Consider the following 52854-nt stretch of genomic DNA (forward strand, 5'->3'; position numbering starts at 1 on the left):
AATGCTTGTCTTTATATGCCAGTACTCGCTTTCGAAAATCCAGACTATAGCCCATCTCACTTTATCCTTTGTCATATGAATCCAGCTATTATGTCATATTAATATGATTCTGCCATACACCACATATTCAACAAAGGCAAGCATGCTACTGCAAGGTAATCAGTATTTTTGCAGATCATTAAATTTAGCGGGGAGGTATGCCACGTTAATCAATCAATTCCGTGACATATACAGTGTCGGCATCGGGTATCAACTTTTATTCGCACTAATACCTGATCTGAGGAATATAAGATTTATTCCTCTTTTATTTAAGAAAATGGATCGTCATATTTATTACAATAGTTGTAATAACCAACCCTGATAGCTCGTGTTCCTTCTCTATTTCTTCTTTTTTCTCGTTATATATAGCTTTCAAGATTTGTTCGGAAAACTCTATCGCGGCTGTTCCATTTGCAGTAATAAGGTTTCTATCAGTGACGGTTTGTTCTTTGATAAAATTTTCTCCATTTTTATACTCCTTATATCCATTCCATAGATATTGAGAATTACCTGTATGTTGAAAATTGTTTAATAAACCATTCCTGGCTAAAAAGTCTACGGCACCACAGATAGCACCTACAATTACTCCCGAAGTGAGATAAAACGTTATAAGACTTTTCAGTTCATTATTTTCTATATTCCATGAATTACCGCCAATTAAGACAAACAGATCAATATCACGAGGGATCTTTTCTAAAGAATAGGTAATAACTGTGTTGAAATTCCCCATGGATTTACACGTCCCTTTATCTAAAGAAGCGGTTTCCACCTGCCATTCTTTGCTTATATTAAGCCGGGAAGCAAGATACGCACTTTCCCAATCAGCATAATCATTCAATAAGAAAAAAATGGCTTTTTTCATACATTATCCTTTTATATAAGATATCTGGCTGGCAATAGACTGAATTAACTGGTTATAGCCCATGGATAAAATTCGCACTAATTGAGCATAGCCATTTTCTGTCTGCTTCAACTCTAAGTTAAATGCCCGCTTAATCGTCTCTTTTTGATTAGATAAAACCCAGTATCCCTGAATGATAACCCGACCATCATAGCGCCCATGAAAAGCTGTGATTGTGATATTCAATATGTCAGCATTTTTTTCCAGAAGCTGGTCAGAGACCAGCTTTTGCGGAAATGCTGCGCTCAGTTGAGTAGTCAGAATCTGTTGTAACTGCTGTTCCAGTGGGCTAGCCCATAAATGATTCGAGGCATTGACGTAACTAACATCTCCTGTCTGATAAACAATCCCCGGTGATGAGAGGTAATCAGCAAGACTGACCTTTTTTATCCATAACTGAGGTTCATGTTCGATATTTACCCGTTTTACCTCTGAGGCTTTTGTGACAACAGGTAGCTGATAATAAGTTTTCTGTGGCTGGCTGCTGCTACATCCTGAAAGCAACATTCCCCCTATCAGTAAGAAACCAGCAGGTATAAAAAATGCCAATCTTAACATCAGTTTTTTCATTAATTACGCGCCTTTTTCGGTTCAGGATCCTGTGCAGCTTCCGCTTCAAATACCAGTGCATTGCTCTTATTGTTCAGTGTCTTCAATATCGGCTGCAATTCACGCAAAACCTGATCCAACCGTTGCATATTATCAACCAGTTTATTGTATGCCTGTGAACCCGGCTGAATCCCCTGCATACTACGGTTTAATTCATTCAAGGTATTATGTAGATCTTTAGGCAGCCCCTGCGCTTCTTTACTCGCAAGAATACGATTTAACTCATCCATAGTCTTCTGCGCAGCCTTAACGGTTTTCTGACTTTCTTCTAATGTTTGTGTTGCCTGAATAAAGAGAGGTTCAATCGGCATTTGATTAATTTTATCCAGCGCCATGGTGACTTTTTGTTGGATCTGAGCCAATCCGCTGCTTGTGGTAGGTAAAATCTCATAACCTGCTATTTCTCTCGGGCCTTTCCATGTCTTTTCATCAGCGTAAAAGTCCAGATCGATAAACAGCGCTCCTGTCAGTAAATTGCCGGATTTCAGAGAAGCTCTTAAGCCCCGGGAAATAATTTTTTCCAGTTCTTTATCTGTGTAAAAGCCATCACCAATTTCTTTCTCAAACCGTTCAGGCTCCATATGAATTAAGACAGGAATGCGGAAATCGTTATCAAGGCGTTGTTTGATTCCGTCAGCATAAAAAGGAACTTTGGCGACTGTACCCACCCGTATACCACGAAACTCGACAGGTGCTCCCGGCTGTAGACCTCTGATTGAATCAGAGAAGAACAGCAAGAAGTCTCTGTGCTCAGTATACAGTGAGTTCTCTATATTTCTTTCGTTATCGTAAAGTCTAAATATTTCTTTTTCTTGTACCGGTTTGCCTAAATCCCAGCCTTTGGGCACATCAAAACTGACCCCACCAGCAAATAAAGTGGATAATGCCGCGACCTCGACCCTTACTCCCTGTGATGACACATCAAAAGCAACACCACTATCTTTCCAAAACCGGATATTAGTTGTTAATAGTCCGTCATAAGGCGCATTAATGAAAATCTGATATCTGGCGAGGCGGGATTTAGGATCGAAAGTACTTGTTTCCACTGAACCAACACGATACCCACGAAACAAAACGGGATCACCCGCGGATAACCGCCCTGCTTTTTCACTGGTTAAAATGAGTCGCATGCCTTTTGCATCAGGTGAGGCCAATGGTGGTGAATCCAATAATGAAAATTTTCTTTCTTCACTACCTTCACTACCGGGCTGTAATTCAATAAATACACCCGATAGCAATGTACTCAGACCAGAAACCCCTTCACGACCAATTTGAGGCTTAACGACCCAAAATGCGGTATCTTTATGTAATAGCCTCTCCATACCATCATTCAGACGGGCTTTAATGATCACTTCACCTAGGCTATCGCTTAATGACACTCTTTCAACCACACCTACATTAACACTGCGACTTTTTATTTTCGTTTTTCCGGCCTCAATACCTTCGGCATTAGAGGTTATCAGTATTACTTCAGGCCCCTGATGGCTAAAGTGATAAAATAGTATCCAGGCACCGATGAGCACAGTAATAATTGGTACGATCCATATAGGTGACCAACTCTTAAGTTTGCTGATCTTGGCTTGAGCCAAAGTTTCTTCTTTATCCGTCACCTTATGATTCCCCACTGTTCCGTAACTCAAATTTCTTATTTGCTTTGTCCCATGTCAGGCGCGGATCAAAGGTCATTGATGCAAACATTGTTAAAATCACTACTGAAGCAAACAGTATTGCTCCCGTTGCGGGATAGATACTCATAAACTGCCCCATGCGTACTAATGCCGATAATACAGCGATAACAAAAACATCAATCATTGACCAGCGGCCAACAAATTCCACTATTTCATAAATAAAATGCATAGTTTCAGAGTTGTATCTGCCATGTCTTTTTGCATCCCAGCATAACCAGCAAATAGCGAGCATTTTCAGTAAAGGCACCATAATACTGGCGATAAAAATAACCAGAGCAACAGGATAAGACCCCGTGCTCCAAAGCAAAATAATACCTTCCAGAATGGTTGAATTAATGTCACTTCCTAATGATTGTGTCACCATAATCGGCAACATGTTTGCTGGAATATAAAGTATGGCTGATGTAATCAATAGTGCCATTGTCCACTGAAGACTGTAATGGCGACGGGCATGGCCCTTTGAGTGGCAGCGGGGACATTGATGTTTCTGCGCTGGTAGAATAGCAGTACAGCACTGACATAGCCTGACCCCCTGAATTAGTCCGGGTTTGCCCGTTTGTAGAGGAGCCCGTATTTTCGGTGCAGATTCTATATCATTCCAGATCCAATACCGGTCCAGACATTGAAAGGCTCTGATCTGAAACAGACAAAACAGACAGTAAGGCAGAAAACTGAGGCCAACCGCAATATCTCCATAAGCCATGAGCTTAACAAAGCTGACTAACACGCCAGCTAAAAATATTTCGGCCATGCACCAGGTTTTCATCTGAAATAAAATGCGCGCCAACTCAATTTTCAGCCGACGCGCCATTTTAATGTTCTGGCATAAAAGGATGATAGAAAGCATGCAGAATGCAGGTACAAGCTGCACAAAGATCAGGAAGAATACAGCTATGCTCGAATAATCTTCACTGAACATGGTTTTGGGGATTTCTGTGAGTGTAATTTCACTGACAATCCCCGCAACACTCATACTGACAAAAGGGAACAGGCAGGCGAGGAATAACATAAATAATGCACTGACTGCATAACCTGTCGGTTGATTACGTGGTTCTTTCCACTTTGCAGTCAGTAAAGTATCACATCGTGGACAAACAGCCTTTTTCCCTTCCTCCAGATCAGGCAATGCCACCAGCATATCGCATTGGTGGCATAGAACCAGCCTGTCATGCTGATGATTATCAGAACACAAAGTGCCTCTCCCATAAACAAAATCAATGCTGCCCTTTATATCACCAGATTGTCAGATTACCGCAGGTATAGCGGTAATCTGTATACTGTCGGATATCACCGGAAAACATTATCCATTTTTCATCATTTCCAGTTCCTGCCAGCGATCAAAAGCTTTCTCTAACGCCTGCTCTTTATTTGCCAGATCCTGCAGTACATTTTGTGTAACTTCGTGTGGCTGATTGAAAAAATCAGGATCACCGACCTGAGTTTGTAACTGTTCTATTTCCTGCTCTAACGTTTCCAATAATGATGGTAGTTGTTCTAACTCTCTGAGTAAATGGTAACTTATCTTATTATTTGAACGTTTTGTGGTTTCTTTAGCCTTAACCGGCTTACTCTCTGCCTTCTCTTTTTTTGCGGAGGACTGACGTAAAGAAACGGTTTGTTCCCTCTGTTGCTGAGCATCGAAATACCCACCAACATAGTTGTTGATTTCACCGTTACCTTCAAAAATCCAGCACTCTGTCACTGAGTTATCGACAAACTGACGGTCATGGCTTACCAGAATAACGGTACCCGTGTAGCCATCCACTAATTCTTCCAGTAATTCCAGTGTTTCAACGTCAAGATCATTCGTCGGTTCATCGAGAATAAGCAGGTTGCTGGGCTTCAGGAATAAGCGGGCTAACAACAAACGGTTACGTTCCCCGCCTGAAAGAGCCCGTACCGGTGTCATTGCACGCTTAGGATGGAAAAGGAAGTCTTGCAGATAGCCTAAAACATGGCGCGGGCGACCGTTCACCATAACTTCCTGTTTACCTTCGGCAAGGTTATCCATCACTGTTTTGTCAGGATCAAGCGCAGCACGGTGCTGATCAAAGTAAGCAACTTCCAGTTTTGTACCACAATGAAGCCGCCCACTATCTGCCTTCAAATCCCCCAGCATCAGTTTCAGTAATGTTGTTTTACCGCAACCATTCGGTCCCACTAAGGCAATTTTGTCACCACGCTGAATCTGAGCCGAGAAATTTTTAACTAACGTTTTGTCGCCAATCTGGTAATTAACATTTTCCAGTTCAAATACAATCTTGCCGGAACGGGTTGCTTCTTCAACCTGCATTCTGGCACTACCCATAACGTTACGGCGTTCTGAGTGTTCCACTCGCAACGCTTTTAGTGCTCTCACCCGGCCTTCATTACGGGTACGGCGTGCTTTAATCCCCTGCCGGATCCAGACCTCTTCCTGAGCCAGTTTTTTATCAAATTCCGCATTCTGTAGATCTTCAACCCGTAATGCTTCTTCTTTGCCTTCAAGATACTTATCATAATTACCCGGCCAAGACGTCAGTTTTCCGCGATCCAAATCGATAATACGGGTCGCCATACTGCGAATGAATGAACGGTCATGGGAAATAAAAACCAGGCTGCCATTAAAGTCTTTCAGGAAATTCTCCAGCCACTCAATCGTCTCAATATCCAGATGGTTTGTTGGCTCATCAAGGAAAAGAACTTTCGGTGAACTGACTAAAGCTCTCCCCAAAGCCGCTTTGCGTAACCAGCCTCCGGATAAAGAAGATAATTTCGCCTCCGCAGGTAAAGCCAGTTGCTTTAATACATCACTGATACGGCTGTCCAATAACCAGAGGTTACGGGTATCCAACACTTCCTGTAACTCTGCCAGTCGGTTGAGATTTTTCTCACTAGGATCGGTTTCCACCAGTCGTGAAGTATGATGGAATGCCTTAATATACTCCGCCTGCTCTTTGACTCCTTCCGCTACAAAATCAAAGACCGTACCTTCTACATCACGAGGTGGGTCCTGTTGTAACCGGGCAACAATCAAATCCTGTTCATAAATAACCTGTCCGTCATCCAGTGGCTGCTCTTTCGCCAACACACGCAGCAGGGTGGATTTCCCTGCACCATTGCGGCCAACCAGACATACTCTTTCATTTTCTTCAATATGTAGCTCAGTATCATCCAATAATGGCGAATCACCGAATGACAGCCAGGCACCCGATAGATTAATCAATGACATAATATTATTTTCCCTCGCCAGCGTGACGCAGTAGCCAGCAGTTGTGGATCTGGCGGTTACGGGCAAAATCCTGCGACAGAGTTTTTTCTGTAATATCTTCTGCTACCAGACCTAATTTCTCCAGTTCAGCAAAATCCATTTTGAAACCACGTTTATTATTGGAGAACATTAATGTTCCTCCGCGACGGAGTAAGCGCTTTAATTGTTTCATTAATTCGATGTGATCGCGCTGGACATCAAATGTATCTTCCATACGTTTAGAGTTAGAGAATGTCGGAGGGTCAATAAAAATCAAGTCGAATTGTTCGCGTGTTTGTGCCAGCCAACCCAGACAATCTGCCTGAATCAGACGATGCTGACGACCAGCCAGTCCATTTACCTGTAGGTTTTTCTCCGCCCACTCAAGGTAAGTTCGGGACATATCCACTGTGGTCGTTGAACGTGCACCACCCAGTCCAGCATGAACTGTTGCTGATCCGGTATAGGAAAACAGATTGAGGAAGTCTTTACCCTGACTCATTTCCCCGAGTTTTTTGCGGGCAATGCGGTGATCAAGGAATAACCCTGTATCCAGATAATCTGTCAGGTTAACCCAGAATTTCGCGCCATATTCATTCACCAAAAAGAATTCTTTCTTTTCAGCAAGTTTTTCATATTGATTTTTGCCTTTCTGGCGCTGGCGGGTTTTCAGAATCAGCTGATTAGATTGCAACCCGAGCACATTCATTGTTGCACTAATAACGTCAAACAAGCGCTGGCGGGCTTTATTGGCATCTACCGATTTAGGCGGAGCATATTCTTGTACGATAACTTTGTCAGCATAACGATCAACGGCGACGTTATATTCCGGCAAATCTGCATCATATAAACGATAGCAATCAATTCCCTGCTGTTTCGCCCATTTACTGAGTTTCTTTTCATTTTTACGCAGACGGTTAGCGTAATCTTCAGCAATACCACCATCCAGTGGCTGAGGTTTGCCTGATGCTTGTTCATTTTGCTGAATCGCATCATTTTTTTGAATAGAATAATTTTTCTGAACACAATCTAAAGGGCCGTTTTTCGCTTTAAACTCGCGCTCAGCACGCAATTGCAGGCAGCTTAACAACTCTGGTGAAGCGCTGAACAGGGATAAGCGCCAACCCGGAAAACGATTTTTTATGATCCGACCGAATACATTGTGCAAAGCAATCAATGCCGGTTCACTTTCGAGACGCTCTCCATATGGCGGGTTACTTAATATCGTACCTGTTACCCCTTCCTGCAATGGATTTTCTAGCTTACTCGCATCACCCTGCTGAAATTCAATCAGCTGTGAAACGCCGGCTCTGCGTGCATTTGAACGCGCCATATCCATAACACGACGATCAATATCCAGCCCCCAAAAGCGTGATGAAGTTTCCTGTAACCCTCTACGGAAACGCACTTGTGCCTCGGTGGTGACTTCACGCCAAATAGCTTCATCGAATTTCAGCCATGATGTGAAGCCCCAACGCTGACGGTTTAAACCCGGCGCACAATCGGCAGCCATCATCGCTGCTTCGATTAACAGTGTTCCTGAACCGCACATCGGGTCAACCATCGGTGTTCCCATACTCCAGCCGGAACGCAACACGACTGCGGCTGCCAGAGTTTCTTTCAGTGGAGCCTGCCCGGCTAAATCACGATAACCACGAATATGTAGCCCTTCTCCACTCAGATCGAGTGATACGCTTGCTTTTTCTTTATTAAGAAAAACATTAATACGCACATCCGGCTGTTGTTTGGCAACATCAGGACGCTGCTTTGTTTTCCGCATAAAACAGTCAACAATCGCATCTTTGACTTTCAGTGCACCATATTGTGTATTTCTGATTTCTTCATTTGTCCCACTGAAATGGACTGCGAATGTGCTATCTACTGAAAAAATTTCAGTCCAGTCAATAGACTGGACACCAAGATACAGGTCAAGATCGCTATAAACTTTAAATTCATTAAGCGGTAGCAGGATACGGGATGCTAATCTGCTCCAGAGCAGACTTTTATACATCACCCGTTCGTCGCCTTTAAAATGAACCCCACCCTGGGCAATCTTACAAGATTGTGCCCCCAGCGTTTCCAGTTCGTTCTTTAACAGTTCTTCCAGTCCACGTGCCGTGCTGGCAAAGAGAAAGTTCATGTATTATTCACCAAGACTATTATTTACTAAAAAATGTACCACCAAAAAATTGCTGCCATTATAGCTAATACCAGCAACATGTCATAAGATTGCTCGCTTCAGGTAAAAATAAAGGTGAAAAATAGCCTGTGGCGCAGTGTTGAGGCGCTTATGTACGAAAAATGCCGGCGGTTTTCAATGGACAGGAGTGAGTTAAGATTTAATTAAGATTGAGAAAAAACTGTCAGCTTGTAACTGATTTCTGGATCTGTGTATTGGGATCAATCATAGAGCCGGATTAATAATTCTTTAAATCGCCTTATCATATATAGGGGCCTGAGTTGGTTCAGTATAAGGCATTAAACGGTCATTCATTATTTTTATCGGATCACAGAAATTCATTACACGATCACCGAGATCTAATTTTTGCTCTACTAATAAACAAACACTGGCATTTTCACCTGCTTCAGCAACCATAAATAACGCCTCTGTTCCATCTTCCTGCAAACGAACCTGAATAATTTCACCCTGTTCAGGTTTGCTTATTAAAGAACAGATAGAAAAATACCAACTTTTAGGCATCTGTGGTTTCATAAAGCGGAAGGCAACCAATCCATTTAAAGCTAATTCAGCTCTGAGTTGTGGGGCAATATTAATACGGCGGGAATATTCTTCGAAAGTATAATAAAGCGCTGCATCATCGACAGAAAAATTAACTTCTTCCATTGTGGTGACATAAGCAGTCAACATTCTGGCAGGAAAACGAGAACGAAAAACCATACCATTAGCAAGATCGAGCATGACACGGTTATGCTCAGTATCAAAATACCAGCGCCATTGATCATCAGGTCTAATTTTCATTGGTTACCCTTTTCTGCTCAAAATAGTTTATTTGTTTAAAAATAAGCACCGCCCTAATGGGAATTTTAAAAAGTTGATAAACTTTTAATCTGTCAAACAAAATATAGACGAGTTGGGGGCAGAAATAAACCCCCAACGCCTTTAATACTAAACCTTAAACACCAGATTTCAGAAAATATTCAGATATGATTAACAATATCTTTGATTAATTTCGGCCCTTTATAGATAAAGCCTGAGAATATCTGAATCAATGAAGCCCCTGCTTCCATTTTTTCTCTGGCTGAAACTAATGAATCAATTCCACCCACGCCAATGATAGGAATTTCACCTTTTAATTCCTGAGAAAGACGGCGAATAATTTCTGTACTGCGCAGCTGCACCGGGCGACCACTTAAACCACCAGCCTGCTGACAGTGATTTAATCCTTCAATAATCTTTCTATCTAAAGTGGTATTCGTTGCAATGACTCCATCAATTTGATGGCGCATTAAACTATCTGCGATTTCTACTAATTCAGATTCCGTAAGGTCTGGCGAAATTTTTACGGCAACAGGAACATACTTTTGATATTTTTGTTGTAGTTCACTTTGTTTATTTTTAATCGCAGACAGAAGATCATCCAGTGCTTCACCATACTGTAATGTTCTCAGACCCGGTGTATTAGGTGAGGAGATATTAATCGTAATATAACCAGCATGGGGATACACTTTATCCATGCAAATTAAATAATCATCTTTACCATTCTCTACCGGAGTATCTTTATTTTTGCCAATATTAATTCCGATAATTCCGTCGTATTTTGCTTTCTTAACATTCTCAACCAAATTATCAACACCGAGATTATTAAAACCCATCCGATTAATAATGCCTTCCGCTTCAACAACACGGAATAATCTCGGTTTATCATTCCCTGCCTGCGGACGTGGAGTTACCGTACCAATTTCAACAAAACCAAAACCCATTGCACCAAAGGCATCAATGCAATCACCATTTTTATCAAGACCGGCGGCTAAGCCAAGAGGATTCTTAAATGACAACCCCATACAGGTAACGGGTTTAGTGGCAACTGACTGGCGGATGAGGAATTCGAAAGGAGTACCGGTAACAAGTTTGAGCTGGCGAAAAGTAAGCTCATGGGCCTGCTCCGGATCAAGCTGGAACAATGCCTTCTTTAGAAGCGGATAATACATGCAATCTCCTGCGCTGCGAGCATAATGACAGGTTGTGGTGACTGTGAAATAAGCGCGGAGCATCTTAAAGAGATATTGTCAAAATGTAAATGTAACGCAGAAGATATTTATTAATTTCCTCCGGCTGAAGCCGGAGGAAATGTCATTACTCAGCTTTCCAGTGCTTTTGTGATTTTCTCAAATAAATCACCCGATAAGTTTTCCAGTGTTTTCAGTTCTTCTAGCGTTGTACGCATCAACGCCTGACGTTTTTCATCATAGCGATTCAGGCGGATTAATGGCTCAATTAGACGTGAAGCCACTTGCGGGTTACGCGTGTTCAGATCAGTCAGAACTTCTTTCAGGAACTGATAACCACGACCGTTCTCAGCATGGAATGCTACTGCGTTATTGGCAAAGAAGGTTCTCAGCAGTGAATAAGTGCGGTTTGGGTTACTCAGGCTGAAAGAGCGATGGTTCATCAAACTACGTACTTTATCAAGCACATCAAATGCCGGGCTGGTTGCCTGAAGCATAAACCATTTATCCATGACCAATCCATCCTGATGCCAGCGTTGATCAAACTCATCCATTAATTGATAACTGCAAGGCAATTCTGCCGCCATTGCCGCAGATAGTGCTGCAACAGTATCAGTCATATTATCTGCCTGATAATACTGAGCGGCGACTAGTTGATCAGCCTGCGCCTGGTCTTCAACAAAGGCTAAATAATGCAGGCAAATATTACGCAATGACCGTTTTGCAATATCCTTATGCTCCACACGATATGCCCCTGTGTGAATACTGTGGTACACAGCCGCAAATTCATCTGCCATTTCGTTTGTCAGACTACGCGTGATGACATCAAGCACTTCATGAATAGCCTGTGGATCAATCACTGTAAACAGCTCTGCCACTTCATTTTCAGACGGCAGTGTCAGGATCAGGGCCGCCAGTGCTGGGTCAATATCTTTATCCAGCAATACAGCACGGAATGCATCAATAACATGCATTGGCAATTCTACCGGCTGGGATTGCTGATAACGGGTAACATTCAGTTTTATATAATTAGCTAACAGTGCCTGTGCCGCATCCCAACGCGAAAATTCATTGCGGGCATATTTCATCAGGAAGGTCAGTTGGCTGTCACTATATAAATAATCCAGTTTCACTGGTGCAGAGAATTCACGTAATAAAGAAGGCACCGGCTGTGACGGTACATCATCAAATACAAATGTCTGTTCTGCACTAATAACATTCAGAACATGATGCACAGGCTGACCATCACGACGTAGCGGAATGACACGACCATGTTCATCATACAGTTCAATATCCAGCGGAATGTGCAGAGGCAATTTCTCTTTCTGATCTGCGGTTGGTGGTGTCATCTGACTGACATGCAACAGATACTGCTGTTTTTCCGCATCATATTCATCACGTACTGTCAGTACCGGCGTACCTGATTGACTGTACCAGCGGCGGAATAGTGTCAAATCAACGTTTGAAGCATCCTCCATTGCCTGTACAAAATCATCACAGGTTGCTGCACTGCCATCATGACGGTGTACATAAAGCTGGATTCCTGCTTGAAATTGCTCTTCACCCAGTAAAGTGTGGATCATTCGAATGACTTCTGAGCCTTTTTCATAAACAGTCAGCGTATAGAAGTTATTCATTTCCATCACCTGCTCAGGACGGATAGGATGCGCCATCGGGCTGGCATCTTCAGCAAACTGAGCTGCACGCATAATACGCACATTGTTAATACGATTAACAGAGCGTGACCCCAAATCAGAACTGAATTCCTGATCACGGAAGACGGTCAGCCCCTCTTTCAGGCTTAACTGGAACCAGTCACGACAGGTGATCCTGTTTCCTGTCCAGTTATGGAAATATTCATGCCCAATTACCGCTTCAATGCCAAGATAATCTTTGTCTGTTGCTGTTTCCGTTTTCGCTAAGACATATTTGGAGTTAAAGACATTCAGTCCTTTATTCTCCATCGCTCCCATATTGAAGAAATCAACGGCAACAATCATGTAAATATCAAGATCATATTCCAGACCAAAACGGCTTTCATCCCACTTCATGGAATTTTTCAGCGACGTCATAGCCCAGCCAGCACGATCCAGATTACCCCGGTCAACAAACAATTCCAGCGCAACTTTACGACCACTACGGGTAATAAAAGTATCATGCAGGACATCAAAATCCCCTGCGACTAGCGCGAACAAATAAGAGGGTTTCGGGAATGGGTCCTGCCATTTAACCCAATGACGACCATCACTCAGCTCTCCCTGCTCAATACGGTTACCATTGGACAATAAATATGGGTACTTGGATTTATCCGCAGTGAGACGAGTGGTAAAACGGGCCAATACATCCGGCCTGTCCAGATAATAAGTGATATTGCGGAAACCTTCAGCTTCACACTGGGTGCACAAAGCATCACCTGATACATACAACCCTTCAAGTGCACTGTTAGCCGCAGGATTATTTTCACTCACTATTTTCAGGGTAAACTGAGCAGGCAGTTGTTCAATGATTAATTTTCCATCCTGCTCGTGATAATGCTCCCATGCCTTATCATTAATATGGATACTCTTTAATGTCAGGTTTTCTCCATCTAAAATGAGTGGAGTGATATCATTAATCAGACGTTTTACTTGACTGGTTGCTGTTACAGTTGTTTTATCTGCATCCAGTTCAAAATCGAGATCAATATCTGTAATAGTGTAGTCTGGCGCTTTATAATCCAGACGATGCTTAATAAGCCGCTGTTGTGTCATAAGAAACCTTTTTTCATTACTTAATGTGAGGAGCTAACGCTGCCACAGAGACTCTATCCTTTCAATCCGGAAATCTCTTTTTTCAGATGTTAATCATTTATTAAATAAAGGTATAAAACCTGTTTTGAGAATATTAGTACTTTTGTGCTACTTGCCATCTCATATTGTATTTAACATGATATCATCTATAAATTGATCAACCTTAATCTGTATTGTCCGAAAAAATATATGCGATTATGTAGCTTTAATAACAGAATAATCACGGTATACTCTTCGGACTTTATCGATTTAGCAGACACAAATGCTCCGCGAGGATGCCTGACGCGCCATGACTTTAGACGCTACCCCGATTATCAAATCACTGCTTGATACTGATGCTTATAAATTTCATATGCAGCAAGCAGTGTACCACCATTACAACGATATTCATGTTGTTGCAGAGTTCCGCTGCCGTGGTGATGAACTACTCGGTAAATACGCCGGGGCATTACGCCAGCAGATTAACATGATGACTGATCTGACTCTGACAGAACAAGAAGCTAACTATCTGTCTAGATTGCCATTTTTTAAACAAGATTATCTGGACTGGTTCAAAACCTTCCGTTTTAACCCTGAACAAGTAGAAGTTTCTGTTACTGATAAAGGACAGCTTGCTATCAGAATTTCAGGTTTATGGCGTGAAGTGATCCTGTGGGAAGTACCATTACTTGCCCTGATTAGTGAACTGGTACACCGCGATCGCTCGCCTGAGATTAAAGCAGAAGCGGCAGTCAGCCAGCTTAGAAAACTAATTGAGCTGTTCTATCAGGATGCCGCAGCAGAACATATCGATTTATCCGGTTTCAAACTGATGGATTTCGGTACCCGCCGCCGTTTTTCACACGAAGTGCAATATGCCATTGTTAAGGAACTGAAAGAGAGTTTTCCTTATCTGATTGGAACCAGTAACTACCAGCTGGCACAACAACTTGATCTGGCACCGCTCGGTACGCAGGCTCACGAATGGTTTCAGGCTCATCAGCAAATCAGCCCCGAACTTGCTAACAGCCAGCGTGCGGCGTTACAGACTTGGCTGAATGAGTATCCGAACCAGCTAGGTATTGCCCTGACAGATTGTATCACTATGGATGCTTTTTTACGGGATTTCGATAAACCTTTTGCTGTTGCCTATAACGGCCTGCGCCATGATTCCGGTGATCCCGTTGACTGGGGCGAAAAAGCGATTGCTCATTATCTGTCACTGGGTATCGACCCACTGACTAAAACACTGGTATTTTCGGATAGTCTGGATCTGCAAAAATCACTGGCTCTTTATCGTCATTTCCATCAACGAATCAATGTTATGTTTGGCATTGGTACACGTCTGACCTGCAATATTCCGGGAATAAAGCCGCTGAATATCGTAATCAAGTTGGTTGAATGTAACGGTAAGCCTGTCGCCAAACTGTCTGACAGTCCGGGAAAAACCATCTGTGAAGATGTCGAATTTGTCAACAAATTACGCAGAGCATTTGACATCCCGGAAATGAAAAAAGCTGTGTAATTTTCAGGATAGTTTGTACCAATCTTTAATCGGCGTGATCAACGTCTTTCTGGTTACGCCGATAAAAAACAACTTTTCCCTTTATTTCCCCCTTAACCCCCTTAATTTCTACTTGTTTCCTGTGAAAGGACAAGTAAGATAAGGAGTCATCGTGCCGTTTGGCACGACTTACAGTAAGTCTAGTTATCTATATTAATTACCTATTATTAAAGAAGAGAGAAATTTATGAGCGTAGCGCCTGTAGTCGATGTACTGCAAGGCCGTGTTCCGGTTGGCAGCGAAGTCACCGTCCGCGGCTGGGTACGTACAAGGAGAGATTCTAAAGCTGGTATCTCGTTCCTCGCCGTTTATGACGGTTCCTGCTTTAATCCCTTACAGGCCGTCGTTAATAATAATTTGCCTAATTATCAGGATGAAGTTCTGAACCTCACAACCGGGTGCTCTGTAGAAGTAACCGGTACTGTTGTGGAATCACAGGGTAAAGGTCAGAGTTTTGAATTACAGGCAACCAACATTGTGGTCGTTGGTATAGTGGAAGATCCTGATACTTATCCGATGGCAGCAAAACGCCACAGTATCGAATATCTGCGTGAAGTCGCTCACCTTCGCCCACGTACTAACCTGATTGGTGCGGTTGCACGTGTTCGTCACACACTGGCGCAAGCACTGCATCGTTTTTACCACGAAAAAGGTTTCTTCTGGGTATCTTCACCTCTTATCACAGCCTCAGATACAGAAGGTGCAGGTGAAATGTTCCGCGTTTCCACTCTGGACATGCAAAACCTGCCATTGACTGATAAAGGTGAAGTTGATTTCAGCAAAGACTTCTTCGGGCGCGAAGCCTTCCTGACTGTATCCGGTCAGTTAAACGGTGAAACTTATGCCTGTGCATTAAGTAAGGTTTACACCTTCGGGCCGACTTTCCGTGCTGAAAACTCCAATACCAGCCGCCATCTGGCCGAATTCTGGATGCTTGAACCAGAAGTTGCTTTCGCTGATCTGAATGATATCGCTAAACTCGCTGAAGAAATGCTGAAGTATGTCTTTAAAGTGGCTTTGGAAGAGCGTGCTGATGATCTGGCGTTCTTTGCAGAGCGCGTTGACAGTGAAGTTATTACCCGACTGGAAAAATTTGTCGATTCTGATTTTGTCCAGCTGGATTACACAGATGCCATTGAAATTCTGGAAAACTGTGGTCATAAATTCGAAAACCCTGTTTACTGGGGCGTTGATTTATCATCTGAGCATGAGCGTTATCTGGCAGAGAAGCACTTTGGTGCACCAGTCATCATGAAGAACTATCCAAAAGACATCAAAGCGTTCTACATGCGTATGAATGAAGATGGCAAAACTGTCGCGGCAATGGATGTTCTGGCTCCGGGTATTGGTGAAATCATTGGTGGTTCCCAGCGTGAAGAGCGTCTGGATATGCTGGATGCGCGTCTGGAAGAGATGGGACTGAATAAAGAAGATTACTGGTGGTATCGTGATCTGCGCCGTTACGGCACCGTTCCTCACTCTGGTTTTGGTCTGGGCTTTGAACGTCTGGTGGCTTATGTCACTGGTGTCTCAAACGTACGCGACGTAATCCCATTCCCAAGAACGCCAAGAAACGCAAGTTTCTAATGAATCCGTTCGAAAAATAACCAAAAATCAATCCTGAGAAAAGCCAGCGAAAGTTGGCTTTTTTCATTTCATCGTCAAAACAGTGCAAAAAAAGTTCCTTGACATTTACATTTTGTAATATGTTTTTTCAGTTTGTTACTAATTTTGTACTTTTGTAGCACTTTGAGGGTGGATAAAAGCCATAACCAATGGAACACTGAGCGCAGATTAATAAGACACCTGATACCCACAAATAGTTCCAAAAATTTTAGTGTTCTGTTTTCAAAGTGTGCCAGATGTCTAAATAACACCAATGAGGGTAATAATAATGAAGCGCAATATTCTTGCAGTGGTAATTCCAACTTTGCTGGTTGCTGGTACAGCAAACGCAGCTGAGATCTTTAACAAAGACGGTAACAAACTGGATCTGTACGGTAAAGTTGACGTTCGTCATCAGTTCGCTGATAAAAGAAGCGGCCAAGATGGCGACGATTCTTACGCTCGTATCGGTATCAAAGGCGAAACTCAGATCTCTGACCAACTGACTGGTTTCGGTCGTTGGGAATACAACATGAAAGCTAAAGGTGCAGAAGCTGAAGGTGCTGATACTGCAACTCGTCTGGCTTTCGCTGGTCTGAAATTCGCTAACTACGGCTCACTGGATTATGGTCGTAACTACGGCGTAAACTACGATGTTAACGCATGGACTGACGTGCTGCCAATCTTTGGTGGTGACTCTATGTCCAAAACTGACAACTACATGACTGGCCGTGCGACTGGTCTGTTAACTTACCGTAACACTGATTTCTTCGGTCTGGTTGATGGCCTGAACGTTGCTCTGCAATATCAGGGTCAAAACAGTAAGCGTACCAAAAACAAACGTGAAGATTCTGCTGACGTGACCTCAAATGGTGACGGCTACGGTATGTCTGCTACTTATGACGTAGGTTACGGTGTCAACGTTGGTGCTTCTTACGCTAATTCTACTCGCGGAAACGAGCAGTGGAATAATGAACAAGCTCATGGTAAACGCGCTGAAGCATGGAACATCGGTGCTAAATACGATGCGAACAACGTATATCTGGCAGCAATGTACGGTGAAACCCGTAATATGACTCCGGGTACAGTCGTAACTAAACACGGTAAACTGACCAAAGAGATTGCTAATAAAACCCAAAACGTTGAGTTAGTTGCACAATATCTGTTCGCTGACTACGGTTTGAAACCATCTCTGGCTTATGTTCAGTCTAAAGGTAAAGATCTGGATCGTAACAACAATGCTAAAGGCTTCAACGCAGACTTGGTTAAATATGTTTCTGTAGGTACTTACTACTACTTTAACAAAAACCTGTCTACCTTTGTTGATTACAAAGTCAACCTGCTGGACAAAAACGAAGGTGGTGATGCAAACGGCCGCAACGTCTTTGGTGTTGGTCTGACTTATCAGTTCTAATTACCGCTGATAAACAGTTTAACGAAAAGTTAAACGATTTATCTCAAAAAAGCAGCGCTCCGGCGCTGCTTTTTGCATTTCATCTCTCTGTTTTTTCAGACTCTTTTCTCCACTCCGTAAACTACTTCACAAGATTTTATTCTTTTTGCTACAAGTGGTTGGCAAATCGATTTCTTAGGGTTACCCTGAGCAGCGTATAATTTATTTCGGGCTTAACTCTCCAAATTTTGGAATAAAAAAATGTTTGAAAAAATCACAGCAGCGCCTGCCGACCCTATTCTTGGTTTAGCTGATAGCTTTAAAGCTGATCCCCGCGAAAATAAAATCAACTTGGGTATCGGTGTCTATAAAGATGAAACCGGTAAAACTCCTGTCCTGACCACCGTTAAAAAAGCAGAAAAATTCTTGCTGGAAAACGAAACCACTAAAAATTATCTGGCAATCAGCGGATTACCGGAGTTTGGTCGTGTGACTCAGGAACTGCTCTTTGGCAACACCAGTGCCATCGTTACTGAAAAACGTGCCCGTACCGTACAAAGCCCAGGCGGAACAGGCGCACTGCGTACTGCCGCTGATTTTATTGCTAAGCAAACTAATGCCAAACGTGTTTGGATCAGTAACCCAACCTGGCCAAACCATAAAGGTGTTTTCTCCAGCGCAGGTCTAGAGATCCGCGAATATAACTATTACGATGCAGAAAAACACGCTCTGAATTTCGACGGTATGCTGGCAAGTCTGTCTGAAGCACAAGCTGGTGATGTTGTTCTATTGCACGGCTGCTGCCACAACCCGACCGGTATCGATCCTACTCCTGAACAATGGCAGAAACTGGCAGATTTATCTGCGGCAAATGGCTGGCTACCTGTATTCGATTTCGCTTATCAGGGCTTTGCTAAAGGTCTGGATGAAGATGCTGAAGGTCTGCGCATTTTTGCCAAAAATCATAATGAGTTGATCATTGCCAGCTCTTACTCCAAAAACTTTGGCCTGTACAATGAACGTGTTGGTGCCTGTACTATCGTTGCAGCAGACAGCGATACCGCAGAGAAAGCGTTCAGTCAGGCTAAATTTATTGTACGCACCAACTATTCTAACCCACCAGCTCACGGCGCTTCTGTTGTTACGACAATTCTGTCCAACGAAGAACTGAAAGCAGAATGGATTCAGGAACTGGCAACAATGCGTGAACGCATTCAGCGTATGCGTCAATTGTTCGTCAACACCTTACAAGAAAAAGGTGCAAAACAGGATTTCAGCTTCATCTGCGCTCAAAATGGTATGTTCTCATTCAGTGGTCTGACTAAAGAGCAGGTTGAACGTCTGCGTGAAGAATACGCTGTTTATGCAGTCAGCTCCGGCCGTATTAACGTAGCTGGTTTAACACTAGAGAACATGGTGCCTCTGTGTGAAGCGATTGTTGCTGTACTCTAAGTAAAATTCAAAATTTCATTGAAGTACACAATCCTATATCGATATTAAAGCCGCTGAAAAAGCGGCTTTTTCTTTCCAATTATCTGTAAAACTCATAAATGCTGAATTAACAAATTATTGGTCAGTTTTGTAAGAATGGATTCGTTTTCCGTTCATACCCCAACGTTGACATTGGGCCATGGCCCGGAATAAATTGATAGTCATCCCCCAAAGCCAGAACTTTTTCTTTGATGGATTGGATCAATTCATCATGATTCCCACCCGGAAAATCCGTTCGGCCAATACTGCCTTTGAACAGCACATCTCCCATCGAAATTAATTTATCAGCATGATTGGTAAAAATAATATGCCCCGGAGTATGTCCCGGACAATGCAAGACAGAAAGCTGAATATTACCGACTTTTACTGTATCCCCATCATCCAGCCAACGTTCAGGGGTAAAAGATGGGCACTCTTCAACGCCAAACATCTGGCATTGAACCTCTAACGCTTCTATCCAGAAAGCGTCACCTTTATGCGGCCCATGCACCGGTACATTAAAATGTTTCGCGATATCAACTGTTGCACCAACATGATCAAAATGACCATGTGTCAGCAAAACCTGGGTTAATTTTACTCCCCGCCTCTTGATCTCAGCGATCAGTTTTTCAGCCTCACCTCCCGGATCAACAATTGCAGCTTCCAGAGTTTCATCGCACCAGATCAACGTACAATTCTGCATCGCAACGGTGACAGGCATTATGTGGTATTTCATTGTATTGTTTACACTCCACAATCAGGACAAATTCTTAATATATTCGTCATCTTTCAAGCCCTTTTACGGTCCACTTGAAATATGAAAGATATAATAAGATTACCACGTCCTGACCGGGCCTGTATCAATATGAATAAAATTACTTTTTGGGTAAAACCCTACTCCACCAGCTTTCATTTTCAATGCTGCTTTACGGATATGTGATAACTCCATGCCATCAATATGGAAATCCATTGCCTGACCGCGGGTATGGTAACTGTGTTTTGCCACACCCGAACTTGCATGACGCAACATATTATTCGTCTTTAATGAACGATATCCTGAAACTAACTGAACTGGTTTATTTATTCCCATCATCATTTGTAACAGGTAAATTTGATCAAATAATTTTGGATCAATTTTCTTTGTTTCATTTTGGCGATAATCACGGAATAAATAATTCAGTCTAATAAGTTCAGATTTATTATAATGACGCCCGTCAAAAAACTCGGCTTTAATTGTTTCTCCGGTATGGAGATTATCTACCCGTAGGATCCTGGGGCGAGGTGTTGTTAATGTGGCTAGTGCATGTTGGGGCAATAAACCTAACCCTAATGCAACCATACTTACGCCGAGCCACTTACGGCGGTTATGATCAATATTATTCATATATTGTGCTCTACTGCTTTCTCTGATTCTTAGATAGTTTCAAAAATATATTAACATTTAACACCAATCAATTAACAAAACCGCAACGAACAAAAAAGTAGCTTTTACTATTTTTGTACATTAATGTAAATTTTTTAGTTGATGTTTTTATTCTGATTTACAGAATACAGTTTTTATTAAACTGAATTTAAATATTTATATTTGGTTAATGCAAGCTATTAATTTAGTAAATGTGCAATAACTAAAAGAAAAAATCAAAGTGTGGGAGAGATGGCAGGTAAAAAAATAGCAGTGAGAATATTCCTCACTGCTAAAATATATTATTAATTTTTTCCATTTATAATTTAACAAAAATAAGGGTATTATCTGGCTACTAAAATCTGAGATATAAGTTCAGATTTTTGTCTGGCATAGTTATCATATTCATAAATATCAGCACGATATTGTGGTTTTCCTTTTTCATCAACCCAGGCTGTTTGGTAATAAAGGAATACCGGGATTCTTTTCGGTATATTCACATATTTTGTTGCCCACGTTTTCAAAGAATTATTGACTTTTCCTTTATTCCAGCCAGCATCACCTAATAACATATTAGCTAATTCAGGTGCTTTATTAACACGGACACAACCTGAACTGACAGCTCTCATTTCACGCTTAAATGAAGCCTGATTTGGTGTATCATGCAAATATATTGCTTCCGAATTAGGCATATTAAACTTGAATCTACCTAATGAGTTTGTTGGGCCAGGTGCCTGCCGTATCCGGTAAGGAAAATTGCCGGGTGTTATGACTCCCCAGTTAATTGAAGAAGGATCGACAACGGCTGCATCACTGCTCCAACTGGAAAATACTGTATAACCACGGCTGCGAAAATAACTGGGATCACGCATGGCTCTCGGTGCTATATCTTTGCGGGTCATGCTGACAGGAACTGTCCAGGGGGGATTAATCACTACATTATTCAGTTCACTACTCATAATTGGTGTTTTTCGGCTTGGACGCCCAACAACAACTTTAGAACTTAATGCCTCTTCGCCATTCAAATAATAAAATAGTGAATAATCAGGTATATTTACTAAAATTGCGGTAGGAAGATTATCAGGAATGATACGCAACCGTTGCATATTCAATGCCATGATCCTTGCGCGGGTTTTCGGGGTGGTATTTAACCATATTCTTGTTGATTGCCCGATGACTCCATCAGCAGCTAAGCCGTGTAAAGACTGAAAACGCTTTACTGCTGCAACTAACTCTTTGTTATAAAATTTATTCTCAGGGCTAACTACTGAAGATTCTAAAGTACCTGAACGGACCAATATATTTCTCAGCGCAATAACACTCTGGCTACTTTGTCCGGGCCTTAATGTTTCTTTCATTGAAAATTCAGACCACGGTTGTTTGTCCTTCAGTTGTTTTAGCATCTCATTACGCATTTGTTCGTACATAGAATGGTTAGGTGATAATGACGAAATGTAATTGCTGAGATTATTATTCTTAACGTGCTGTTGCCACTTTTCAATTAAACTATTCGGAGGTAAATCGATTTTATATGGAGTTTTACCATATAACCATGAATCCCCTTTATTATGAATGTTATTAATGAATTGAAGATAACCTAACATAGCATCAGATAGAATAATATCCCGTCCCATGTCACTTAATTCAGGTGAATTAAGTTGTATCATCCATTTTCCGAATTGAGGCTGAAACCCGGCTAACGATAAATCAAACAACTGATCTTTAAAATTGTGTATGGCAGTTTCATCACGCCATAATGGTTTCATATTATTTACTGAATATAATCGTGATAATTGTTGATAATATATCGGTTTTACTTGTTTAGGTAATAATTCTTGTAACTGAACTTTATTTTCTTCCGGAGAAGTTGATAAAGATACAGGAGCCATTTGAGTAGAGTTGATATCAGTATCTACATCTACTTTTTTTTCCCCCCATGATAATGGCTGGGCATCATTTGCTATCAATACGTTTTGTTGACTTGCAAAGGCTCCCTCTGATACTACTAAAATGCTACAGATAAAAGAAACTTTTAGTAACCTTACCGTATTCTTTGCCATAAGAGTTCACCTCGCTTTTATGTATACCCCTTTTTCATAGTGACAAGTTTACCGACTGTATTTATCAGCCATGAAACCGTACATGAAATTTACTGGGTATATTTGGCTATCCAATGACTTATTCTAATTATCGGCAGACCAATGTTATCAGAAGAGAATAGTAGTAATTATATACATAATTACTTATTAAGACAGAAAGCCTATCAATTATATCCAATTACATGAACTAAAAGAAAATTATTGCTATAATAAATTAACTTATATTAGTTATAAAAAAGAAAAGGCACTTAAAGTGCCTTTAATAATAAATAAACATGATAAATGTTTAAATTAATATTCTGAGTTAATAACGACTTCTTCTCCAAATTTTCCTGCTTTAGGCAAAGGCTGATAGGAGGAATTTGATGCTCTCAATATACGAATACCACGAATATTTAATTCACGGGCTGCGGCAATATCAGTATCAGCATCGCCATAATAAATTTTCAGGTTATGATCTCTCATCCAACTGATTTTATTATTTTTGTCGGGATCATCTCCTGCAAAAATAACAGCATTCATTTTATCGGCAGGGATATGAAGGTCTTCCTGTAAATATTTAGTGACTGTTTCTGTTTTAGTTCTGGTACGGCCAGTAATAAAATAAATATCATCACCGCGTTTCAGGTGCATATGAACCAAATCGATGCCAACCTGTTTCGGCATACTGAATTTATCCCATTCGTTGTTCATTTTCTCCCAGAATTCCGGGTTTTTCAGGTAGCTATTGTCATTCGGCGAATATTCCAGTTGACCTCGATAAAAGCCGGGGCTGGAAAACAGTACGGTATCATCTATATCGAATCCCACAGACATAGGGGGTTTACTTTGCAAACTTTTTTCAATCTGCTCCACTGAAACCCAGTGTACCGCCTGACGCTGGGAAAGCTCTACTGTAGTGACCCCTGAGCTGACTTGTTCCGGCACTTGTACTTTTGCCTGAGCAGTACCGCTTAGGCCAACAGCAAGGGCAATTGCACTCAATGCTAACACTACTTTACGCATAGTTTTTCCTTCTTCTCATCCTGATCACAATGGGAGGGAATGATAAGCACTCTTATTTCAAGAAAATGAGATTTAATGCACATATTTCAAAACGTGATTATTATCTTCGTAAATTAAAAAGCCGTCATATAATCAATGACGGCTTTAACTTACTCACTCAGAAAGAAATTATTTTCAGAATATCGCCTGAGCCTGTTCCTTCCGCTGTTCAATAGCCGGCGTTTCCTGCCCAAAGCCACGTAAACCAACAACATGCACATGTTCCTGATTATTAAAAATCTTACGTACTAATTTATACGTAGTTCCTTTTTCCGGACTGATATTTTCCGGTGCGGCAATAATCAGCTGCATCTGTAAGCGTTCACATAATTCAAACAGTGTGGCGATGGATTTTGCATCCAGACGTGCAGCTTCATCAAGGAATAGCAAACGACATGGGGAAATATCTTTGCCACGCAGACGACGGGATTCCTCTTCCCAGCTCTGCACAACCATAACCAGAATCGACATCCCTGTACCAATGGCCTCACCGGTAGAAAGCGCTCCACTTTCCGCTTTTAGCCAGCCATCTGAGCCACGATTCACCTCAACGTCTAATTCAAGGTAATTACGATAATCCAGTAATTCTTCACCAATTGTCTGAGGTAAACGCTGCCCCATATCAATTTGTGGATTTAAGCGCTGATAAAGTTTGGCCATTGCTTCTGAGAAGGTCAGGCGCTGGCTATTAAACAGATCCTGATGTTGTTCCTGTTGTTCAGACAGCACATCCAGTAAAACAGCATGGCTTTCACGTATATTCACATTCAGGCGCACACCACCGACCTGACCGAAGGAGACCATTTGTAATCCCTGATTCAGCATTCTGATACGGTTCTGCTCACGCTGAATAGTCTTACGGATGATATTAGCCACACTCTTAGAACTGATCGCCAGTTTTTGCTCACGTGCCGTTAACTCTTCAGTCAAACGTGCCAGCTCGATTTCCATCTGCTCAATCGCATCAACCGGATCATCAGTACGGATAATATCCTGCCGGATCCGCTCACGCAGATGCTGATAAACAGCCACAAAGAACTGAATCTTACGCTCAGGACGTTTTGGATCTTCAGACAGACGCAACGCATCACGTAAATGTTCATTATCTGCTACGGCAAGACGCAGAGCACCCAGCGCCTTATCCGACATTGAACGTAGTGCATCAGCATCCATGTAAGCCAGTTCACGGCGATGAAGACGGCGTTCAACGCCATTATCTTTCACCATCCGCATCACAGCACACCAACCTGCTTTAGAGGATACGACCTGCTCACGTTTCTGATAATAATCACGTTCTGATTTGCGCAGTTTCTTCTGGAGATTTTCCATTTCCGCCTCGCAGAATGCGATCTGCTTCTCAAGCTGATTGACTCGGGAACGGTTGGCCTGTACTGCGGCATGAAGCTGATCACGGCGTTCACGGGCACGATTTTCCGCATTAGCGTCAGCCTGTACACCGATATCTTTCATCTCCTGTTCAAGTTCTTTCAACATATCCTGCTTGGTGTCATAAGAACTCTTCAGGGAAGCCAGTACCTGACTAAACTGAGCACTTTGTGATTGCTGCTGGCGAAGTTGTTCACGGGCGCGACTGCGGTCAGATTCCGCGTGTTCAAGGCGCTGACGCAATTTATCGTTCAGGTCACTATTTTCACTGAGCATTCCGGCTGAATCGCTGTAACTGAAATGCACGCGGCGCTGTACAACTTCAGTCAGGGCAAACGCCTGTTGTTTGGCTTTGATTTGACTGTGTTTCGCCATTTCATAATCCCGCTGCAATTGCTCATGCTGGCGAGGATCACTTTGTAAAACTGATACCATCGGTTCAAGTTTATGCAGGGTATTACCGTGTTGTTGCAGGAAACGAGCCGCATCCTGTGCTTCACTCATTTCTTCACGTACAGCTTCCACCCGATCAATCAGAGTTTCATCCAGCAAAATCGTAATTTGTGGGATCAACCGATTGAGTACAGATAGGCTCTCTTTTACCTGAGCCAGTTTTTGTTGATTCTGTTGTGTGTGGGATTCAAATTGTGACAGTTCTCGCTCCAGTTCTGTTCTCCGATGATTCAGAGTACGGATTTCCAGTTCCGGATCGCTATCAAATGCCACCGACAAGTGTTTACCGACAAAACGGCTGAAGGCCTGATGTGCACGCTGGATTTTCTGCACATCAAATGAGAGTGTTGCATAGCGCTCTGCCAGTGTATCACGCTCCAGACTGAGCGCTTCCAGACGATTTTCCCTTGCCGCCCGTCCGAATAAAGGGACTTCAGGATAGCGAGAATAACGCCACTGACGATCAGAGGATTTAACCAGAACAGCATTTTCCTGCTCTTCAAAATCAAACACACTGTCATCAAACGATTGTGGATCTCCTTCAATCAGGTAGAGATCTTCCGGGCAATCCTCCAATGCTTCCAGATGTGGGCGTACCAATGAAAGATCCGGGACAACAATCGCATGACGTGCTGAGCCATAGAGCGCAGAGAAATAAGGTGCATCATCAATGGTGATGTCGTCATAAATTTCTGACAACAAAACACCACCGAAACGCTCCGCCAGAGCCAGCAAGCGGCTGTCTTCCGCTCCACTGGGTTGGCTCAGCTGTTCAATCTGTTTTTCCAGTTCACGTTTCTGTGTCGAGACATTATCACGTTCAACAGTGATTTCACGTTCCTGCTCCAGCAATTGCTGCATATATTCCGTAACATCATTGCTGTTTTCGAAATTTTCACCGCTCTGCTCGCAAAGCTGGTCCAGTGTTTCCTGTGCTGCCAGCCAGACTGGCGCACGGCTAGTCAGCGCCTGTATTTTCTGTTTGAGCTGTTCGAGTTCCTGACGCACCTGCATGCGAGATTCACCGCTTTCATTAGCAGTCAGGCTTAATTCTTCCAGCTGAGCTTCTAACTCACCCTGCAACATTTCCAGATCTTCTGGCTGATATTGCTGCTGATGGCGCTTACAGAATTCTTCCAGCATGCGTTCTGCATTTTGCTGACTGTTAAGACGCTGTTCCAGCTCAGCCAACTGAATACGTAGCGGTTGAACACGGTCTGACAGATGGCGTTGAGATGACCATTCACGCAATACTTCACGGGCACTGTGCCATGCTTCACTACGGCTGACTTCACCAACAATATTTTTCACCAGTTGATAAGCCTGCTCAAACTGACTATGAGCAGCATCAGCCACACTGAGTTTTTGTTCCAGTGCTAACAGGATTTCGGTTGCCTGTTGTTCTTTGGCCTGATAAGTCTCCTGCCATTCATCAGCATTCTCTGCCGATAATTCAGGAAGCTGGCAAAGCTCACGAGCTCGCTCCAGCGCTTGCAGTGCCTGTTGATACTGAATAGCACGGGTCTGCTGAACATCCAGTGCCTGCTGATAATCAGCAAGCTGACTTTTTAATTCATCAACTTCCTGCTCTGCGGCTTCAGACGTAACTTCATATTCCGCCTGCATCTCTTTCGCTTCTTCAACGACTTCAGTCTGTTCTTCCAGTCGATAAGTCAGCTCTTCGATATCAGCCTGATAACGGTCAATTTTTTCCTGCTGACGCATGGCTGTCTGAACCAGATTCAAATGATCGCTGGCTGCCTGATAATCCATTTCCAAATCAGAGGATGCGCCACTTTGTTCTGTCAGTTCCCGCGCCATTTCTACATGGCGGTATTGTTCCGTCACCAATTGCCGCCGACTGCCAAACAATTCACTGCGTAAAGCCAGCGCCTCATCCAGATGAAGGCGACGTTCATTGGCATGGCGCATATAATCAGCAGAAACATAAGCTGTCGCTTCGGTAATGAGATGCTTAAACAGGTCACGGTCAGATTGAGTAACGCGGATAGCTTCCAGTGTGATGCGGTTTTCACGCAGAGCGGCTTCCATATCCTGGAATGCTTTTCTGACGCCGCTATTTTCTGGTAATAGGTAGTCACGCAATGAACGTGTAATCGCGCTGGAAATACCGCCATATAACGATGCTTCTATCAGGCGATAAAACTTGCTGCGATCACTGGCAGAACGTAAGCGTTTCGGGATCACCCCCAAATCAAACATCAGAGCATGGTAATCAGTGATGGAATTAAATTGTTTGAACTGAACACCATCCATTTCTTCGGCGCGCTCTTTCAGTTCATTCAGTGGCAGAACCCGCGCCTGACGCTCGTTGATATTTTCAGTCAATAGTTGTGTTGGCTGTATTGAAGCAGGGACACCCTGAATCATGAAGGGCTTGATATCAACTTTTCGGTCTCGCCCTGCGATTTGTTGTAAGCGTACACCAGCAATAATTCTCTGGTGGCGGGAATTGACCACGTCCAGCGTAGAATAGCAGACACCAGCCCGCAGTTTACCGTGCAGGCCTTTATCACGGGAGCCACTGGTTGCACCTGCTTCCGTCGTATTACGGAAATGCAGTAGTGTTAAATCCGGAATTAATGCGGTGACAAATGCCGCCATCGTGGTGGATTTACCCGCGCCATTACCCCCGGATAAAGTCGTTACCAGTTCATCAAGATCAAATGTTCTGGCAAAAAAACCGTTCCAGTTAACGAGTGTCAGTGAGCGAAATTTACCGCGTTCAATCATGACTGTTCATCCTCCGCACCTGCTGCTGAATCTGTTGGTGCTTCTTCGTGTTCATTACCTTCCTGCGATAAACTGCTCTCCACTGGCAATGCTTCTCCATCACGGATCATCCGTAACTGAGCTTCACGTGGATCATCACCGCTACGTACATCTGCACCGAAACGAAATACTGCTTCGGTAATCATAAATTTATTACTGTCATTTTGTAGGAAATAGGCCATCCCCAAACGACGCAGGCGGTTCAGGGAAGTGCGTACTTTTTCCTGTAGTTTTTGTTTATCCAAATCTGAACCGGTTGAACGCTGATTCACCAATTTCATCAGCCTGTTTTCATCAGCCAGTGACAACAGCTCTTCATGCAGTTCCTGAAAAGTGAATATCCCCTGATTAGATAAGCGCTCCGGGCTGAGATAGAGGTAACACAGAATTTTACCCACCATCATGTCCAGCTCAGATAAAACAGAGCGGGAAATCAGCGTATTTGAACGCGGCCGTAGGTAGAAAAAACCTTCTGGTGCACGGATCAGTTCGACGTTATAACGTGAGTAAAATGTTTCCAGTTCTTCCTGAAAATCCATCAGAAAAGCATGATTATCAAGATCATCCATTCCAATATGACGCCCTGAGCGAAGCTGGCTGTCTAATTCTGGAAAAAGTGTGTTGGATAATGCCTGAGCCAGTTTAACTGGCATAAATTGTTCAATATGTGTCGATGACATGTGCCTGCACCTTGGCTCCGTAATCATTAATCGCTAACCATTCCGCTGGCAACCCAGAGAAATCTGCTTCTGCAACGCCCAGTCGTACTGCCTGATCCACCAGAATACGTGCAACATCAAAATGACGTTTGTGTGGATATTTGGCAAGGTAATCACGCAATACAGCGCCCAAATCCAGAGGGAGTTTGGCCTGTTGGTAAATCGCCAGTGCCTGTTCTACCATTTCCGCCAGTTGCTCGTGAATTTCATTAAATTCTTCGTATTCCATCTCTGGTGGTAATTCACCCATGACTTCTTCATTGCGTAATGTCAGTTCTTCATCACGCATATCCAGCAGACGCTCTGCACTGGCAACATTCAGCACCCACGGGTTATCGAAGTAATTCTGGATAGACTGGCGGAGACGCTGAGCAAAAATGCGGTTCTTATCCATATCAATCGCTGTTCGGATGAACTTGTGAACATGTCGGTCGTAACCGATCCAGAGATCGATGGATTGCTGTCCCCAGCTAATAATACGGTCGAGTTTATTTTGTAAATCAAAAACCAGCTTATCCACTAGCTCAGAACCGCCACTCATCATGTTGGCATCCTGGATCCGCAGCAGATTGGCCTGTAATTTGTCGCCCGCTGCCTCCAGAGTATCCTGGAGCTCCCGCAGAGTTCCGGAGGTTTCGGACAATAATTGCTCACAATTCGCTATAGCAGCCTGCCAGTCCTGATTGAGCAAGGCTGCAATATCTGCTTTTACACTGTTTTGCTGCTCATCCATGATGCGCTGTGACAGATCAATACTGTCAAAAATTTCAGCCACCGAATATTTAAGAGGAGCAAATACATTGCGATGCCAGTGAAATTCATCACCACCTTCTTCAGCCGCTTCGGCCGCACGGTGTAGTTCATTGGCAACAATAGAAAGCTGCATAGAAAGACGCAACGTGGAAAATTCACGCTGACGAATATAGTAGTCGCTAATGCCAATACCTAATGGGGTTAAACGATAGATAGCGCTACCATCCGCCAGTTCACTGGTAAAACGGTTAAGTAGCTTTTGCCTTACCATATCGTTAATTGCATTATTTGCCCTGACCGCTACGGCTTCTGAAGTCTGCTCAAAACCTTTACAGACCTCCCGGAAAGCATCAATCAACTCTCCTTCACTCATTTCACCATCAAGACGTTCATTGTTCAGTACGGCAATTGCCATTAAAAAAGCCAACCGCTCCGGTGGCAACGAAATGGAAAAATCATTCTTTCTGGCCCAGGACACAAGTTCAGGAACAGTCTGGGAATATTCACTCATAATTCGCTCTTTAAGGTAGGCTTACGTGCCGTCACATGAATATAGCGCCCAAGGCTAATATAAGGCTCTTGTCTACAATAACGCTGTTCAAGCTCAAGCAGCGCCGGAAAATCTGTATTTTGCAATTGGCGGCTTTGCAGGTAGTCGTGAAAGACCCTGACTCCAGTTTTACCCACTATTTCCATATTAAGTTCAGTGAGCCATTGATATACCTGTTCAGGTATTAATGGATTCTGTGGCGATAGGGAACGTTTCCGGCGACGCTGAATATTTGGCGTTGCTAAATGAAAATTACCCAGAATGGCATTACGCATAACCAGCCCATTAGCATTATAAAACATTAATGAGAGTGCACCACCGGGCGTAATAATATCACCCAATATTTCTATCACATCTTTTTGATCGGTGATCCATTCCAATACCGCATGGAACAGGATTAGATCAACAGGCTGAGTAATATGTTGGTGAATATCCTGTACCGGGCTCTGAATAAACTGCATCTGCTGAAGAACTCCCCGCTCTTCAGCGTTGCTTTTTGCCCGTTGGATCATTTCTTCGGAAAGGTCACATAATATAACCTGATGACCTAATTCAGCGAGCTGACAGGCCATATTCCCTTCACCGCCCCCTGCATCCAAAATACGCAAAGATCGTTGAGGCAAATGATTCAGCAATTCTTCGATATCCTGCCAGACAACGGCCTGTCTGATTTTACCTTTGGTGGTGCCGTAAATATTACGCGAAAATTTGTCTGCAATATCATCGAAATTGCGATCCCGCATGAAAAAACGCCTCATTAATAAACTAAGCTTTATGTATCTATTGAGTATTTATAGAGTCTATCGAGTAGAGATAGTGTCTAGTGCTATTTTTACTACCGTTATTCTGGCACAGTAATCGGTAAATTCACTACTTTTACCCTTGAATTTACCCCTGTGCGGTGATAATTCAATCAGATTAAGGCCAGTTGATGCTATTTCTGCTAAAAAAATACGTTGGTGCGCTATTAATGCCGCTCCCTTTAATCATTTTAATCGCTTTCGTCGCTTTATTCCTGCTATGGTTTACCCGATGGCAAAAAACAGGGAAAATAATTCTTTCACTAAGCTGGCTTACCCTGCTTTTATTGAGTTTACAGCCTGTTGCAGATAACTTACTACTCCCTGTCGAAGGAAAATATACTCAACGTTACGAGCCAGATGCGATACACGCGCCTGCGGTAAAATACATTGTTGTTCTTGGCGGCGGCTTCACTTATAACCCGGAATGGGCACCCAGTGCCAACCTTATCAGCAATAGCCTGCCCAGAGTAACCGAAGGTATCCGCTTATATCGCCTTAACCCCGGCGCTAAAATGATTTTTACTGGTGGTAAGGGGGTTAATTCAATCAGCAGTGCTGAAATCGCGGCTATGGTAGCACAATCACTGGGGGTTCCTGTAGCTGACACGATAGCATTAAAAAATCCGCTGGATACAGAGGAAGAAGCAGCCGAAGTCGAAAAGGTTATTGGTCAGCAACCTTTTATTCTGGTTACATCCGCAAACCATATGGCCCGTTCACTGAAATTCTTTGAACAACGTGGTATGCACCCTATTCCCGGCCCGGCAAATCAGCTGGCAGTAACAACGCCACTGTATAACTGGGAAAAATATATTCCGTCACCCCATTATTTTTCTCACACGGAGCGGGCATGGTATGAAACTCTGGGTAGTATCTGGCAGGCAATTAAACCTTCCGGTACAGATAAAGGTGAAAAGAGTGAAAGTGGGAATTAATGATACGGGTTGTTACTGAGTAGCCGGAAAAAATTAGGTGAACTTAATCGCCTAATTGCTATGAATCTGTTTTGTTATTGTTTATACCAATCAAACTTCAAGATGCGTGTTATATCTCCCCGCGAAGCGGGGGAGATATAAGGCTTTTCATAGTATTGCTGATTGCAACTTGAAGTTAAAAAAGTATATATCAGGCTGCAAAAGTTTTTCTGACTGCTTCCAGATCTTCCGGGGTGTCGACTCCAGCGCCCGGAGCCTGTAATGCCTTCGCTACATGAATTTTTTCCCCATACCAAAGTACTCGTAGTTGTTCGAGCATTTCGATATTTTCCAGTGGGCTGGGTTCCCACTGCACATAGCGGCGTATAAACCCGGCTCTGTATGCATAAATCCCAATATGGCGCAGGAAATTATCTCCGATAGTCTCTTTAGACTGCATAAAACGATCCCGCTCCCACGGAATAGTTGCACGAGAAAAATAGAGAGCATAACCCTGTGCATCCATGACCACTTTTACGGCATTCGGATTAAATGCTTCTTCAGCATTCTGGATCTGAACGGCGAGTGTTGCCATACCTGCATCACTCCCAGCCAGATTATCAGCAACCTGCTTGATGATTTGCTCAGGAATAAGTGGCTCATCACCCTGAACATTGACAATAATTTCATCATCAGAGAATTGGTATTTATCAATAACCTCTGCCAGACGCTCTGTGCCTGAATGATGATTTTCACTGGTCATACAGGCTTCACCACCCGCAGCAGTGACTGCATCAAAAACAGCCTGATTATCTGTGGCTACAATCACGCGACCGGCACCGGAACGGATAGCACGCTCCATAACCCGCACAATCATCGGCTTACCATGAATATCAGCTAACGGCTTTCCGGGCAGGCGGGATGAAGCAAAACGTGCGGGGATAATGACTGTAAACATAAATTATTTCTTTTCCTCTGTTGGTAAAGCACGTGCTTCATGCTCCAGCAGTACAGGAATGCCATCACGGAAAGGAAAAGCGAGACGGTCAATTTTGCAAATCAGCTCAAAGTTTTCTTTATCGTAACTGAGTTTGCCATGACATACCGGACAAGCGATGATTTCGAGTAAACGGTGATCCATACATCCCCCAAATGACGGGTTTTTGAAGTTTAATGTGGCTCAGAATACCACAAGCGATGTATCACCGTTAACTCTGTTGTTTTATTTAATATTTGCCTGACGTTACGGCGTTACCGGCAATATTCTGAGCTTCATGGAATAATAGGCTCAAATCCGAGAATAACTGCCGTTATGTTTTGCCCTTGATCGGCTGAGGCATTAAGGCACAAATTTCATCCAGCAATTTTTCCCCCTGTACTTCAGGCAAGTGAGCTGATACAGGTAAATACCACCAATTATCCTGCGCAAACCGGGCACATTTGACAGCATCTTTTTCTGTCATCAGTAAATTCTGCCCAGTATTGGTTAAAGCTAATAGCTGTACCTTTTCATAAGCCTGATGATCAGCAAACGCATGTGTCGCCTGTAAATCCACACCTAATTGCTGCAATGCAGCAAAAAAACGAGGTGGATGACCAATCCCCGCCATTGCCATTACATCCGGAATACCGCTGACTTTTCGCTTTTCTCCGGTCAGGAGATTAACAGCAATTTCGCCTTTTAACGTCATCGGTAATTCACCAGTTTCTGCTGTTCCACCGTTAACGATAATGGTATTTACGGTATTTAATCGCCCTGAAAGCTCCCGCATCGGCCCTGCCGGTAACCAATAACCATTACCGAAACGGCGAGCACCATCAATCACAACGATTTCATAATCACGCTGTAAAGCATAATGCTGGAGACCATCATCTGTGATAACAATATCAAGGGAAGAATGCTTCAATAGTTTTTTGACTGCATCAATGCGTTTTGGCGCAACTGCAACTGGGGCACCTGTGCGGCGATGAATTAAAACCGGCTCATCACCTGCCTGGCCAGTAGTCACCTCATCAGTTACCAACAAAGGGTAATGTTCAGACTTCCCGCCATAACCACGAGAAACGACGCCTACCCGATAACCTTTCTGCTGTAAATGTTCGACCAACCAGATAACTACCGGTGTTTTTCCATTGCCTCCGGCAGTTAAATTACCGACGACGACAACAGGAACGGAGGCTTTCCACGAACGGAATAATCCTGACTTATAGCCCAGCTTACGCAAGCCACTTACCAGCCCATAAAGGGCTGATAGTGGTAATAACAGGATATAGAGCCATGAACGGCCCGACCAAATGCGCTCAATCATAGGCCAAACTGCATTCGATGAAGCTGAGCATATGCGCCATTTTTCTCTAACAGAGCGGCATGGTTGCCTCTCTCAATAATATTGCCATCTTCAATAACAATAATTTCATCAGCACTTTCAATAGTAGAAAGACGGTGTGCAATTACCAGAGAAGTTCTGTTTTTCTGCAATTCATCCAGTGCAGCCTGAATCGCGCGTTCAGATTCAGTATCCAGAGCCGAAGTAGCCTCATCCAGAATCAAGATAGGAGAGTCACGCAGTAAAGCACGGGCAATGGCAATACGCTGACGTTGCCCACCAGAAAGCAGGACGCCATTCTCACCAATCATAGTATCAAGGCCGTTATCCAGTTTCTTGATAAAGTCCATTGCGTAAGCCATTTCTGCCGCACGTTCAATTTCTTCACGACTGAACTGACCTTCGCTGGCATAAGCAATATTGTTAGCCACGGTATCATTAAACAAATGTACGTTTTGCGATACCAGCGCTATCTGATTACGTAAAGAAGACAATGTATACTCACGTAGATCATGACCATCCAGCGAAATACCCCCTTCACTGACGTCATAAAAACGTGTCAGAAGATTGGCAATCGTTGATTTACCTGAACCAGAACGCCCGACCAGAGCAATAGTTTTACCTGCCGGGACTGTCATGGAGATATTTTTCAGCGCAGGGCTCTCTTTGGTTGGATAACAGAAAGTTACATCACGGAATTCAAGATCACCTTTCGCTTTTTTAATTTCCCGTTTTCCGTCATCTTTTTCCTGCTCCATATCCAGAATGGTAAATAAAGTCTGGCAGGCAGCCATACCACGCTGGAATTGTGCATTGACATTAGTCAGTGATTTCAGCGGACGCATTAACGCAATCATGGAAGAGAATACAACTGTAATTTTACCCGCAGTCAGTGCACCCATAATTTCAGGAAAACTGGCAGCATACAGGATAAATGCCAGAGCAAATGACGCAATAATCTGGATAATAGGATCCGAAATAGAATCAGCGGAAACCATTTTCATCCCCTGCTGACGCATATGATTACTGACTTTATTAAAGCGTTTTGTTTCAACTTTCTGACCACCAAAGATTAAAACCTCTTTGTGGCCTTTCAGCATTTGTTCTGCGCTGGTTGTCACCATTCCCATACTGTTTTGCATATTTTTACTGATACGACGGAAACGTACAGAAACCAGACGGATAACTCCTGCAACAATCGGAGCAATAACAATCAGGATCAAAGATAATTCCCAACTGTAATAAAACATCAGTGCAAAAAGGCCGATAATTGATGCCCCTTCCCTGACAACTGTCACCAGTGCGCCGGAGGAGGAAGATGCAACCTGCTCTGAATCATAGGTAATACGGGAAAGTAGCGTTCCCGTAGATTGCTGGTCAAAAAAGGCGACTGGCATGCCCATCATATGGTTGAACAAACGACGGCGCATCTGCATCACAACTTTACCGGAAACCCAGGAGATACAATAACTTGATACAAACCCAGATATGCCACGCATAAGCATCAGCCCGATAACCACCAGTGGCATCCATTTCAATACACTCATGTCTGCCTTGCCAAACCCTTCATCAAGTAAAGGCTTTAACAAAGAAAGCATCAATGTATCACCGGCAGCATTTATAACTAGCGCAACCGCCGCAACTAACAACCCGGCCTTAAATGGTGTGATGATCGGCCATAGTCGGCGAAAGGTCTGCCAGGTAGAAAGGTCTTTATCATTCATTATCGAGTTACCAAAACCAAAAGAAATAGCGGCTTATTCTACTCATGATCACCGCGAATACCAAACCACTGATGATACCACCGTGACATTAACTGTTGTCGGTATCTTTCTAATTTAATGTGATCATGATAAACATAACCGGTAATCTGGCCTGAAACTGCTGTGCTATTCCATTGAATTCCGACATTTTTATAGCGGTCCTTTACTTTTATTGAAGGAAGTTTCCAGGGACTGTAGCGAGCTACTGAAGTTAAAGCATATTCAGGCCTGACTTTGCGTATAAATGCCGCTGTGGAGGAAGTATTACTCCCATGATGGGGAACCTGTAAGACAGTCGAATTAAGATTTTCCTTTTCAAGCCCGATCAACTGATATTCCGCCTGTTTCTCCAAATCACCTGTTAATAATAAACTATACTTGCCATCATCAATGCGGATAACACAAGATTGATTATTACCCACATTTTCTGCCTTTTCCGGAGGCCAGAGAACCCGGAAAGTTAATCCCTGCCATATCCATTGCTCACCACGAACACAGGGTAAATGCTCTGATTTACTGGAAGAGCTGCGAATATGAATATCCGGATTTTTTTCGATTAAATATTCCACTCCTCCCGTATGATCCAGATGATCATGGCTCAGGATAATTTGTTCAGGAGTTAGTTGATGCCAACGCAGGTAAGGCTGGATAACTTTTTCCGCCATACTTCCCGTCTCCCAGCGGTTTCCTGTATCGAATAAAATCGCCTTTCCTCCTTTATCAATAACAATAGCCAAACCATGACCAACATCCAACATGGAAAAGCGCCATAGGTATTCATCATCACGCTTAAAATAACAGATCGTTATTCCGGCAAAAGCACATAACAACCCTATATATGATTTCCACCAGCCAAAACGCCAAATAACAACGGACATCCAGCCGGCAAAAGTGATGAAGAAAGGGATATGGCCTGTTTCAGTCCATGAATGAACAAACGCAGGCAAAGGCATTAAAGCAACGGAAATAGTGTAATCAACCAATTGCCAGAAAAATGGCTGAAGAAACTGGCTAAAAGGTAATAAAACGCTCAATAATATCAACATGATCAGTGGAACTGTCAGAAAAGAGATTATCGGGACAGCCCATAAATTCGCAATTAATGATGCAATATTGATCCCCTGAAATAGCAAAAGTTGCAACGGCATTAACATAAGCATCATTCCCGATTGCATATGTAATCCACGCAACCAGACCCAGCGCCATCCATAACGGACCCTTTCAGGCAAAGGCATCCAATGAAACCAGAATAACAGTGCTACAACTGCAAAAAATGAAAGCCAAAAGCTGTCAGAAAGGATTGCCAGTGGGTCAAAAAGTAAAATCAGCGCAGCACTCCATAAAACCCACTGCCATGAAAAACAAAAATGATTCCTGCAACGCAAATAAATCCAGACTGTTAACCCTAACATTGCCCGGATAGCCGGAAGCCCCCAGCCGGAAAGCCATCCATATAACATTGCCGTTAGCCACCCGAAAAGAAGCGGGAAACGAAATCCAACCCACGGTGCGGGAAGCAAGAACTGAATTCCCCTGGCAAAAGCCCAGCCAAATAAACTAGCTATCGCAACATGTAACCCTGAAATCGCCATCAAATGCGCAATTCCCGTTTGTTGTAACAATAACCGAGTTTGTTTATCCAGCCATGCTCTTTCGCCAAATGTAAGCGCAAGAGCAATACCAGAATGTTTCAGAAAGTGTATTTCCGGGATCAGTTTATAGATTAACCTCTGTCTTACACTGCAATTATCATCCAATAAATTCGCTTTAGTAATTTTGCCATTAAGCGGCTGGCGGATTGATAGCGCATAACGCTGGCTGTCATAACTTCCTTGATTTAATTGGGCATGAACAGCTCTGAGTTTCATTGTGACCAACCACTTTTGCCCAGCACAAAGTGGTGTTGGAAAATTTTGCGATATTGAAGGATCCCACAAAACTGAGGCATATAAAGCAGGAAAAATATATTTTCCCTCACTCTCAATTAACCTAACCCTATAACGCGGTTTCTCATCTCTATCTGTTTCATTTAATGAAACGCTATCAACCATAATAACTACTGATCTTGTCGCATCGCTAAAATAGGTTATTTGATCCAGAATTTGGTGACCATTCCAACATCCCCAAAGTAATCCCCATAATATCAGCGAAATAAGTCGGCCTAATTTATAAGAAATCAGCCATAAAACAATTGCGGCTATGGATAAGAGCAATATTTCTCGTGGTTGAGGTAATTCTGGCAGTAATAAAAGAGGGAGCATTCCCAATACAACGGCTATAGCTGCTTGGTTTAGGCTGATAATAGATAATGGTTTTCTCCAGATAGAAAAAAGTGGAGAAAAAAGAAACTGAAGAGCCTGCTGCATCCGTATCTGTCCCTGCATTTAAATTCCATTTATGCGGAAAAGACTATTCGATGGTAGGTAATACTGCCAGTCAGATAAAGTTTATTTTGGAAACACTTCGCAAGTTAATTTCAAATGAAAGAACATACATGAAGAAGATGAGAGAATTATCGCAAAAACAAAAAATAATAAAAAAGAACGGCACCCTAAGGTGCCGTAGCAATTAAGTAATAACTTTTATCTTAGCTGTCGCCATAGATATTCACGCGGTCGCGTAATTCTTTACCTGGCTTAAAGTGAGGAACGTATTTACCGTCCAATTCGACTTTATCACCTGTTTTTGGATTACGACCCACACGCGGAGCTCGGTAGTGAAGAGAAAAGCTGCCGAACCCGCGAACTTCAATACGTTCACCGGAGGCCAGAGTTTCTGCCATATGATCAAGCATTTCTTTCACTGCATCTTCAACGGCTTTAGCCGGCATATGAGATTGTTGCTCAGCAAGTCTTTCAATTAATTCAGACTTGGTCATGGTACCTCCCTAAACTACCGTGTTCGGGTAATATTATCGTAACCGAAAATATTACCCGCCGTTATTGACTTAGATTATTCGCCTTTAGCTGCTTTGAAAGCTTCAGCCATTGCGTTGTTAGCAAAGTTTGCGTCTTCTTGCTTGTTCACAGAAGCGATAGCGTCTTTTTCATCAGCTTCGTCTTTCGCACGAACAGACAGGTTGATTACGCGGTTTTTGCGATCAACACCAACGTATTTAGCTTCAACTGCATCGCCAACGTTCAGAACTTGAGTTGCATCTTCAACGCGGTCACGAGAAGCTTCTGATGCACGCAGGTAACCTTCAACGCCGTCAGCTAATTCAACTGTAGCACCTTTTGCATCAACAGCAGTTACTTTACCGTTAACAATAGCACCTTTCTTGTTTACAGACAGGTAGTTATTGAATGGATCTTCTGCCAGTTGTTTGATGCCCAGAGAGATACGCTCACGCTCTGCATCTACTTGCAGAACTACAGCAGCAATTTCGTCGCCTTTTTTGTATTCACGAACTGCTTCTTCGCCTGCAACGTTCCAGGAGATGTCAGACAGGTGAACCAGACCGTCGATGCCGCCGTCCAGACCGATGAAGATACCGAAGTCAGTGATTGACTTGATTTTACCTTCAACACGATCATTTTTGTTGTGAGTTTCAGCAAATTGCTGCCAAGGGTTGGATTTACACTGTTTCAGACCCAGGGAGATACGACGACGTTCTTCATCGATATCCAGAACCATAACTTCCACAACATCACCAACGTTAACAACTTTGGATGGGTGGATGTTTTTGTTAGTCCAGTCCATTTCTGAAACGTGTACCAGACCTTCAACGCCTTCTTCGATTTCAACGAAGCAGCCGTAGTCAGTCAGATTAGTTACGCGACCAGTCAGTCGAGTACTTTCTGGGTAACGCTTAGCGATTGCTACCCATGGATCTTCACCCAGTTGTTTCAGACCCAGAGATACGCGAGTACGCTCACGGTCGAACTTCAGTACTTTAACTGTGATTTCATCGCCCACATTGACGATTTCGCTTGGGTGTTTAACACGTTTCCAAGCCATATCAGTAATGTGCAGCAGGCCATCAACGCCGCCCAGATCAACGAATGCACCGTAGTCAGTCAGGTTCTTAACGATACCTTTAACTTCCATGCCTTCTTGCAGGTTTTCCAGCAGCTGATCACGCTCTGCACTGTTTTCAGATTCGATAACAGCACGACGGGAAACAACTACGTTATTGCGTTTCTGATCCAGCTTGATGACTTTGAACTCAAGCTCTTTGCCTTCAAGGTGAGCAGTATCGCGAACTGGACGAACGTCAACCAGTGAACCTGGCAGGAACGCACGGATACCGTTCAGTTCTACAGTGAAGCCGCCTTTTACTTTACCGTTGATAATACCAGTAACAGTTTCAGCTTCTTCGTATGCTTTTTCCAGCATCAGCCATGCTTCATGACGTTTCGCTTTTTCACGGGACAGGATAGTCTCACCGAAACCATCTTCTACCGCATCCAGAGCTACGTCGATTTCATCGCCAACCTGGATTTCCAGCTCGCCCTGAGCGTTTTTGAATTGCTCTACAGGAATCGCAGATTCTGATTTCAGACCTGCGTCGACCAATACAACGTCTTTATCGATAGCAACTACAACACCACGTACGATTGCACCTGGACGAGTTTCGATAGTCTGTAGGGATTCTTCAAAGAGTTGAGCAAAAGATTCTGTCATTTTAATGATCTTCAAGGTTTTAAATTAACGTCCATCTAGCATCCGGCCGAATGGGGTTGTTTTACATACCTCGCAACTATTCCCTGTTACAAGGTGTTTTAGTATGCCAGCATATTTCACTACTCACATACCAGAATTCTATATACATCGTCTTGATGTGCCGTTGCAATAGCATTATACGCGAAAATACGCAGATTAAACGGTTAATGCTAATGTATTTCTCGCATAATTTAGTGCCTTATCAATAACTTCTTCGATAGACATACTGGTTGAATCCAGTATTAAGGCATCCTGTGCAGGCACTAACGGCGCAACTGCCCGATTGCGATCGCGGAAATCCCGCTCCTGTATTTCGGACAAAAGGCTTTCAAAGTTAACACTAAAACCATTTTCCTGCAACTGTAACATGCGCCTGCGGGCACGTTCTTCCGCACTGGCGTCAAGAAAAATTTTCACGGGTGCGTCAGGAAAAACAACCGTTCCCATATCACGTCCGTCAGCAATCAGCCCCGGGAGAAGACGAAATGCCCTCTGCCGACGAAGTAATGCTTCACGTACACGAGGAAATGTTGCTGTTTGTGAAGCGGTATTACCAACCGCTTCAGTGCGGATTTCATTGCTGACATCTTCACCTTCGAGAATAACCCTGAGCCTGCCGTTTGCAGGGACAAAGCGAACATCCAGATTTGCAGCCAGAGGAACCAGTGCGTCTTCAGACTTGATATCCACCTGATGGTGAATAGCTGCCAGTGCCAGCACGCGATAAATGGCTCCTGAGTCAAGTAATTGCCAATTCAATGCCTCAGCCAGTGCCTGGCATAGAGTTCCTTTGCCAGCACCACTCGGACCATCAACGGTTATTACCGGGGCTATTATCGTCATTCATTCTCCTCCTTTTTGCTTTGCATGGCGCTTGTCGGCTCTTTTCTACACAGAACATTTCCCTATACAGAAAACAGGTCACTCACCTAATGCAGAACACTGCTCAATAAGTGAGCAGCAGAAATATGAGCTTATTATACCTACTCGGAGAATGAGTGGAATAAATACATCATCATTAATCAACAATTTTCACTAGGAGTATCACTGATAGATTTAAGTTGCTTAAAATAATCGGGGAATGTCTTGGCTGTACAGCCGGGATCAAGGATCGTCACAGGGGTATCTGAAAGAGCCACTAATGAAAAACACATTGCTACCCGGTGATCATTGTAGGTTTCAATTTCCGCATGGTTAAGTTTTGCTGGTGGAATAATGCGAATGTAATCATGCCCTTCTTCTACTTCAGCTCCCACTTTACGTAGTTCTGTTGCCATCGCATTAAGACGATCAGTCTCTTTTACCCGCCAGTTATAGATATTGCGGATGACTGTTTCACCTTTAGCAAACAATGCCGTTGTCGCGATAGTCATGGCCGCATCAGGAATGGCATTCATATCCATATCGATACCAGTCAGTGTGCCACGTTCACATTCTACAAAATCATCTTCCTTACGTATGATCGCGCCCATCTTTTCCAGAACATCGGCAAATTTTGTATCACCCTGTAAACTGTTTTTACCAATACCTGTAACACGCACGGTTCCGCCTTTAATTGCTGCGGCAGCAAGAAAATATGATGCGGAAGAAGCATCACCTTCAACCAGATAGCGCCCGGGAGACTGGTACTTCTGTTGCCCTTTGATCCGAAAAACCTGATAGTGATCATTTTCTACAGTTACCCCGAAACTGTTCATTAATGCCAGCGTAATATCAATGTATGGTTTAGAAACCAAATCTCCTTTGATATCAATTTCGCTATCATTTAATGCTAAAGGAGCGGCCATCAGTAATGCGGTCAGGAATTGACTGGAAACACTGCCATCAACAGTCACTTTTCCACCTGAAAAGCCACCTCTAATTCGCACTGGTGGGTAATTTTCCTGCTCAAGATAGTCAATTTTTGCCCCAGCCTGACATAAAGCATCCACTAAATGACCAATCGGACGCTCTTTCATCCGTGGCTCACCGGTTAACACTACGTCATTATTTCCGAGACACAATGCCGCAGCCAGTGGACGTATCGCTGTTCCTGCATTTCCCAAAAACAGTTCCAGCCCATTTTTATCGGTTATTACTCCACCAATACCATCAACCTCACAGGTAGTACGATCTTCAGACAACCGATAGGAAATACCCAGCACTGTTAACGCATTGAGCATATGGCGAATATCATCACTGTCCAATAAATTGGTCAGGCATGTTGTTCCCTGAGCAAGAGCAGCAAGTAACAACGCACGATTGGAAACACTTTTAGAGCCGGGTAAGTTAATAGTTCCATGAATGTGAGAGATGGGTTGTAACGTCAGGGATTGCATAAACGGCAGGATCTCCGGTTGGTAATTCTTGTATTTTTAATTAGTTATCGATTTAAAAGATTCATATCGGGGGATTCATCCCCCCGATAAAGAAAATCATTATGCATTACGGCGTTCAAAATCAGCCATAAACTCAACCAATGCCAGTACCCCTTCATGAGGCATCGCATTATAAATTGAAGCTCTGGCACCTCCGGCAACTTTGTGCCCTTTCAATGCATGCAAACCATGCGCATAGGCTTCTTCTAAAAACTTACCGTCGAGAGCAGGATTAGCTAACTGGAAAGGGACATTCATAATAGAGCGGTTTTGTGGCGCAACACCGTTGATATAAAAATCACTGTTATCAATCGCCTGATACAGAGATTTCGCTTTGGCATGATTGCGTTTCTTGATTTCTTGTAATCCACCCTGCTCTTTCAGCCACTTGAACACCATACCGGAAAGATACCATGCAAATGTTGGTGGTGTGTTATACATAGAATCGTTGTTCACCTGCACAGTGTAATCCAGAATGGATGGCGTGTGCTTATGGGCCTTATTCAATAAATCTTCACGAATAATAACGACGGTAATCCCTGCCGGACCAATGTTTTTCTGGGCACCTGCATAAATAACACCATAGCGGCTTACATCAATGGGTGCGGAAAGAATGGTTGAAGAATAATCAGCAACAACAATTTTATCATCACCAAAATCAGGCTCTTCAAAAATAGCAATACCACCAATGGTTTCATTAGGGCAATAATGCACATAGGCTGCATCATTACTCAAATCCCATTCATTCATTGGCTTCACACTTTTAACGCCATCTGTTTCAGTAAGAATATTAATGACATTGGGTGTGCAATATTTTGCAGCTTCTTTAGCTGCGCTTTCTGCCCAATAACCGCCAACGATATAGTCTGCTGACGTTTTATCACCAAGCAGATTTAATGGTAGAGCTGAAAATTGACCACGGGCACCACCATGACAGAACAGGACTTTGTAATTTTCAGGTATCGATAATAAATCCCGGAGATCTTTTTCTGCTTCAGACGCAACCGACATAAACTCTTTACTGCGATGACTGATTTCCATAACGGATGTTCCCAGTCCATGCCAGTTACAAAGTTCCTGCTCTGCACGACGTAATACTTCTGCTGGTAACATGGCTGGACCAGCACTGAAATTATATACCTGACTCATTAACTCCACCCTATCATTACGGATACAATAAAATCGGATGTATTGGTTTTATCACTCCCGCTCTACCTCTGCAATGGTTATTACTAGATTGTTACCAACGGCTACCGGGGATTCTCTCCCTTGCTCATGCAATACATCTTGAACACATTGTTTATACTCAAAAACTCAGGAATTAAATAAAATACATTCAACTATTACTCCGAAATACTATCGTTCTGATTATATAAACCCAGCCTATTTAAATAAGAACATTACTATCAAATTATATGTAACACGGGCTTAAATTAATCATAATAAAATATCAATTAGGCATACTCTGTTAATCTGAGATAATTAAAAATAAACCACATGTTTTATTAAGTTAAAATATAAACTTTCTTTTTGGCTCTATATACAATGAGAAGAAAACATATTTAAAATAACAAAAACAATAACCTTATAATTCCTACGTTATAAAAAATTCAACACATTAATGAAGGACATTAAAAAACAGAAAGACGCCTAAAAGCGCCTTTCTGTATATTTAATTCAGGAATTAATATTTAGAAAACATTTCCTGAATTTTTGCTGTGTCAGCAGTCTGAGTCAGAGCCAATTGCAGAAGAACGCGAGCTTTCTGCGGGTTCAGGCGTTCTGATGCAACAAAACCGTATTTGCTATCATTGACTTCAGCATTCTGAGTAGTGAAACCGAAAGGAATACGGCTGGAACGAACAACAACAACACCATCTTTAGCTGCTTGTGACAGAGAGTCCAGAATAGACTTATAGATGTTACCGTTACCAACACCAGCACTGATAATACCTTTATAACCATTCTCTACAAATGCTTTAACCGGCAAATCGGAAGCATTAGAGTAGTTATACACAATACCTACTTTTGGCAGTTCAGTCAGTTTGCTAACATCAAAAACAGCTTTATCTGCTTTCACTGGTGCTGCAGAGTAGTAGTTTACTTTACCGTTATGAATGAAGCCTTGTGGGCCTGCGTTCACTGCCTGGAAAGCCTGAACTTCAGTTGTGCTCAGTTTACCGATGTCACGTCCATGAATTACAGAATCATTCATAGCAAGTAAAACACCACGGTTTGCAGAATCTTTATCTGACGCTACAACAACAGCATTATAGAGGTTCAATGGACCATCAGCACCCAGAGCTGTTGATGGACGCATTGCGCCAACCATTACGATAGGTTTATGACACTGAGTGGTCAGATCGAGAAAATAAGCAGTTTCTTCCATGGTATCAGTACCGTGGGTGATGACAAAACCGTCAGTTTTATCACAGTCTGCATTGATCTTTTTCGCCAGAGTCAGCCAAACCTGATCGTTCATGTCCTGAGAACCGATGCTAACAACCTGCTCGCCTTGCAGATTAGCAATATTTTTGATAGCAGGAACAGCATTCAGCAATGAATCAACACCGACTTGACCCGCAGTGTAGCTGGATTTAGTTGCAGACTCACCACCACCAGCGATTGTGCCACCCGTTGCCAGAACAGTAATGTTTGGCAGTGCAAATGCAGAACCGCTGACTAAAGCCAAAAAGCTGGCTATTGCTGTTTTTTTAATACTTTTCATCATTCAACCTCTTGTAAAAAAAGCTATTCTAGTATGTATTGGGGAAATAAATAAACTCTAATTAACAATAATTTTTGGGAATTAAATAGAGGAGACAAAAAAAACGCCGTATGATATGTAACTCTTTACAGAAATCAAAGTGAATAATGATGACGCAGACCTACATTCCAGGCAAAGATGCCGCATTAGAAGACTCTATTAATAATTTCCAACAGAAACTGAGCACACTGGGTTTCAATATTGAAGAAGCCTCATGGCTGAACCCTGTTCCTAATGTCTGGTCAGTACATATCCGTGATCGTGACTGCCCACTCTGTTTTACTAACGGCAAAGGAGCCAGTAAAAAAGCGGCATTGGCCTCTGCGTTAGGTGAATACTTTGAACGTCTATCAACTAACTATTTTTTCGCTGATTTTTATCTTGGTAAAGCCGTAGCTCAGGGCGATTTTGTTCATTACCCGAACGAAAAATGGTTTCCTTTACCTGAAGATGATTCCCTGCCAGCAGGTATTCTGGACGAACATCTGCACCGTTTTTATAACCCGGATAATGAACTTTATGCCAGCCAGCTGGTTGATTTACAGTCCGGGAATGAAGAACGAGGGATCTGTGCTCTGCCGTTTACCCGTCAGTCTGATCATGAAACCGTCTATATCCCAATGAACATTGTTGGGAACCTGTATGTTTCAAATGGCATGTCAGCCGGTAATACCAAGAATGAAGCCCGGGTTCAGGGGCTGTCCGAGGTATTCGAACGTTATGTGAAAAACCGCATCATCGCAGAATGCATTAGCCTGCCTGAAATCCCACAAACCGTTATGGATCGCTATCCCGGCGTTGTAGCATCAGTCAATAAATTACAGGAAGAAGGCTTCCCGCTTTATTGCTACGATGCTTCTCTGGGCGGTCAGTTCCCGGTTATCTGCGTTGTTCTGTTTAACCCGAATAACGGTACCTGTTTTGCTTCTTTTGGTGCTCACCCTGAATTTGGCGTTGCACTGGAGCGTACCGTCACTGAGCTTTTACAGGGACGCAGCCTGAAAGATCTGGATGTCTTCACAGCACCTACTTTTGATGATGAAGAAGTGTCTGAGCACACTAACCTTGAAACCCATTTCATTGACTCAAGCGGAGCAATCAGCTGGGATCTGTTCAAACAGGATGCTGATTACGAATTTGCCGACTGGAATTTCAGTGGTACAACCGAAGAAGAATTTGCAACCCTGATGGGCATTTTCAATACTCTGAGTGCCGAAGTCTATATTGCTGACTATGAGCATCTTGGTGTTTATGCCTGCCGTATTCTGGTACCGGGGATGTCAGATATTTATCCGGTTGAAGATTTGCACATTGCTAATAATACGATGGGAACTCACCTGCGTGATACCATTCTGGCCTTACCGGATAGCCAGTGGCAGCCTGAAGAGTATCTGGCGTTTCTTGAGCAGATAGACGAAGAAGGGCTGGATGATTTTACCCGTGTTCGCGAATTGTTAGGGATCGCCTCAGGTAAAGATAATGGCTGGAGCAATTTAAGGATTGGTGAACTGAAATCTATGCTGGCGCTGGCTGGTAATGATCTGGAGCAAGCTCTGATCTGGGTTGAGTGGACACAAGATTTCAACTCTTCTGTCTTCACCGCCGAAAGAGCAAATTATTATCGCTGCCTACATACATTGCTGCTATTAACCCAGGAAGAAGATCGTAACCCAAGCCAGTATTATCAGGCATTTGTCAAAATGTATGGTCAGGATACAGTTGACGCCGCCTCTTCAGCTCTAACTGGTAAAAATTGTTTCCACGGGCTGTGGTCTGTCGATTCAGAATTAAAAGCATTACCCGCTCATCAGGCATTATTAAATGCTTATGAAAAACTACAAAAAGCTAAACGCACTTTTTGGTGTAAATAATCTGAAATATATAAACTGTTAAATTAATGCTTATTAATTAACAAAAGTAAAAATCAGGTTAAATTGAATTTTATTTAAAATAACAAATAAATGACAATTTAACCTGTTATTTTACCTTTCGTCTATTTCACACCAAATTCCTTATATAAAATTTTTTTATAAATTTTAAAAAATATTTTTAATTTAAAAATCAATTTGTTAGAATCGAAAAACGTTATTTAGCTGGTCATATATCACTGAACTTTCAATTTAATATGATCTATATCAAATTCATGTCAGTGTCCGTTTGTTACTATCATTACGTGCTATAATTAACCTAAGATAAAGAGAGTGTTAGTATGAAAACTGACGACACTTTTAACCTATTTCCACCTGCTGTAATGGCACAAATTGCTGATGATAGTGGTGTCTATAAAGTCAACAAAAATCCAGCAGTGACTTATTTATCAGCAATTATGGCTGGTGTATTTATTTCCATTGCATTTGTTTTTTATATTACGGCTACAACAGGAACTTCTTCTATTCCCTATGGTTTAGCAAAATTAACCGGTGGAGTATGTTTCTCTTTAGGGCTGATGCTGGTCGTCGTATTTGGTGTCGACCTCTTCACTTCCACAGTGTTAACTATTGTTTCGAAAGCAACCGGCCGTATTACCTGGTCACAAATGTTCAAAAACTGGCTGCACGTTTATATCGGTAATCTGATCGGTGCCCTGTTCTTTGTCACCTTGATGTGGCTATCAGGCCAATATGCCGTTGCCAATGGTTTCTGGGGGCTGAATGTATTACAGGTCGCTGACCACAAAATGCACCATACCTTTGTCGAGGCTTTATGTTTAGGCATTCTGGCTAACCTGATGGTATGCCTTGCCGTCTGGATGAGCTATGCAGGCCGAAGCCTTATTGATAAATTATCTGCATTAATTCTGCCAATTGGTATGTTCGTTGCCAGCGGCTTTGAACACAGCATTGCTAACATGTTTTTAATTCCTTTCGGGATTGTTATTAAAGAATTCGCTCCAACTGAGTTTTGGGAAAAAGTCGGAGCAACACCAGAGCAATTTCCCCAACTGACAATTTCAAATTTCATTACTGATAATCTGATCCCTGTAACGATAGGTAACATCATCGGCGGTTCGATATTGGTTGGGTTGACTTACTGGTTCATTTATTTACGTGGCAGCCGCTGATCTTCGTTTGCTTCCACACCCAATTTTTTACAAGTTCTACTGTTAAAAGGTAAAAATATCATGTCCGAGTTAAATGAAAAATTCTCCGTAGCATGGCAAGGCTTTAACGAGGGTAACTGGCAAAATGAAGTCAATGTTCGTGACTTTATTCAGAAAAACTATACTCCGTATGAAGGTGATGAATCATTCCTTGCGGGTGCCACAAAAGCGACAGATATTTTGTGGGAAAAAGTCATGGAAGGTATCAAAATTGAAAACCGCACTCATGCGCCGGTTGATTTTGATACTAACGTTGCGTCTACAATAACCTCCCATGATGCTGGTTATATTGAAAAAACTCTGGAACAAATTGTTGGCCTGCAAACTGAAGCGCCTCTGAAACGTGCCATTATCCCATTCGGCGGGATCAAAATGGTTGAAGGTTCCTGCAAGGCATATGATCGGGAACTTGATCCGAAACTGAAACAAATTTTTACTGAATACCGTAAAACTCACAATCAGGGTGTATTTGATGTTTATACCCCTGATATTCTGAAATGCCGCAAATCAGGTGTATTGACAGGTCTGCCAGATGCTTACGGTCGTGGTCGTATCATCGGTGATTACCGTCGTGTTGCTCTGTACGGTATTGATTTTCTGCGTGATGAAAAATATGCACAATTCACTTCATTGCAGGAAAAACTGGAAAACGGTGAAGACCTTGAAGCAACTATCCGCCTGCGTGAAGAAATTTCAGAACAGTATCGCGCTCTAGGCCAGATTAAAGAGATGGCAGCTAAATATGGCTACGATATCTCTGCCCCGGCGACTAATGCCAAAGAAGCAGTACAGTGGACTTATTTCGCTTATCTGGCGGCAGTAAAATCCCAAAATGGTGCTGCGATGTCTTTCGGTCGTGTATCCAGCTTCCTCGATATCTACATCGAGCGCGATATACATGCAGGAAAACTGACAGAGCAAGACGCACAAGAGCTGATCGACCATTTGGTCATGAAACTGCGTATGGTTCGCTTCCTGCGTACTCCAGAATACGATGAGCTGTTCTCCGGCGACCCGATTTGGGCAACTGAATCCATCGCAGGTATGGGACTGGACGGTCGTACTCTTGTTACCAAAAACAGTTTCCGTTTCCTGAATACCCTGTACACAATGGGACCATCTCCGGAACCTAACATGACCATCCTGTGGTCTGAAAAACTGCCTGCTAATTTCAAAAAATACGCGGCAAAAGTATCCATTGATACTTCATCTCTGCAATATGAAAACGATGACCTGATGCGTCCTGATTTCAGCAGCGATGACTATGCTATTGCATGCTGTGTCAGCCCGATGATTGTTGGTAAACAAATGCAGTTCTTCGGTGCCCGCGCAAACCTGGCAAAAACCATGCTGTATGCCATCAACGGCGGTATGGATGAAAAACTGAAAATGCAGGTTGGTCCAAAAGAAGAGCCAATAAAAGATGACGTTTTGGATTATGACACCGTCACCGAACGTATGGATCACTTTATGGACTGGCTGGCAAAACAGTATGTCACCGCGCTGAATATCATCCACTATATGCATGATAAATACAGCTATGAAGCTTCTTTAATGGCACTTCATGATCGTGATGTTCACCGTACGATGGCATGTGGTATTGCAGGATTATCTGTAGCAGCTGATTCTTTGTCCGCGATCAAATATGCAAAAGTAACCCCAATCCGTGACGAAAACGGTCTGGCTGTTGATTTCAAAATTGAAGGTGAATATCCACAGTTTGGTAATAATGACGCGCGTGTTGATGATATCGCTTGTGATTTGGTTGAACGCTTCATGAAGAAAATTCAGAAGTTACAAACCTATCGCAATGCAACTCCAACTCAGTCTGTGTTAACTATTACTTCTAACGTTGTTTATGGTAAAAAAACCGGTAACACGCCAGATGGACGTCGTGCAGGTGCACCATTCGGTCCGGGTGCTAACCCAATGCATGGCCGTGACCAGAAAGGGGCAATTGCTTCACTGACTTCAGTGGCTAAACTGCCATTTGCTTACGCAAAAGATGGTATTTCTTATACCTTCTCCATCGTGCCTAATGCGTTAGGTAAAAATGATGACGTGCGCAGAGCCAACTTGGCAGCTCTGATGGATGGTTATTTCCATCATGAAGCCAGCAATATTGAAGGTGGCCAACACCTGAATGTTAACGTCATGAACCGCGAGATGTTACTGGATGCTATGGAAAATCCTGAGAAATATCCTCAATTGACAATCCGTGTATCCGGCTATGCTGTACGCTTTAACTCTCTGACTAAAGAACAGCAACAGGATGTTATTACCCGTACATTTACCCAGACAATGTAAACATCCTGCTGTGTATTACCTCAAAAATGTCATTGTTTTAATAAGACAATTTTGATGAAATGAAACAGCATACACTTCAAGGCCCCTTTGCAATAGGGGCCTTTACTATCCTGTCAGTTTTTGGAGAGATCTTCCCATGCCCGTACTTGGCCGTATCCACTCTTTTGAATCCTGCGGAACCGTTGATGGCCCGGGTATTCGTTTTATTGTATTTTTTCAGGGTTGCCTGATGCGTTGCCTTTATTGCCATAATCGCGATACATGGGACACTCACACTGGTAAAGCGGTAACAGTCGAAGAACTTATAAAAGAAGCGACAACTTATCGTCATTTTATGAATGCCTCCGGAGGTGGAGTGACAGCTTCAGGTGGGGAAGCAATCCTTCAGGCTGAATTCGTTCGTGACTGGTTCAGGGCTTGCCACGCCGAGGGGATTCATACCTGTTTAGACACTAATGGCTTTGTCCGACGGTATGAGCCGGTAATTGATGAGCTACTGGATGATACTGATTTAGTCATGCTGGATCTGAAACACCTTAACGATGATATTCATCGGGAACTGGTTGGTGTTTCCAATCATAGAACACTCGAATTTGCCCGTTATCTGGCAAAACGCAATCAAAAAACGTGGATCCGTTATGTCGTTGTTCCCGGATGGTCGGATGATGACAAATCTGTCCATATGCTGGGAGAGTTCACCAAGGATATGAAGAACATCGAAAAAATTGAGTTACTTCCCTATCATGAACTGGGTAAACATAAATGGATTGCTATGGGTGAAGAATATAAGCTGGAAGACGTAAAACCACCGTCGAAAGAGACGATGGAAAGAGTAAAAGAAATTCTGATGAGCTATGGTCATCAGGTTATTTATTAATTAAATATACTCATTGGCTTTCAAGTAATCTCTAGTGGGCTGCGATACAACTTAAAACCCATTGGATTAAGTACATATTTATTATTCCTCAAATTAAATAATTACTGGCTCAATCATAAATTGCAGCCAGTTTTTTCCAAATGCCGACTTATTTAACTATCGTTTAGTTTAAATTAGGACATTTCCCCGTTCTATTTCCGTCATGAACTATACTAGTTAATAGTCATAGAAAATCAACCAATAATATATAAGCTACCTTTCACATTTTGCGAGTAAATAAATTTAATTTTCACACACAGAGGATTATCCAATGAGGAATAT

The 52854-nt window shown here is 42.8% G+C and carries 37 protein-coding genes; 9 read left to right on the top strand and 28 right to left on the bottom strand.

Going from position 1 to position 52854, the window contains the following annotated elements:
• Window positions 1–304: 304 nt before the first annotated feature.
• The 9 genes from AACX38_RS07390 to pepN all read right to left on the bottom strand — a co-directional run bounded on the left by AACX38_RS07390 (window position 305) and on the right by pepN (window position 13404).
• On the bottom strand, window positions 305–901 hold the full coding sequence (locus tag AACX38_RS07390; protein ID WP_228863855.1) for a type 1 glutamine amidotransferase family protein: 597 nt from the start codon (window positions 899–901) through the stop codon (window positions 305–307).
• Window positions 902–904: 3 nt separating this feature from the next.
• Window positions 905–1510 carry a membrane integrity-associated transporter subunit PqiC gene (gene pqiC, locus AACX38_RS07395; RefSeq protein ID WP_228863856.1) on the bottom strand — a complete coding sequence of 202 codons (606 nt, stop codon included), beginning with the start codon at window positions 1508–1510 and terminating at the stop codon, window positions 905–907.
• The gene (pqiB, locus tag AACX38_RS07400) at window positions 1510–3159 is read right to left on the bottom strand and encodes an intermembrane transport protein PqiB (protein ID WP_228863857.1); all 1650 of its coding nucleotides are present in this window, start codon (window positions 3157–3159) and stop codon (window positions 1510–1512) included. The genes pqiC and pqiB overlap by 1 nt, the downstream gene beginning before the upstream one ends.
• A 1-nt stretch (window position 3160) precedes the next feature.
• Entirely contained in the window at window positions 3161–4429 is a 1269-nt protein-coding gene (gene pqiA, locus AACX38_RS07405) for a membrane integrity-associated transporter subunit PqiA (protein ID WP_255712019.1), read from the bottom strand.
• Window positions 4430–4537: 108 nt separating this feature from the next.
• Window positions 4538–6448, bottom strand: coding sequence for an ABC transporter ATP-binding protein (locus tag AACX38_RS07410; protein WP_228863858.1), 1911 nt, complete (start codon window positions 6446–6448; stop codon window positions 4538–4540).
• 4 nt (window positions 6449–6452) lie between these two features.
• The gene (gene rlmKL / locus AACX38_RS07415) at window positions 6453–8606 is read right to left on the bottom strand and encodes a bifunctional 23S rRNA (guanine(2069)-N(7))-methyltransferase RlmK/23S rRNA (guanine(2445)-N(2))-methyltransferase RlmL (protein ID WP_228863859.1); all 2154 of its coding nucleotides are present in this window, start codon (window positions 8604–8606) and stop codon (window positions 6453–6455) included.
• 288 nt (window positions 8607–8894) lie between these two features.
• Window positions 8895–9446: a cell division protein ZapC gene (locus tag AACX38_RS07420; RefSeq protein WP_228863860.1), complete on the bottom strand. Its 552-nt coding sequence runs from the start codon at window positions 9444–9446 to the stop codon at window positions 8895–8897.
• A 179-nt stretch (window positions 9447–9625) separates the two neighbouring features.
• Window positions 9626–10636 carry a quinone-dependent dihydroorotate dehydrogenase gene (gene pyrD, locus AACX38_RS07425; protein ID WP_099124009.1) on the bottom strand — a complete coding sequence of 337 codons (1011 nt, stop codon included), beginning with the start codon at window positions 10634–10636 and terminating at the stop codon, window positions 9626–9628.
• A 149-nt stretch (window positions 10637–10785) separates the two neighbouring features.
• The gene (gene pepN, locus AACX38_RS07430) at window positions 10786–13404 is read right to left on the bottom strand and encodes an aminopeptidase N (RefSeq protein ID WP_228863861.1); all 2619 of its coding nucleotides are present in this window, start codon (window positions 13402–13404) and stop codon (window positions 10786–10788) included.
• A gap of 328 nt (window positions 13405–13732) precedes the next feature.
• On the opposite strand from pepN, the gene pncB reads away from it, so the two are divergent.
• The 4 genes from pncB (at window position 13733) to AACX38_RS07450 (ending at window position 19436) form a co-directional block, all read left to right on the top strand.
• On the top strand, window positions 13733–14947 hold the full coding sequence (gene pncB, locus AACX38_RS07435) for a nicotinate phosphoribosyltransferase (protein ID WP_228863862.1): 1215 nt from the start codon (window positions 13733–13735) through the stop codon (window positions 14945–14947).
• A gap of 225 nt (window positions 14948–15172) precedes the next feature.
• A complete protein-coding gene (asnS, locus tag AACX38_RS07440) occupies window positions 15173–16573 on the top strand; it encodes an asparagine--tRNA ligase (RefSeq protein WP_228863863.1) in 1401 nt (466 codons plus the stop codon).
• Between the two features lie 307 nt (window positions 16574–16880).
• A complete protein-coding gene (locus AACX38_RS07445) occupies window positions 16881–18005 on the top strand; it encodes a porin (RefSeq protein ID WP_228863864.1) in 1125 nt (374 codons plus the stop codon).
• A 240-nt stretch (window positions 18006–18245) separates the two neighbouring features.
• Window positions 18246–19436 (top strand): amino acid aminotransferase, encoded by a 1191-nt coding sequence (locus tag AACX38_RS07450; protein WP_228863865.1) that lies wholly within the window; start codon window positions 18246–18248, stop codon window positions 19434–19436.
• Window positions 19437–19557: 121 nt separating this feature from the next.
• On the opposite strand, the gene AACX38_RS07455 is transcribed toward AACX38_RS07450, so the two are convergent.
• From AACX38_RS07455 to cmoM, 8 genes are all read right to left on the bottom strand, one after another.
• A complete protein-coding gene (locus AACX38_RS07455; RefSeq protein WP_099121288.1) occupies window positions 19558–20190 on the bottom strand; it encodes an MBL fold metallo-hydrolase in 633 nt (210 codons plus the stop codon).
• A 99-nt stretch (window positions 20191–20289) separates the two neighbouring features.
• Entirely contained in the window at window positions 20290–20838 is a 549-nt protein-coding gene (locus tag AACX38_RS07460) for a YcbK family protein (protein WP_099110712.1), read from the bottom strand.
• Window positions 20839–21200: 362 nt separating this feature from the next.
• On the bottom strand, window positions 21201–22916 hold the full coding sequence (gene ldtD, locus AACX38_RS07465; protein WP_228863866.1) for a L,D-transpeptidase: 1716 nt from the start codon (window positions 22914–22916) through the stop codon (window positions 21201–21203).
• Window positions 22917–23246: 330 nt separating this feature from the next.
• The gene (aphA, locus tag AACX38_RS07470) at window positions 23247–23960 is read right to left on the bottom strand and encodes an acid phosphatase AphA (protein WP_228863867.1); all 714 of its coding nucleotides are present in this window, start codon (window positions 23958–23960) and stop codon (window positions 23247–23249) included.
• A gap of 174 nt (window positions 23961–24134) precedes the next feature.
• Window positions 24135–28592 (bottom strand): chromosome partition protein MukB, encoded by a 4458-nt coding sequence (mukB, locus tag AACX38_RS07475; RefSeq protein ID WP_228863868.1) that lies wholly within the window; start codon window positions 28590–28592, stop codon window positions 24135–24137.
• The gene (gene mukE / locus AACX38_RS07480) at window positions 28589–29311 is read right to left on the bottom strand and encodes a chromosome partition protein MukE (protein WP_228863869.1); all 723 of its coding nucleotides are present in this window, start codon (window positions 29309–29311) and stop codon (window positions 28589–28591) included. Before mukE ends, mukB begins: the two co-directional genes overlap by 4 nt.
• Window positions 29292–30614, bottom strand: a complete 1323-nt coding sequence (gene mukF / locus AACX38_RS07485) for a chromosome partition protein MukF (RefSeq protein WP_228858718.1) — start codon at window positions 30612–30614, stop codon at window positions 29292–29294. The genes mukE and mukF overlap by 20 nt, the downstream gene beginning before the upstream one ends.
• Window positions 30611–31396: a tRNA uridine 5-oxyacetic acid(34) methyltransferase CmoM gene (cmoM, locus tag AACX38_RS07490; RefSeq protein WP_228858719.1), complete on the bottom strand. Its 786-nt coding sequence runs from the start codon at window positions 31394–31396 to the stop codon at window positions 30611–30613. Before cmoM ends, mukF begins: the two co-directional genes overlap by 4 nt.
• A gap of 188 nt (window positions 31397–31584) precedes the next feature.
• Between cmoM and elyC the strand changes: the two genes are divergently transcribed.
• The gene (elyC, locus tag AACX38_RS07495) at window positions 31585–32391 is read left to right on the top strand and encodes an envelope biogenesis factor ElyC (protein WP_228863870.1); all 807 of its coding nucleotides are present in this window, start codon (window positions 31585–31587) and stop codon (window positions 32389–32391) included.
• 190 nt (window positions 32392–32581) lie between these two features.
• Here elyC and kdsB read toward each other — a convergent pair whose 3' ends face one another.
• The 11 genes from kdsB to ansB form a co-directional block, all read right to left on the bottom strand.
• Complete coding sequence (gene kdsB, locus AACX38_RS07500; RefSeq protein WP_228863871.1) at window positions 32582–33328, bottom strand: 3-deoxy-manno-octulosonate cytidylyltransferase; 747 nt, start codon at window positions 33326–33328, stop codon at window positions 32582–32584.
• Window positions 33329–33331: 3 nt separating this feature from the next.
• Window positions 33332–33511: a Trm112 family protein gene (locus AACX38_RS07505; protein ID WP_099110703.1), complete on the bottom strand. Its 180-nt coding sequence runs from the start codon at window positions 33509–33511 to the stop codon at window positions 33332–33334.
• Window positions 33512–33680: 169 nt separating this feature from the next.
• The gene (gene lpxK, locus AACX38_RS07510; protein ID WP_228863872.1) at window positions 33681–34679 is read right to left on the bottom strand and encodes a tetraacyldisaccharide 4'-kinase; all 999 of its coding nucleotides are present in this window, start codon (window positions 34677–34679) and stop codon (window positions 33681–33683) included.
• Window positions 34676–36424 (bottom strand): lipid A ABC transporter ATP-binding protein/permease MsbA, encoded by a 1749-nt coding sequence (gene msbA, locus AACX38_RS07515; protein ID WP_228863881.1) that lies wholly within the window; start codon window positions 36422–36424, stop codon window positions 34676–34678. The genes lpxK and msbA overlap by 4 nt, the downstream gene beginning before the upstream one ends.
• Window positions 36425–36459: 35 nt before the next feature.
• Window positions 36460–38844, bottom strand: a complete 2385-nt coding sequence (locus AACX38_RS07520; RefSeq protein ID WP_228863873.1) for a ComEC family protein — start codon at window positions 38842–38844, stop codon at window positions 36460–36462.
• A 203-nt stretch (window positions 38845–39047) separates the two neighbouring features.
• Complete coding sequence (gene ihfB / locus AACX38_RS07525) at window positions 39048–39338, bottom strand: integration host factor subunit beta (RefSeq protein ID WP_099110700.1); 291 nt, start codon at window positions 39336–39338, stop codon at window positions 39048–39050.
• Window positions 39339–39412: 74 nt separating this feature from the next.
• Window positions 39413–41086: a 30S ribosomal protein S1 gene (gene rpsA / locus AACX38_RS07530; protein ID WP_099110699.1), complete on the bottom strand. Its 1674-nt coding sequence runs from the start codon at window positions 41084–41086 to the stop codon at window positions 39413–39415.
• 195 nt (window positions 41087–41281) lie between these two features.
• Window positions 41282–41968: a (d)CMP kinase gene (gene cmk / locus AACX38_RS07535; RefSeq protein ID WP_099110698.1), complete on the bottom strand. Its 687-nt coding sequence runs from the start codon at window positions 41966–41968 to the stop codon at window positions 41282–41284.
• A 179-nt stretch (window positions 41969–42147) separates the two neighbouring features.
• Entirely contained in the window at window positions 42148–43443 is a 1296-nt protein-coding gene (aroA, locus tag AACX38_RS07540; protein WP_228863874.1) for a 3-phosphoshikimate 1-carboxyvinyltransferase, read from the bottom strand.
• A 99-nt stretch (window positions 43444–43542) separates the two neighbouring features.
• Window positions 43543–44631 carry a 3-phosphoserine/phosphohydroxythreonine transaminase gene (serC, locus tag AACX38_RS07545; protein ID WP_228863875.1) on the bottom strand — a complete coding sequence of 363 codons (1089 nt, stop codon included), beginning with the start codon at window positions 44629–44631 and terminating at the stop codon, window positions 43543–43545.
• Between the two features lie 535 nt (window positions 44632–45166).
• Window positions 45167–46210, bottom strand: a complete 1044-nt coding sequence (ansB, locus tag AACX38_RS07550) for an L-asparaginase 2 (protein WP_099121275.1) — start codon at window positions 46208–46210, stop codon at window positions 45167–45169.
• Between the two features lie 149 nt (window positions 46211–46359).
• On the opposite strand from ansB, the gene ycaO reads away from it, so the two are divergent.
• The 4 genes from ycaO to pflA all read left to right on the top strand — a co-directional run bounded on the left by ycaO (window position 46360) and on the right by pflA (window position 52533).
• On the top strand, window positions 46360–48120 hold the full coding sequence (gene ycaO / locus AACX38_RS07555) for a 30S ribosomal protein S12 methylthiotransferase accessory factor YcaO (RefSeq protein WP_228863876.1): 1761 nt from the start codon (window positions 46360–46362) through the stop codon (window positions 48118–48120).
• Between the two features lie 338 nt (window positions 48121–48458).
• Window positions 48459–49310: a formate transporter FocA gene (gene focA / locus AACX38_RS07560; RefSeq protein WP_228863877.1), complete on the top strand. Its 852-nt coding sequence runs from the start codon at window positions 48459–48461 to the stop codon at window positions 49308–49310.
• A gap of 60 nt (window positions 49311–49370) precedes the next feature.
• Window positions 49371–51656: a formate C-acetyltransferase gene (pflB, locus tag AACX38_RS07565; protein ID WP_228863878.1), complete on the top strand. Its 2286-nt coding sequence runs from the start codon at window positions 49371–49373 to the stop codon at window positions 51654–51656.
• Between the two features lie 136 nt (window positions 51657–51792).
• Window positions 51793–52533 (top strand): pyruvate formate lyase 1-activating protein, encoded by a 741-nt coding sequence (gene pflA / locus AACX38_RS07570; protein ID WP_228863879.1) that lies wholly within the window; start codon window positions 51793–51795, stop codon window positions 52531–52533.
• Window positions 52534–52854: the final 321 nt, after the last annotated feature.

The sequence above is a fragment of the Xenorhabdus sp. PB30.3 genome (assembly GCF_963895965.1).
Taxonomy (GTDB): Bacteria; Pseudomonadota; Gammaproteobacteria; order Enterobacterales; family Enterobacteriaceae; genus Xenorhabdus; species Xenorhabdus stockiae.

Bases quoted from the DNA above. Each gene is read 5' to 3' on its own strand.
- lpxK (WP_228863872.1), bottom strand. From the start codon at position 34,679: ATGATTGAGCGCATTTGGTCGGGCCGTTCATGGCTCTATATCCTGTTA.
- AACX38_RS07445 (WP_228863864.1), top strand. From the start codon at position 16,881: ATGAAGCGCAATATTCTTGCAGTGGTAATTCCAACTTTGCTGGTTGCT.
- AACX38_RS07410 (WP_228863858.1), bottom strand. From the start codon at position 6,448: ATGTCATTGATTAATCTATCGGGTGCCTGGCTGTCATTCGGTGATTCG.
- pyrD (WP_099124009.1), bottom strand. From the start codon at position 10,636: ATGTATTATCCGCTTCTAAAGAAGGCATTGTTCCAGCTTGATCCGGAG.
- mukE (WP_228863869.1), bottom strand. From the start codon at position 29,311: ATGTCATCGACACATATTGAACAATTTATGCCAGTTAAACTGGCTCAG.
- AACX38_RS07455 (WP_099121288.1), bottom strand. From the start codon at position 20,190: ATGAAATACCACATAATGCCTGTCACCGTTGCGATGCAGAATTGTACG.
- AACX38_RS07505 (WP_099110703.1), bottom strand. From the start codon at position 33,511: ATGGATCACCGTTTACTCGAAATCATCGCTTGTCCGGTATGTCATGGC.
- cmk (WP_099110698.1), bottom strand. From the start codon at position 41,968: ATGACGATAATAGCCCCGGTAATAACCGTTGATGGTCCGAGTGGTGCT.
- rpsA (WP_099110699.1), bottom strand. From the start codon at position 41,086: ATGACAGAATCTTTTGCTCAACTCTTTGAAGAATCCCTACAGACTATC.
- AACX38_RS07450 (WP_228863865.1), top strand. From the start codon at position 18,246: ATGTTTGAAAAAATCACAGCAGCGCCTGCCGACCCTATTCTTGGTTTA.
- mukF (WP_228858718.1), bottom strand. From the start codon at position 30,614: ATGAGTGAATATTCCCAGACTGTTCCTGAACTTGTGTCCTGGGCCAGA.
- cmoM (WP_228858719.1), bottom strand. From the start codon at position 31,396: ATGCGGGATCGCAATTTCGATGATATTGCAGACAAATTTTCGCGTAAT.
- AACX38_RS07520 (WP_228863873.1), bottom strand. From the start codon at position 38,844: ATGCAGGGACAGATACGGATGCAGCAGGCTCTTCAGTTTCTTTTTTCT.
- asnS (WP_228863863.1), top strand. From the start codon at position 15,173: ATGAGCGTAGCGCCTGTAGTCGATGTACTGCAAGGCCGTGTTCCGGTT.
- serC (WP_228863875.1), bottom strand. From the start codon at position 44,631: ATGAGTCAGGTATATAATTTCAGTGCTGGTCCAGCCATGTTACCAGCA.
- AACX38_RS07420 (WP_228863860.1), bottom strand. From the start codon at position 9,446: ATGAAAATTAGACCTGATGATCAATGGCGCTGGTATTTTGATACTGAG.
- ycaO (WP_228863876.1), top strand. From the start codon at position 46,360: ATGACGCAGACCTACATTCCAGGCAAAGATGCCGCATTAGAAGACTCT.
- aphA (WP_228863867.1), bottom strand. From the start codon at position 23,960: ATGCGTAAAGTAGTGTTAGCATTGAGTGCAATTGCCCTTGCTGTTGGC.
- aroA (WP_228863874.1), bottom strand. From the start codon at position 43,443: ATGCAATCCCTGACGTTACAACCCATCTCTCACATTCATGGAACTATT.
- AACX38_RS07390 (WP_228863855.1), bottom strand. From the start codon at position 901: ATGAAAAAAGCCATTTTTTTCTTATTGAATGATTATGCTGATTGGGAA.
- focA (WP_228863877.1), top strand. From the start codon at position 48,459: ATGAAAACTGACGACACTTTTAACCTATTTCCACCTGCTGTAATGGCA.
- pncB (WP_228863862.1), top strand. From the start codon at position 13,733: ATGACTTTAGACGCTACCCCGATTATCAAATCACTGCTTGATACTGAT.
- ihfB (WP_099110700.1), bottom strand. From the start codon at position 39,338: ATGACCAAGTCTGAATTAATTGAAAGACTTGCTGAGCAACAATCTCAT.
- AACX38_RS07460 (WP_099110712.1), bottom strand. From the start codon at position 20,838: ATGAATAATATTGATCATAACCGCCGTAAGTGGCTCGGCGTAAGTATG.
- pepN (WP_228863861.1), bottom strand. From the start codon at position 13,404: ATGACACAACAGCGGCTTATTAAGCATCGTCTGGATTATAAAGCGCCA.
- ldtD (WP_228863866.1), bottom strand. From the start codon at position 22,916: ATGGCAAAGAATACGGTAAGGTTACTAAAAGTTTCTTTTATCTGTAGC.
- pqiC (WP_228863856.1), bottom strand. From the start codon at position 1,510: ATGAAAAAACTGATGTTAAGATTGGCATTTTTTATACCTGCTGGTTTC.
- kdsB (WP_228863871.1), bottom strand. From the start codon at position 33,328: ATGTTTACAGTCATTATCCCCGCACGTTTTGCTTCATCCCGCCTGCCC.
- mukB (WP_228863868.1), bottom strand. From the start codon at position 28,592: ATGATTGAACGCGGTAAATTTCGCTCACTGACACTCGTTAACTGGAAC.
- ansB (WP_099121275.1), bottom strand. From the start codon at position 46,210: ATGAAAAGTATTAAAAAAACAGCAATAGCCAGCTTTTTGGCTTTAGTC.
- pflB (WP_228863878.1), top strand. From the start codon at position 49,371: ATGTCCGAGTTAAATGAAAAATTCTCCGTAGCATGGCAAGGCTTTAAC.
- elyC (WP_228863870.1), top strand. From the start codon at position 31,585: ATGCTATTTCTGCTAAAAAAATACGTTGGTGCGCTATTAATGCCGCTC.
- rlmKL (WP_228863859.1), bottom strand. From the start codon at position 8,606: ATGAACTTTCTCTTTGCCAGCACGGCACGTGGACTGGAAGAACTGTTA.
- pflA (WP_228863879.1), top strand. From the start codon at position 51,793: ATGCCCGTACTTGGCCGTATCCACTCTTTTGAATCCTGCGGAACCGTT.